This is a genomic window from Flavobacteriales bacterium (assembly GCA_016779935.1).
Lineage (GTDB): Bacteria > Bacteroidota > Bacteroidia > Flavobacteriales > UBA7312.
On the sequence record JADHMQ010000001.1, the window covers coordinates 288,358 to 346,028 of the forward strand.

59 protein-coding genes and 1 riboswitch (2 of these 60 only partly in view) are annotated in these 57,671 nt (G+C 33.2%); of the genes, 24 read left to right on the plus strand and 35 right to left on the minus strand.

Annotation, left to right across the window (positions count from 1 at the left end):
• Window positions 1-567, minus strand: partial view of an Ig-like domain-containing protein gene (locus ISP73_01370; GenBank protein MBL6657232.1) — the start only. Its footprint begins 1,323 nt before the window's first position; only the first 567 of its 1,890 coding nucleotides appear in the window; the start codon lies at window positions 565-567; its stop codon lies beyond the left edge, outside the window.
• Window positions 568-585: 18 nt separating this feature from the next.
• Entirely contained in the window at window positions 586-2,712 is a 2,127-nt protein-coding gene (locus tag ISP73_01375; GenBank protein MBL6657233.1) for a gliding motility-associated C-terminal domain-containing protein, read from the minus strand.
• A gap of 47 nt (window positions 2,713-2,759) precedes the next feature.
• Window positions 2,760-2,955, plus strand: a riboswitch (cobalamin riboswitch).
• Between the two features lie 52 nt (window positions 2,956-3,007).
• On the opposite strand from ISP73_01375, the gene ISP73_01380 reads away from it, so the two are divergent.
• The 5 genes from ISP73_01380 to ISP73_01400 all read left to right on the plus strand — a co-directional run bounded on the left by ISP73_01380 (window position 3,008) and on the right by ISP73_01400 (window position 8,771).
• Entirely contained in the window at window positions 3,008-4,162 is a 1,155-nt protein-coding gene (locus tag ISP73_01380) for a hypothetical protein (GenBank protein MBL6657234.1), read from the plus strand.
• A gap of 83 nt (window positions 4,163-4,245) precedes the next feature.
• Complete coding sequence (locus ISP73_01385) at window positions 4,246-6,057, plus strand: sodium:proton antiporter (protein ID MBL6657235.1); 1,812 nt, start codon at window positions 4,246-4,248, stop codon at window positions 6,055-6,057.
• Window positions 6,058-6,083: 26 nt separating this feature from the next.
• Complete coding sequence (gcvT, locus tag ISP73_01390; protein MBL6657236.1) at window positions 6,084-7,166, plus strand: glycine cleavage system aminomethyltransferase GcvT; 1,083 nt, start codon at window positions 6,084-6,086, stop codon at window positions 7,164-7,166.
• Window positions 7,167-7,886: a 2-phosphosulfolactate phosphatase gene (locus ISP73_01395; GenBank protein MBL6657237.1), complete on the plus strand. Its 720-nt coding sequence runs from the start codon at window positions 7,167-7,169 to the stop codon at window positions 7,884-7,886.
• Window positions 7,887-8,084: 198 nt separating this feature from the next.
• Window positions 8,085-8,771 carry a S1/P1 Nuclease gene (locus ISP73_01400; protein MBL6657238.1) on the plus strand — a complete coding sequence of 229 codons (687 nt, stop codon included), beginning with the start codon at window positions 8,085-8,087 and terminating at the stop codon, window positions 8,769-8,771.
• 53 nt (window positions 8,772-8,824) lie between these two features.
• On the opposite strand, the gene ISP73_01405 is transcribed toward ISP73_01400, so the two are convergent.
• From ISP73_01405 to ISP73_01435, 7 genes are all read right to left on the minus strand, one after another.
• The gene (locus ISP73_01405; protein ID MBL6657239.1) at window positions 8,825-9,709 is read right to left on the minus strand and encodes a hypothetical protein; all 885 of its coding nucleotides are present in this window, start codon (window positions 9,707-9,709) and stop codon (window positions 8,825-8,827) included.
• Between the two features lie 41 nt (window positions 9,710-9,750).
• Window positions 9,751-10,872 (minus strand): DNA polymerase III subunit beta, encoded by a 1,122-nt coding sequence (gene dnaN / locus ISP73_01410; GenBank protein ID MBL6657240.1) that lies wholly within the window; start codon window positions 10,870-10,872, stop codon window positions 9,751-9,753.
• 70 nt (window positions 10,873-10,942) lie between these two features.
• Complete coding sequence (locus ISP73_01415; protein ID MBL6657241.1) at window positions 10,943-11,941, minus strand: DUF4340 domain-containing protein; 999 nt, start codon at window positions 11,939-11,941, stop codon at window positions 10,943-10,945.
• The gene (gene gldG / locus ISP73_01420) at window positions 11,938-13,662 is read right to left on the minus strand and encodes a gliding motility-associated ABC transporter substrate-binding protein GldG (protein MBL6657242.1); all 1,725 of its coding nucleotides are present in this window, start codon (window positions 13,660-13,662) and stop codon (window positions 11,938-11,940) included. The genes ISP73_01415 and gldG overlap by 4 nt, the downstream gene beginning before the upstream one ends.
• Complete coding sequence (locus ISP73_01425; protein ID MBL6657243.1) at window positions 13,659-14,387, minus strand: ABC transporter permease subunit; 729 nt, start codon at window positions 14,385-14,387, stop codon at window positions 13,659-13,661. The genes gldG and ISP73_01425 overlap by 4 nt, the downstream gene beginning before the upstream one ends.
• Before the next feature lie 10 nt (window positions 14,388-14,397).
• A complete protein-coding gene (locus ISP73_01430) occupies window positions 14,398-14,685 on the minus strand; it encodes an antibiotic biosynthesis monooxygenase (GenBank protein ID MBL6657244.1) in 288 nt (95 codons plus the stop codon).
• Complete coding sequence (locus ISP73_01435) at window positions 14,678-15,466, minus strand: SAM-dependent chlorinase/fluorinase (protein ID MBL6657245.1); 789 nt, start codon at window positions 15,464-15,466, stop codon at window positions 14,678-14,680. The genes ISP73_01430 and ISP73_01435 overlap by 8 nt, the downstream gene beginning before the upstream one ends.
• Before the next feature lie 106 nt (window positions 15,467-15,572).
• Between ISP73_01435 and ISP73_01440 the strand changes: the two genes are divergently transcribed.
• Together ISP73_01440 and ISP73_01445 are read left to right on the plus strand one after the other, a co-directional pair.
• A complete protein-coding gene (locus ISP73_01440; GenBank protein ID MBL6657246.1) occupies window positions 15,573-16,514 on the plus strand; it encodes a PhoH family protein in 942 nt (313 codons plus the stop codon).
• Window positions 16,511-17,458: a phosphoribosylaminoimidazolesuccinocarboxamide synthase gene (locus ISP73_01445; GenBank protein MBL6657247.1), complete on the plus strand. Its 948-nt coding sequence runs from the start codon at window positions 16,511-16,513 to the stop codon at window positions 17,456-17,458. Before ISP73_01440 ends, ISP73_01445 begins: the two co-directional genes overlap by 4 nt.
• A gap of 28 nt (window positions 17,459-17,486) precedes the next feature.
• On the opposite strand, the gene ISP73_01450 is transcribed toward ISP73_01445, so the two are convergent.
• Entirely contained in the window at window positions 17,487-18,206 is a 720-nt protein-coding gene (locus ISP73_01450) for a pirin family protein (GenBank protein ID MBL6657248.1), read from the minus strand.
• A gap of 64 nt (window positions 18,207-18,270) precedes the next feature.
• On the opposite strand from ISP73_01450, the gene ISP73_01455 reads away from it, so the two are divergent.
• The gene (locus ISP73_01455; GenBank protein MBL6657249.1) at window positions 18,271-18,447 is read left to right on the plus strand and encodes a hypothetical protein; all 177 of its coding nucleotides are present in this window, start codon (window positions 18,271-18,273) and stop codon (window positions 18,445-18,447) included.
• Between the two features lie 4 nt (window positions 18,448-18,451).
• Here the strand turns inward: ISP73_01455 and ISP73_01460 are convergent, their stop codons facing one another.
• From ISP73_01460 to ISP73_01485, 6 genes are read right to left on the minus strand one after another with little or no spacing between them, the layout of a single operon-like run.
• Window positions 18,452-19,090, minus strand: a complete 639-nt coding sequence (locus ISP73_01460) for a YggS family pyridoxal phosphate-dependent enzyme (protein MBL6657250.1) — start codon at window positions 19,088-19,090, stop codon at window positions 18,452-18,454.
• Window positions 19,090-20,319 (minus strand): DUF1015 domain-containing protein, encoded by a 1,230-nt coding sequence (locus tag ISP73_01465; protein MBL6657251.1) that lies wholly within the window; start codon window positions 20,317-20,319, stop codon window positions 19,090-19,092. Before ISP73_01465 ends, ISP73_01460 begins: the two co-directional genes overlap by 1 nt.
• Window positions 20,320-20,363: 44 nt before the next feature.
• A complete protein-coding gene (locus ISP73_01470) occupies window positions 20,364-21,320 on the minus strand; it encodes a D-2-hydroxyacid dehydrogenase (GenBank protein ID MBL6657252.1) in 957 nt (318 codons plus the stop codon).
• A complete protein-coding gene (gene serC / locus ISP73_01475) occupies window positions 21,320-22,387 on the minus strand; it encodes a 3-phosphoserine/phosphohydroxythreonine transaminase (GenBank protein MBL6657253.1) in 1,068 nt (355 codons plus the stop codon). Before serC ends, ISP73_01470 begins: the two co-directional genes overlap by 1 nt.
• 38 nt (window positions 22,388-22,425) lie before the next feature.
• Complete coding sequence (locus ISP73_01480) at window positions 22,426-23,316, minus strand: hypothetical protein (protein MBL6657254.1); 891 nt, start codon at window positions 23,314-23,316, stop codon at window positions 22,426-22,428.
• Window positions 23,317-23,664 carry a 4Fe-4S dicluster domain-containing protein gene (locus tag ISP73_01485; GenBank protein ID MBL6657255.1) on the minus strand — a complete coding sequence of 116 codons (348 nt, stop codon included), beginning with the start codon at window positions 23,662-23,664 and terminating at the stop codon, window positions 23,317-23,319.
• Window positions 23,665-23,721: 57 nt separating this feature from the next.
• Here ISP73_01485 and ISP73_01490 point away from each other — a divergent pair, with 57 nt between their 5' ends.
• The gene (locus tag ISP73_01490) at window positions 23,722-24,738 is read left to right on the plus strand and encodes an acyl-CoA reductase (GenBank protein ID MBL6657256.1); all 1,017 of its coding nucleotides are present in this window, start codon (window positions 23,722-23,724) and stop codon (window positions 24,736-24,738) included.
• On the opposite strand, the gene ISP73_01495 is transcribed toward ISP73_01490, so the two are convergent.
• The gene (locus ISP73_01495; GenBank protein ID MBL6657257.1) at window positions 24,735-26,207 is read right to left on the minus strand and encodes a hypothetical protein; all 1,473 of its coding nucleotides are present in this window, start codon (window positions 26,205-26,207) and stop codon (window positions 24,735-24,737) included. The genes ISP73_01490 and ISP73_01495 overlap by 4 nt on opposite strands.
• 113 nt (window positions 26,208-26,320) lie before the next feature.
• On the opposite strand from ISP73_01495, the gene ISP73_01500 reads away from it, so the two are divergent.
• Window positions 26,321-26,575: a type B 50S ribosomal protein L31 gene (locus tag ISP73_01500; protein ID MBL6657258.1), complete on the plus strand. Its 255-nt coding sequence runs from the start codon at window positions 26,321-26,323 to the stop codon at window positions 26,573-26,575.
• Between the two features lie 85 nt (window positions 26,576-26,660).
• Here ISP73_01500 and pckA read toward each other — a convergent pair whose 3' ends face one another.
• Window positions 26,661-28,259: a phosphoenolpyruvate carboxykinase (ATP) gene (gene pckA, locus ISP73_01505; protein ID MBL6657259.1), complete on the minus strand. Its 1,599-nt coding sequence runs from the start codon at window positions 28,257-28,259 to the stop codon at window positions 26,661-26,663.
• Between the two features lie 182 nt (window positions 28,260-28,441).
• Window positions 28,442-28,831 (minus strand): DUF423 domain-containing protein, encoded by a 390-nt coding sequence (locus ISP73_01510; GenBank protein MBL6657260.1) that lies wholly within the window; start codon window positions 28,829-28,831, stop codon window positions 28,442-28,444.
• Between the two features lie 54 nt (window positions 28,832-28,885).
• Between ISP73_01510 and ISP73_01515 the strand changes: the two genes are divergently transcribed.
• On the plus strand, window positions 28,886-30,214 hold the full coding sequence (locus ISP73_01515) for a saccharopine dehydrogenase NADP-binding domain-containing protein (GenBank protein MBL6657261.1): 1,329 nt from the start codon (window positions 28,886-28,888) through the stop codon (window positions 30,212-30,214).
• Here ISP73_01515 and ISP73_01520 read toward each other — a convergent pair.
• Genes ISP73_01520 through ISP73_01530 form a run of 3 tightly spaced genes read right to left on the minus strand, consistent with a single transcriptional unit; the run spans window position 30,204 to window position 32,934 of the window.
• Window positions 30,204-30,857 (minus strand): methyltransferase domain-containing protein, encoded by a 654-nt coding sequence (locus ISP73_01520; protein ID MBL6657262.1) that lies wholly within the window; start codon window positions 30,855-30,857, stop codon window positions 30,204-30,206. The two genes, ISP73_01515 and ISP73_01520, sit on opposite strands and share 11 nt — an antisense overlap.
• Window positions 30,858-30,906: 49 nt before the next feature.
• Entirely contained in the window at window positions 30,907-31,485 is a 579-nt protein-coding gene (locus ISP73_01525) for a hypothetical protein (protein ID MBL6657263.1), read from the minus strand.
• 6 nt (window positions 31,486-31,491) lie between these two features.
• The gene (locus ISP73_01530) at window positions 31,492-32,934 is read right to left on the minus strand and encodes a glyceraldehyde-3-phosphate dehydrogenase (protein ID MBL6657264.1); all 1,443 of its coding nucleotides are present in this window, start codon (window positions 32,932-32,934) and stop codon (window positions 31,492-31,494) included.
• Between the two features lie 114 nt (window positions 32,935-33,048).
• Between ISP73_01530 and ISP73_01535 the strand changes: the two genes are divergently transcribed.
• The 7 genes from ISP73_01535 (at window position 33,049) to ISP73_01565 (ending at window position 40,477) form a co-directional block, all read left to right on the plus strand.
• Window positions 33,049-33,822 carry a diaminopimelate epimerase gene (locus ISP73_01535; protein MBL6657265.1) on the plus strand — a complete coding sequence of 258 codons (774 nt, stop codon included), beginning with the start codon at window positions 33,049-33,051 and terminating at the stop codon, window positions 33,820-33,822.
• The gene (locus ISP73_01540; protein MBL6657266.1) at window positions 33,816-34,331 is read left to right on the plus strand and encodes a GNAT family N-acetyltransferase; all 516 of its coding nucleotides are present in this window, start codon (window positions 33,816-33,818) and stop codon (window positions 34,329-34,331) included. Before ISP73_01535 ends, ISP73_01540 begins: the two co-directional genes overlap by 7 nt.
• Window positions 34,322-36,172, plus strand: coding sequence for a tetratricopeptide repeat protein (locus ISP73_01545; protein ID MBL6657267.1), 1,851 nt, complete (start codon window positions 34,322-34,324; stop codon window positions 36,170-36,172). The genes ISP73_01540 and ISP73_01545 overlap by 10 nt, the downstream gene beginning before the upstream one ends.
• On the plus strand, window positions 36,172-37,227 hold the full coding sequence (gene mltG, locus ISP73_01550) for an endolytic transglycosylase MltG (protein MBL6657268.1): 1,056 nt from the start codon (window positions 36,172-36,174) through the stop codon (window positions 37,225-37,227). The genes ISP73_01545 and mltG overlap by 1 nt, the downstream gene beginning before the upstream one ends.
• 3 nt (window positions 37,228-37,230) lie before the next feature.
• Window positions 37,231-38,616, plus strand: coding sequence for a phosphoglucomutase/phosphomannomutase family protein (locus tag ISP73_01555; GenBank protein MBL6657269.1), 1,386 nt, complete (start codon window positions 37,231-37,233; stop codon window positions 38,614-38,616).
• Window positions 38,617-38,685: 69 nt separating this feature from the next.
• On the plus strand, window positions 38,686-39,957 hold the full coding sequence (locus ISP73_01560) for a DEAD/DEAH box helicase (protein MBL6657270.1): 1,272 nt from the start codon (window positions 38,686-38,688) through the stop codon (window positions 39,955-39,957).
• A gap of 88 nt (window positions 39,958-40,045) precedes the next feature.
• A complete protein-coding gene (locus tag ISP73_01565) occupies window positions 40,046-40,477 on the plus strand; it encodes a DUF2141 domain-containing protein (GenBank protein MBL6657271.1) in 432 nt (143 codons plus the stop codon).
• 308 nt (window positions 40,478-40,785) lie between these two features.
• On the opposite strand, the gene ISP73_01570 is transcribed toward ISP73_01565, so the two are convergent.
• Window positions 40,786-41,415, minus strand: coding sequence for a peroxiredoxin (locus tag ISP73_01570; GenBank protein MBL6657272.1), 630 nt, complete (start codon window positions 41,413-41,415; stop codon window positions 40,786-40,788).
• A gap of 60 nt (window positions 41,416-41,475) precedes the next feature.
• On the minus strand, window positions 41,476-42,051 hold the full coding sequence (locus ISP73_01575; protein MBL6657273.1) for a DNA-3-methyladenine glycosylase I: 576 nt from the start codon (window positions 42,049-42,051) through the stop codon (window positions 41,476-41,478).
• Between the two features lie 84 nt (window positions 42,052-42,135).
• Between ISP73_01575 and ettA the strand changes: the two genes are divergently transcribed.
• Window positions 42,136-43,824 carry an energy-dependent translational throttle protein EttA gene (ettA, locus tag ISP73_01580; protein MBL6657274.1) on the plus strand — a complete coding sequence of 563 codons (1,689 nt, stop codon included), beginning with the start codon at window positions 42,136-42,138 and terminating at the stop codon, window positions 43,822-43,824.
• Here the strand turns inward: ettA and ISP73_01585 are convergent.
• From ISP73_01585 to ISP73_01615, 7 genes are all read right to left on the minus strand, one after another.
• The gene (locus ISP73_01585) at window positions 43,821-45,185 is read right to left on the minus strand and encodes an LptF/LptG family permease (protein ID MBL6657275.1); all 1,365 of its coding nucleotides are present in this window, start codon (window positions 45,183-45,185) and stop codon (window positions 43,821-43,823) included. The two genes, ettA and ISP73_01585, sit on opposite strands and share 4 nt — an antisense overlap.
• Window positions 45,186-45,201: 16 nt before the next feature.
• A complete protein-coding gene (locus tag ISP73_01590) occupies window positions 45,202-45,576 on the minus strand; it encodes an SRPBCC domain-containing protein (protein ID MBL6657276.1) in 375 nt (124 codons plus the stop codon).
• Between the two features lie 57 nt (window positions 45,577-45,633).
• Window positions 45,634-46,344, minus strand: a complete 711-nt coding sequence (locus ISP73_01595; GenBank protein ID MBL6657277.1) for an SAM-dependent methyltransferase — start codon at window positions 46,342-46,344, stop codon at window positions 45,634-45,636.
• Window positions 46,331-46,765 carry a low molecular weight phosphotyrosine protein phosphatase gene (locus tag ISP73_01600; protein ID MBL6657278.1) on the minus strand — a complete coding sequence of 145 codons (435 nt, stop codon included), beginning with the start codon at window positions 46,763-46,765 and terminating at the stop codon, window positions 46,331-46,333. Before ISP73_01600 ends, ISP73_01595 begins: the two co-directional genes overlap by 14 nt.
• A gap of 21 nt (window positions 46,766-46,786) precedes the next feature.
• Window positions 46,787-48,220 (minus strand): chromosomal replication initiator protein DnaA, encoded by a 1,434-nt coding sequence (gene dnaA, locus ISP73_01605; protein MBL6657279.1) that lies wholly within the window; start codon window positions 48,218-48,220, stop codon window positions 46,787-46,789.
• A gap of 177 nt (window positions 48,221-48,397) precedes the next feature.
• A complete protein-coding gene (locus ISP73_01610; protein MBL6657280.1) occupies window positions 48,398-49,324 on the minus strand; it encodes a metallophosphatase in 927 nt (308 codons plus the stop codon).
• The gene (locus ISP73_01615) at window positions 49,314-49,991 is read right to left on the minus strand and encodes a 5'-nucleotidase C-terminal domain-containing protein (GenBank protein ID MBL6657281.1); all 678 of its coding nucleotides are present in this window, start codon (window positions 49,989-49,991) and stop codon (window positions 49,314-49,316) included. The genes ISP73_01610 and ISP73_01615 overlap by 11 nt, the downstream gene beginning before the upstream one ends.
• A 124-nt stretch (window positions 49,992-50,115) precedes the next feature.
• Between ISP73_01615 and ISP73_01620 the strand changes: the two genes are divergently transcribed.
• The 3 genes from ISP73_01620 to ISP73_01630 are packed head-to-tail and all read left to right on the plus strand — an operon-like array spanning window position 50,116 to window position 52,120.
• Window positions 50,116-51,054 (plus strand): SPFH domain-containing protein, encoded by a 939-nt coding sequence (locus ISP73_01620; GenBank protein MBL6657282.1) that lies wholly within the window; start codon window positions 50,116-50,118, stop codon window positions 51,052-51,054.
• A 2-nt stretch (window positions 51,055-51,056) separates the two neighbouring features.
• A complete protein-coding gene (locus ISP73_01625; protein ID MBL6657283.1) occupies window positions 51,057-51,464 on the plus strand; it encodes an acyl-CoA thioesterase in 408 nt (135 codons plus the stop codon).
• Window positions 51,461-52,120, plus strand: a complete 660-nt coding sequence (locus ISP73_01630) for an MIP family channel protein (protein ID MBL6657284.1) — start codon at window positions 51,461-51,463, stop codon at window positions 52,118-52,120. Before ISP73_01625 ends, ISP73_01630 begins: the two co-directional genes overlap by 4 nt.
• Here the strand turns inward: ISP73_01630 and ISP73_01635 are convergent.
• The 4 genes from ISP73_01635 to ribD are packed head-to-tail and all read right to left on the minus strand — an operon-like array spanning window position 52,086 to window position 55,473.
• Complete coding sequence (locus tag ISP73_01635; GenBank protein MBL6657285.1) at window positions 52,086-53,006, minus strand: M20/M25/M40 family metallo-hydrolase; 921 nt, start codon at window positions 53,004-53,006, stop codon at window positions 52,086-52,088. The two genes, ISP73_01630 and ISP73_01635, sit on opposite strands and share 35 nt — an antisense overlap.
• A complete protein-coding gene (locus tag ISP73_01640; GenBank protein MBL6657286.1) occupies window positions 53,006-53,620 on the minus strand; it encodes a YigZ family protein in 615 nt (204 codons plus the stop codon). The genes ISP73_01635 and ISP73_01640 overlap by 1 nt, the downstream gene beginning before the upstream one ends.
• Window positions 53,621-54,460 (minus strand): DMT family transporter, encoded by an 840-nt coding sequence (locus tag ISP73_01645; GenBank protein MBL6657287.1) that lies wholly within the window; start codon window positions 54,458-54,460, stop codon window positions 53,621-53,623.
• Window positions 54,457-55,473 carry a bifunctional diaminohydroxyphosphoribosylaminopyrimidine deaminase/5-amino-6-(5-phosphoribosylamino)uracil reductase RibD gene (gene ribD / locus ISP73_01650; GenBank protein ID MBL6657288.1) on the minus strand — a complete coding sequence of 339 codons (1,017 nt, stop codon included), beginning with the start codon at window positions 55,471-55,473 and terminating at the stop codon, window positions 54,457-54,459. The genes ISP73_01645 and ribD overlap by 4 nt, the downstream gene beginning before the upstream one ends.
• 25 nt (window positions 55,474-55,498) lie before the next feature.
• Between ribD and prmC the strand changes: the two genes are divergently transcribed.
• Window positions 55,499-56,338 (plus strand): peptide chain release factor N(5)-glutamine methyltransferase, encoded by an 840-nt coding sequence (gene prmC / locus ISP73_01655; protein MBL6657289.1) that lies wholly within the window; start codon window positions 55,499-55,501, stop codon window positions 56,336-56,338.
• Window positions 56,339-56,350: 12 nt separating this feature from the next.
• Window positions 56,351-57,671 carry the 5' portion of an NAD-dependent DNA ligase LigA gene (gene ligA, locus ISP73_01660; GenBank protein MBL6657290.1) on the plus strand. Its footprint extends 671 nt past the window's final position, so the window shows 1,321 of its 1,992 coding nt (coding positions 1-1,321); the start codon lies at window positions 56,351-56,353; the stop codon falls past the right edge of the window.

Genomic DNA, 57,671 nt, shown 5'->3' on the forward strand with positions numbered 1-57,671 from the left:
ATTTTGACTTTGTCCAGTTTCTCCAGCTAAAATCGTTCCATTAGGCACATCATTGTAAGCATATTCTTTTATAAAAAATTGATACTGATTATTCAAAGCAACTTTAATCCATCCGTAATGAGTGTTTGAGTTTAATATAAATTTAACCGCGATAAATTTATCGTCACCATTAACTGTTAGAAAACTTCCATAATCATTGTCTCCAATTAGTGGTTCTGGAATTGAATTTCCCCATTCACCCCAAGATAATGAGGCTATGTCTTCATTTTCGTTAATTACCTTAATATATTTACCTCCATAAGGATTTGATTGACCTGTTAAAAACACCTCATTATTTCCTTCGTGAACTAGATGTAAAAACCATCCTTGAGTTAAGTTTGCATCCCATCGGATATCATATTCTTTAACCCCATCTCCATTGAAGTCAATATTGATAAGATTATTGGCGCTAAATGCATTAAAATCTATAGTTGTTTGAAAATCGGGATTTAAATCTGTATGAATAATAGCCGAATAAGATTGGATAAATACTGTAATTGAGGCTATAAGTAATACTATTTTTTTCATTGCTAGTTAGTTTTTTAGTTATTGGGTTATTTTAATTCTTCTTGAAATAGTTCGTTTCCCTCTATCGTGTTTATATTGTAATTGAATGATATATGAGTAAACTCCAGTAGGGCAAACCCTTCCTTTATGTGTTCCGTCCCATTTTGCTCTGTAATCATTACTTTCGAATAATAAATCTCCCCATCTACTGTAAATTTTTAGATTATAGTATTTTGAAGGAATACAATTTGATTGGAATCCAAAGTAGTCATTCAGTCCATCTTTGTTTGGGGTAAATACATTAGGGATGTAGTCGTTACATTCACAATCTTCGCTACTTATCTTAACGCTATCAATAGCTTCTCCACATTCGTTATAGGCTTTAGCCCAATAGATACCTCCAGTTCTAACCATAGTAAAGGTATCTGTATGAAAATCATGCCAAACTATGCCTTCATTTCTGTCTGCATATGCTTTAAGTACCAAAGGAAAGTTTTCACATATTAGAGAATCTTTCATGGGCTCAAGAATTCTTGGAAGTAAGGTGCGTTTTACTATTAATGTGTCAGAATCAATGGTGCAGCCTAACTTTTTAACGGTTAAAAAGTACTCTCCATCATAGTGAATGTCTTTATAGCTTTTTTTATCTCCATCATTCCATGAATAATCTTCATAAGTAGTGTCAATATTCAGTGTGAAATAATCGCCTTCGCAAATGGTAGTATCATTTCCTAAAGTCAAGGGATGTAAAAATATCACATTTATAGTGTCACTGTTCACACATTGATCAATTGATGCTTTGACATGGTATTGACCTGATTTATTTACTTTTAGACTTGACTCTGTTGAGCCGTCTTGCCATTTAAATCCAGTAGCGTTAGTGCTAGGGCTTAATCGCAAATCTGTCCCTGGACAGCCTACTGTATCGTTACCTAGATTAACATAAGGCGTTTGAATTTCTTGAACTGATATAGTGTCAGCATCTGAACAACCACCTTTAGTAACAGAAACGGAATATGTGCCTGTAGAATCAATTTGTAAGTAATTAGATGTGCTACTATCTTGCCACAAATAGCTGTCCATTCCTAAATTCGCAAATAGTTTAATTGATTGCCCTTCACAAAAACTAGTATCATTTCCCAAATCAACAATCATATTTTGAATTGTTACATTAACAGTATCACGAATAATGGTAAGGTCATCATATTTAATATTTACAAAATACTGGCCATCGTTTGTGACGTTGATTACTGGTGTAGTTTCACCAGTATTCCATTCATAGGTCGCACCATTAATAAGTTGACCAATATTTACATTCCCTCCTTCACAAAGTGTAGTATCAGGAAGTTTATTATAATTTAAAGTAGTAAAGCTGATATTATCAAATGTAGAATTACTTCCAGCTTCATGGTCTAGCATTATTCCGTTAAGAGTGTAAGGATTGTTAGCACCGTTTGAGGAAATATCAAATCCTGCATTTATATTTTGCATTGATGGAACTGCGGTCCAGCTTTCAGAGTTGCTCAAGTTTTTTGTAAAAACACTTACGCTTCCTTGGTTATTATTGGCATAAAAATCAATAATCAATGCGTATTTAATCCATCCATTTTGAGCATAATTTTGTTCTTGGGCAATTTGTTGAGAGTTTGCTCCGAATAGAGTTATATTATTTGGTGTGCCACAACCAAACCAACTTATACCAAAACTAGCTTCATTAGGGTCTGCTTGACCACAATTTTGTCCAAAATTCCCATCATTATTTTGGTCATAAGCGAGTCTAAACATCTTTCCCCAACAACCACCTGTCATTTCAAAACTTACTACCAGGTATTGCCTGTTTTGAAAAGAAGGGAAAGACCATGAGGCATCATTAAGTCTACTCATGATTGCATGTTGACTACCCCAACCGTCACCAGAACGTATTGCCTTACTTGAATTATAATCTCCCTCATTGGGCATAGATGCAATTTGTGGTATTATAGGTGAACCAATGACAGGACAGTTGTAGCCAGTGTTAGTCGTGGCTAGAGAGGTGCTAAACGTCCATCCATCTTGTGCCGTTAAATCACCAAGATTTAAATTCTCAAAGTCATAAACGGCAATTTCTTGGGAATAACTTATTGAACAGAAAAAAGAAAATAATGAATAAAATAGTAGTTTTTTCATAGGATTCAAATGGCATTTTTAAGTCTTTCAAAGATACATATTTTTTCTAAAATTGTTATTAATTTGGCTTAACTTTGTCCCGTGCAAGGGTTATAATTAGGGAATGGGGTGTAAACCCTCAACTGTACCCGCAGCTGTAAACTCAATAGTAAGTCTAAGTACTTCATACCACTGTTCGTTGAGAATGGGAAGGTTGCTTAGATAGAGAAAGTCAGAAGACCTGCCCATTGCAAGAACTGAAGAATCCTCGGGAATAAGGTTTTTCTTAGTATTATCTTTTTTAACTCATTTTATAATGAAAAAATTATTGTTTATGTTGCTAATAGGCACCCAAGGTCTATTTGCGCAAGATTATGTAAATCAGGTATTAGTACTAAACGAAGGTAAATTTGGACAAAATGAATTTCCAGTAACTTTGGGTAGTTATAATCCAGTTACGCAAAATTATGAGGTCGTTGATACTATTGAAGGAGCTCGTTTTGCTTCTGATATGGTAATTGATGGTAACAACATCTTTATTGTTGCCGATACATTATTATTGAAGTATGACTTAAACACTTTTGAAGTATTATCTACTCAAACAGTAGTTGGTGGAAGAAACATTGCTATTGTTGACGATAAACTCTTTATTACTAGAGGTGAATATGGTGTTGACTTCTCTTCTTACCTGCAGGTTTATTCAAAGTCTGACCTAGAATTTATTTCAGAATTAGATACTGTAAGTGGACCAAAATGGTCTACACAAAACATGGTTGCTCATGATGGAAAACTTTTTATTGCTATTAATAACGGTTTTAATTGGGGAGAAGAAAAGTCATTAATTGGTGTTGTTGAAATTTCGACAATGAGCTATCTTGAAGAAATTGATTTAGGATCTGAGGGAACTAACCCTGATAATATGGTTTTGAACGGAGATTACATTTACACAGTTAACAATAAAAATTGGTCTGGCGCATCTTTTTCAAAAGTTGATTTATCAACGATGACAGCTACCACAATTAATGTTTCTGATGTAAGTACGGCTTGTGGTACATCTTGCTTAAGAGGAGATAGAATTAATTTTCAATTATCTCAGGATTCAATCTTGTATGAATGGAATCCAATTACTTTTGATGATTCAGGAGTTAATTTAGGGATAAATGAAAACTTTTACGAACTAGCTCATGATGATATTAACAATTATTTATACGCTAGTTCAACAGATTTTACCACCTTTGGTAAAGTCGGTATTTATGATGCTGACAATACATTAGTTTCTGAATTTGACTGTGGTGTATCACCAGGCACAATTGTTTTTGATATCAGAAACACTACATCTATTCCTGAATTTTCAGCCGAAGAAAATACTGACAATTCTGTTTACGATATGTCTGGGAGAAAGCTAGGTAGTATTGAAAAACAGCCTAAAGGAGTTTACTTACAATCAGGTAAAAAGGTATTTAAAAGATAATTTATAATTTTTTAAACTAAATTTAAATGGGGAGCTGTTGCTCCCTTTTTATTTTTTGTATTTTTAGCAAAATTGATTTTATTATGATTGAACTGTCTGCAATAATAGTTTTTGGAATTTTGGCCCAATGGATAGCATGGAAAATGAAAATCCCCGCTATCTTTCCTTTAATTTTGTTAGGTCTTTTTATGGGGCCTCTTTCTACTTTGTTTTTAGATACACAGTGGATTAACCCTGAAAATATTTTTGCAGGTAATACTATGTATTATTTTGTATCACTTTCGGTAGGTATAATACTATTTGAAGGTGGTCTTACCCTAAAGTTTAAAGAAGTAAGACAGTTGGCAGGCGTGGTTCGAAACTTATTGATTTTTGGTCCAATTATAATGGGTATTGGTGGTGCTGTAGCTGCTCATTATTTCCTTGATATGGACTATAGAGTAGGTCTACTTTTTGGTTCATTAATTATTGTGACTGGTCCAACTGTAATTGCACCTATTTTAAGAAGTGTAAGGCCTAAGAAGAGTTTAAGTACTATTCTAAAGTGGGAGGGGATTGTAATAGATCCTATTGGGGCATTGGTAGCTGTTTTGGTTTATGAATTATTCTTTGTATCTACTATGAGTGTTGGCGGAGATCATTCTATGGGATTAACACAAGTGGCATTAAAGACCTTCTTTTTAACACTTTGCGTGGGTTCGTTTTTTGGACTGTTTTCTGGTTGGACTCTTCATACTTTACTCAAACGAAATTTAATACCACACTTTTTAATAAATGTACTTTCACTAGGATTTGTAATTTTTGCTTTTGCTGGTGCTGATACATTACAACCCGAGTCGGGGCTTTTATCCGTAACAGTAATGGGTATTCTTCTTGCAAATATTAAAACTCCAAACATTGATAAAATTTTAGACTTTAAAGAAAGTCTTACCGTTATATTAATTTCGGTTTTATTTATTATTCTTTCCTCAAACATTTCAATGGAGCAGCTCAAATTACTTGAGATGAGTTCTTTATTTATATTCCTAACAGTAGTATTTATACTGCGACCAATTGTTGTTTGGATTAGCTCTTGGAAATCGGAGCTTAATTGGAAAGAAAAAGCTTTTATAGCATGGGTTGGTCCAAAAGGTATTGTAGCTGCGGCAGTAGCCTCATTATTTTCGCTTTACCTAATGTCAGATAAAATTTCTCTACCCCCTTCACTAAGAGAAGATGTGGAGTTGTTAGTTCCATTAACGTTCATGATTATTCTTGGAACAGTAACCTTAAATGGCCTTACAGCTAAGCTTGTAGCTTCTGTTTTGGGATTAATAAAAGAATCTAAAAATAGTGTTGTGATTGTTGGTGCTAATGAAGGCTCTATCAGCATAGCCAATTATTTAGAGAAACACAATATTCCTATTACTCTTTATGATTTATCAAAAGAAAATATTAGAAATGCAAAAGCAGCAGGCTTGAATGTTATTGAAAAAAATATTTTGTCAGATGATGAAATTGACTTTGACGATGCAGGTCATCTCTTAGCGTTAACATCTAGTAATGATGTAAATATTTTTGCATGTAGAAAATTGAAGGAAGTCATTACCGACTTAAACGTTTACAGGCTTATTACTGTCAATGAAATTAAATTTGATCCTTTATCTCGACCTACAAATGTTTTATTCTCTAGTGATTCAGACTATATAAATTTTATAGAAATAGTTAGAAAGTATCCTATTTTAAAGGATTTAAAGATTAATTCAGCTGAACATTTATCATCAGTCTTAGAAAATAAAACGTCACCATTACCTGTTTTAATAAGAAGAAAAGATACCATTCAGTTCATTACAGTTGATTTTGATTATCAATATCAAGTGGGTGATGTTTTAGCATATATTGGGGAGTTAAATTAATTATATTTGGCACCAAATTTTAAAAGATGAAAAACACTGCTCTTACACAAACTCACCTAGATTTGGGTGCAAAAATGGTTCCCTTTGCCGGCTACAATATGCCAATACAGTATGAAGGTTTAAAAGTCGAACATCTTAACGTTAGAAGTGGAGTTGGTGTTTTTGATGTTTCTCACATGGGTGAGTTTTTTGTTGAAGGACCTCATGCTATGGATTTAATCCAGAAGGTAACCTCAAATGATGTAGCGGTATTAATAGATGGTCAGGTTCAATACTCGTGTATGCCAAACTTAGATGGTGGTATTGTAGATGATTTGCTTGTATATAGAATACATTCAGAAAAATATATGTTAGTTGTTAATGCTTCTAATATTGAAAAGGATTTTAATTGGATTAATCAATTTAATGATAAAAAGGTATCACTAACAAATAAATCAGACGATTACTCCCTTCTAGCGGTCCAAGGACCAAAAGCTGTTGAAGCACTTCAGCCATTGACTGATATTGATTTATCGGATATGAAATACTACACTTTTAAAATAGGTGAGTTTTGCGGAATTAAGGATGTTATTATTTCAGCAACAGGCTACACTGGAGCTGGAGGTTTTGAAGTTTATTTTTTTAATGAACATGCTAATACAATTTGGAATTCAATTTTTGAATCAGGAAAAGATCTAAATATAATGCCTATTGGTCTAGCTGCAAGAGACACATTAAGATTAGAAATGGGATTCTGTTTATATGGAAATGATATTGATGATACTACCTCACCTCTAGAAGCAGGTTTGGGATGGATAACAAAATTTACAAACGACTTTAATAATTCAGCTGACCTTCTTGAGCAAAAGGAGAACGGTCTTAGCAAAAGGAGAGTAGGTTTTGTAATGCAAGAAAGGGGTATCCCTAGAAAAGATTATTCAATTGTTGACGATAATGGCAATGCTATTGGCGTAGTAAGTTCTGGTACTATGTCACCATCACTTGATAAGGCTATAGGTATGGGGTATGTAAAAAAAGAATTTTCAAAAGTTGGTACTGAAGTTTTTATTCAAATTAGAAATAAGCAATTGAAAGCAAAAGTTGTTAAATTACCATTTTACAAAGCATAGATGCAAAACATTATAAAAGTTTGTCTTTCACCATCTTTATTTCCGATTTATTCGGATAGAAAAAGTATTGTAGTAGTAGTAGATATTTTAAGAGCTACTTCAGCTATTTGTACTGCTTTGGATTTAGGTGTAAAATCTATTATTCCTGTTTCTACTATTGAAGATGCTTTAGATTTTAAAGACTGTGATAACCATATTTTAGCCGCTGAACGGAATGGAAAAGTGGTAAGAGGTTTTGATATAGGTAATTCACCTACGGATTATCTTAATAAAGACTTTCAGAATAAAAAAATGGTTTTGACAACTACTAATGGTACACGAGCAATAAATATTGCTAAAAGAGATCATCAAGTTGTTATAGGCTCATTTTTAAATATTGATATTCTTACTGACTATCTAATAGATCAAGATGAAGATGTTATAATTCTATGTGCTGGCTGGAAAGATGATTTCTGCTTAGAAGACACCATATTTGCAGGTGCATTGAGTCAAAAATTAGCAGAAAATGATAAATTTTTCTACGAAAATGATTCTACAATAAATTCTGTATTGCTTTATAATCAATCTAAGAGCGATTTATTTGGATTTTTATCCGATTCACAGCACAGAAAACGATTGGCTCATTTGGGAATTGAGGATGACGTGAAATTTTGTCTGGATTACAACAAGACATCAATTGTTCCAATTTTAGTAAATGATGAGTTAGTCATACTGCAATGAAAAAGAAAATAGTCCTTTTACTACTCATCTTTTTTTTAGGACACCATACTATTTTCACTTGGGGATTTTTCGCACACTATAAGATTAATAAAATGGCTGTTTTTACTCTTCCTGAGAGTATGAATACCTTTTTTTCTTAATCATATTCAACTTCTTGAAGATAATGCAGTAAATACGGATAAAAGGCGTCACAGAGTTGTGAATGAAGCCCCAAGACATTTTATAGATATTGATTATTACAGTGAAGAAAATCCTTTTGAAGTAATGCCAAGAAAATGGGAAGATGCTGTTGAAAAATATTCAAAGGATACATTACTAGAATATGGAATTTTGCCTTGGAATATTAATAACCAATATTATTCATTAGTGAATGCCTTTAAAGAACATGATGTAAATGCGGTCATTAAGTATTCATCTGATATTGGTCATTATATCGCAGATGCTCACGTACCATTGCATACTACACTTAACTACAATGGTCAACTCACTAGACAAGATGGCATTCATTCATTTTGGGAGTCCAGATTACCAGAACTTTTTGCAGATAACTACAATTACATATTACCCAAGGTAACTTATGTTGATGATATATTATCGTTTGCTTGGTCAATAATTGAGAATAGCCATAATGCCAAGGACTCCGTGCTTTTATTTGAGGCGAAATTAAATATGCGTTTTTCCAGCGATGAAAAATATTCTTTTGAAGAGAAGGGAAGTGGCAGTTCAAAAGTATACTCCTTAGCATATTCTGCTGCATATCATAAAATGCTTGATGGTATGGTAGAGCGTCAAATGCGTTCATCTATTGTTTCTATTGGTTCCGTATGGTATTCAGCATGGATTGATGCTGGTCAGCCAAATATGGATACTTGGAAAATGGAATAAAAAAAACCTCATTTCTGAGGTTTTAGTAATTATTGATATTGTATTCTTTTTTCTTAGAAATAGTAGGATAGACCTACGGAGAAGTTAATTCCTGAACCCGTCAACGTACGTTCAGTCATTTTTTCTCCCATATCCGTAACACTTAGTATTGGATGAGGAGTTTCTTCTTTTGAAGTCATAGTTGTGTTGTACATAAAGTAATTGAACTGTGGTTCAACACTAAATTTATCAGATACAAAAGCACAAAATCCAAGACCTACATTAATAGTTCCTGATAAAATATCAGTTATAGAGGATACTGAGCTGATAGCATCTTTCATTTCTTCTTTACCTGACGAATATCTGTATGAACCATCAACGAAAATTGAATTACCTTTTCTAAGTTTGAAATTATACCTTAAAAATGGAGATATACTCAATAGCGATTTTGAATAAGTTATATCGTTATTGGCAGAGGCAGCTAATAAACTATAAAGTTCAAAATAGTGATTGGCATACGAATTTCCATTAGTAGCAACACCAGGAAGACCTGTAAACCAAACATTAGTTAAACTATCTGTAAGGCTAGCACTCGTTAATTTTGAATCTTCATTTGTTTTAAATAGACTAGTTTCATTGTCATATCCAAAACCTAAACCAACCATAAATCTATCGGCAACAAAGTATCCAGTTTTGAAATTGACATTAAACTCACTTTGTTTGTCCTGATCTAATTTGTAGGTGTAAGGAAATAAAAAGCCAAGATTTAAACTATCAGTCTCATTTACTAGAGTATCACTAAAACCAGTAAAGGTAACATCGATAGTATTTTCAGAATTGCTACTTGAGCTAAAGTTAATGTTGCTACTTGAAGCACCAAAAAACCAATTACCTTTTTCATGTTGTGAATACACTTGTGTGCTAAATGCTACAAACATGATTAAAAGAACTTTTTTCATAATTTTTGAAGTGTTTATTTGTTCGCTAATATAGTTAAGAATTATTGATTAAGCATTACAGGCATTACGAGCATCAATACATCTTCGTTTTCTGAAACGCCATCTTGAGGTATTATAATGCCTGCTCTATTTGGAGAACTCATCTCTAAATTAATTTGCTCAGATTCTAAATTATTAAGCATTTCTAACAAAAAACGAGAATTGAAACCTATTTCTACATCATCGCCAATGTATTGACAACTCAATCTTTCAAATGCTTCATTTGAAAAGTCTAAATCTTCAGACGAAATCTGTAATTCAGAACCAGCAATCTTTAATCTGATTTGGTGAGTAGACTTACTGGCAAATATTCCAACTCTTCGTATAGAATTGTAAAACTCTAATCGGTCAATAGTTAAAACATTTGGATTTTCTTTTGGTATAACGGCCTCATAATTAGGGTATTTTCCATCAATTAGTCGACAGATTAATTCAAGATTATCAAACTTAAAATAAGCGTTAGTCTCATTGTATTCAATAGTAACTTCTGAATCGTTGACTAGTGTATTCTTTAAAAGTGTAAGCGGTTTTTTAGGTAAGATAAAGGATACAGTATTTTCAGCATTTGCATCATTACGTTTGTATTTTACTAATTTGTGAGCATCTGTTGCTACAAAAGTGCAACCATCTGATGACATTTCACAAAATACTCCTGACATGATTGGTCTCAACTCATCGTTTCCTGTTGCAAATAATGTTTTGTTTATTGCTGAAGCAAGTACTAGTGAAGACATCATAGTGCTTGATGATGATTCCATAGAGGGTGTTTTTGGAAATTCATCGCCATTTTGTCCAGCCAGTTTAAACTTTCCGTTTTCAGAACCTATTTCAATTCCATAAGTTGATTCATCAATAAGGAAGGTGAGTGGTTGGTCTGAAAAGGTTTTCAAAGTTTCCAACAGTAGTTTGGCAGGAATGGCAATATTACCATCTTCATTTGCCTCTGCATTTTCCACTTTGGTTTTCATGGTTGTTTCCAAGTCTGAAGCGGAAATGCTAAGGGTGTTACTGGAAATATCGAATAAAAAGTTATCCAGAATTGGAAGAGTATTACTAGAGTTTAAAACTCCACTTATACTTTGTAATTGTTTTAGTAGTTGTGCACTAGAAACTATAAATTTCATGTCTATTTTCTAAATAATGTTATCAAACAAATATATAAGATTTACCTTCTTATAAAAGTTAAATTTCTAACTACTTTTCAACATTAAATTGAGCTGATTTCAGTAATATTTTATCAAATACATAGAACTGAATGAGCATTAAGTCATCCTTAAATTTTGCGTACATTCTATCCACATCGTATTCTTGTTTTACTCCGTCAAGTTGCAAGTATTCTTCTTTTTCGGGTTTTTTATGAAATGACTGAAGAGTAGTGATGTTGTTGTTTATATCCTCAATTGTAATAATATGAAATGATTGACTGTTAAAAATGGAGTCTTTCTTTGAGAAGTTATTCATAAAGCCCTCGCAATTAACATTTTTAAATAAGTCAAAATATTGTTTTCCATTTTTTAGAGGAATACGCTTGGTAATATTATTTCTACTGAAGAAGTATTCTCCTTCATTAATGTAAATACTGAATGACTCTTTTTCATTGTCATTATTTTTCACACTAACAGATTTTATTTCTTCTGCTTTAAAATTAAAAATATTACGATTTCTCCACAAATCTACCTTAACGACTGCACCATCAATGTTATATCTAGGGGCAAGGAATCCATTAAAACCCGGAATGTATACAGCATAGGCTCTACTGGAATTTTCCATAATCATATAGCTTCCAATCATATCTTTCGTTTCACCACCTACATAATAGGTTTTAAATGCTTTTTCTTTATCATCGGTGAAAATCTCAACTTTCACAGCATTTGTAGATAGGTTTTTAATGATTTTATCATGCATACTGTTGCTTACAGGATGCTTTACCTCAATAGTTTTAATAGTTTTAAGTAAATATTCAATTGCGTCAGCACGAACTGTGTATTTATTGTCTACTAGCCATTGACCATTTGATTTATTAAGAGTAACTGTATTATCAAATCTATCTGCAAAGAACACTTTAGTAATTGAAGATGTGTCTTCTATGGCGAAGTTTTTGAGTTCTTTTTGAATAGCTGTCTTGTGATTACTTTTGTAAAATGCTACAATAGCTAGTGTAATTAACAGAATTACTATTATTATCTTCTTCATCTGTATTGTCGTTTTCGTCTTAAAAGTAATAAAGAAATAATTATGCTCATTATAAATATTGGCAATAGAGTATTGATTAATTGCCACTTAAGTTTATTCTCTTTAATTTCCTTTTTATTCAGTAATCTTAGATTGATCTCTTTGGCTCTGATATTTATAATATTATTGTTTCCTAGAATATAATTTAATGCATTAACAATCATTCGCTTATTACCCAAATATTGTGTGTTACTGTAATGATTATAGCCTAATGGATACGATAGACCAGATGAATTCACGTGGTTTTTTATTAAATCACCATCGCCAAACACAATCATTTTATTTGCTTTACTCTGGTTTAAGGGCTTCAACTTATCATCATTAGGTGCTAGTCTGTTCGTAAATACTGATTCAAATTTACCTTCTAATAAATAGCCGACTGGAATTTTCCCATGATTATATTGTTCAATTGATGGATTTTGCTCTAGTATATTAAGGCTTACTCTGTGTGGGGCTTTTGGTAATTTGCTGTATGGAGAAGAGAATAAAAGAGGTGTTTTTTTAATATTCTTGGCACTAACCGTATCAACAGAGCTTACAAAAGAACTTTTTATGCCATCAATATTTTTGACTATTGGGTGCTTACTTTTTGGGATAAAAATAGGGTGGTAGAGCCAAGGAAGTAATTGTTGTTGTGGTACATCACCCTGATAGCCAACAATAATTGGAATGTTATCGGCTTGAAAATCCATTACCAAATCATAGTTAACCCTAAGGCCATACTTGAATAGCATATCGGTTAAATTTAAATCATTGGGTATTGCCATTGAGTAAGGTGCATTGCCCTTCAGACTATCCATATCCATAATTACTCCATCGATAAACCAAATGGTTTTACCGCCATTCATTATGTATTGGTCAATAAGGAACTTATCAACTTTAGTGAATTTTTGTGTTGGCTTAGCAATGATAATAGCTTCAAACTTATTTAATCTATTTAGCTGATTTATTAAAGAAGGTGAGCCATTAGCCTCTAATTCATAGTCTTTTATATTAAATCTTTGAACATTAAAATATTCAGATAATGAGCCTTTAACTTGACCTAGTGAATGACTTATATCAGCTGTTTCAAGCTCATTTAATTCATTATTTCCCTCTAGAAATGCAATAGAGGGTTTATTATTATTCATGAGTTTAAAAAGCGCATTAGTGAGCTCAAATTCAATATCTTCAATTGAATTATTTAAAACATTTTCTGGGTTTGTTCCAATTTGATTTTGAAGAAGATTTAGGGATTGACTTCTTCCTTTATAATAGACAATAGCACCAGGAAAAATAATCTGTTCACTATTTCCATTATTTTCTTGTACTTGTAGATTTGTAGGTTCTAATCCATTTTCAGAAAGTTCTGTGTATAATTTATTACGTTCATCAATAGAGCTAAAATCGTTCGTGTTGATGAATTCATACTCAATAAGTGAAGAGTAATTTCTAAACTCATCTAAAATATCTTTAGTCGAATTCTTAAGACGAATAAAGCCCGAAGGCAAGTCGCCATCTAGATATACTTTTACGTAAGCAATATCATCTAAAGAGGATACAACATCTTTGGTTGTGTCATTTAATGAATGTCTTTTTTCTTCAGTTAAGTCTATCCTAAAGAAGAAAAAACTAGCCACAATATTCAAAAGGATTATTATAAATATATTTAATAGCAGTTGTTTATTCAAGTACGCTCTCATCTTTCCTTTCGTATTGAATGAATAGTTAGTTGAAAAAACAATGCGATGAGTGACAAGAAGTATATGATATCTCTACTATCAATAACTCCCTTGCTAAGACTATTATAATGGTAATTAATACCAATATAATTGATAGCTAATTCTATTTTTCCATTTGGTATTTCACTTGCAATTAAATCAAAACCAAAGTAGAAAAAGCTACAAATGATAATGGCTATTAAAAAAGAAGTAATTTGATTATTAGTGGTTGATGATGCAAATACGCCTATGGAAACAAATAAACTTGAAAGTAGCAATAATCCAATATAAGAACCAATAATTCCAGCGGAATCAACATTTCCTGGAGTGTCTGAGAGCTGGTAAATACTGTAAAAATAAACTAGAGTAGGAGTGATTGACATTAAAGTAATTATAATCCCTGAAAAATACTTGGATAATACAAGTGTAGAATTTGATATTGGCAACGTTTTTAGTCTTTCTATGGTGCCTTCTTTATATTCATCAGAAAACAGTCTCATCGTAAGTGCGGGAATGAAAACTATAAATAGAAATGGCGAAAGACTAAAAAGCCCATCCATCTGAGAAAATCCTGAATTGATAATGTTAAAGTCAGTAGAAATTACCCATAGAAATGCACTATTCGCTAATAAAAAACTAAGAATTATGATAGTCCCTGAGGCGTGACTAAAGAATGTATTAAGTTCTTTTTTTAATAATGCAATCATTAGGCAAATATTATAAAATCTCGATAAGACTCCAAGCCAATGGCTTATTATTAAATAGTAATTTCACTTTACTCCAAACAGAATTAAAAAAATCAGAATTTCTATATGAATTCAGATGATTTTCGCTTTTCCACAAGCTATGTGTAAAAAATGTGCATTCATCGTCCACATCTTGAAGTAATTGAACAGATTCACAACCGTCAAAGGATAGGATTTGACTTTTATTCTTTTCAAAGTAATGTTTGAAGTCTTCTACTTTAGTAGGCATTATTTCAAGTTTTACTATTCGTTTAATCATAGAATTCAATTCTTACTGTATCGTTTATTTCAAGCCCCATTAATGATGAAGCAGACCCCATGTTAAGAGAAATTACAAGGTTACCAGTAGAAATGAACATTGCCATAGCATCTCCTAATGGTACTTCATTGAATCTCTTTTTAATACTACTTAGCGAATAATGTTCTTTATTCCCTAGGTGAATAGAATATTTCCTTCCTTTTGCCACATCATTAAATAATCGTTGATTTATATTGGTTATGGCATTCCCGTAATGGTCTATATGAATGATTGATCCTCTAATGCTGTTTCTTTCGTGTAAAGCAACTAGTTTTGAACTTTTATTAATGAAATCATCCGCTGGCGAGCCAATCAGTTCAAGAGTTCCTCCGCGTGCAATATGGCAAGCAGCTTTTACAAAAACATCTTTTATGGGAAAATTTTCATTATCAGACTCAGAAGGCGTTGTAATGTGAACAATTTTATCAGCTTTAATATCTAAAAGTAAGGAGAATAAGCCATTATCAGTACCTATAAAATAATGTTCGTCAGCATAAACTGCAATATGAGGTGTATTTTCACTAGCCTCAGCATTTACACCAATGATATGAATACTACCTTGAGGAAAGTCTTTATAAACATTTTTTAATACAAATGCAGCGTGTAAAACGTTGAAAGTCGGAATGTTATGACTGATGTCAATAATATTTACCGACTCTAATTGCCTCAATATGTTTGCTTTAACAGCACTAACATAGTGATCTGTATTGCCCAAGTCTGTGGTAAGTGTAATTATTGGCATAATGTTGATAAATTAATCTAAATATTTATCACAAAAGTTGTTATTTTGTCCATTCAAAAGTAAGTATAAATTTAATGGATTCGAACATAATATTCAAGTACAGTAAATGAGTGAAAAAATAATTGATTTAAAGGGTATAAACCCTATTGATATTTACGGCACTAACAACAAGACTTTGTTGTTTATACTTGATTTTTTCCCTAAAGTAAAAGTAGTTGCAAGAGGAAATACTTTAAAACTTATTGGTGATGATGAATCTGTGACCTATTTTGAGTCAAAGTTTAATCTTATGTTGGCTCACTATTCAAAATATCAGCGTTTGACTCATAGTAATATTGAACGTATTATTTTAGAAGACAGTGTTGTTTTGGAAGGGAATAACGATGTGCTCCTTCATGGTACTCATGGACGGATAATAAAGGCCAAAACTACCAATCAGAGAAAGATGGTAGAAGAATCTTTAAAAAACGATATGTTATTTGCTGTAGGGCCAGCAGGAACAGGTAAGACTTACACCGCTGTTGCTATTGCAGTAAAAGCATTGAAAAATAAAGAGGTTAGACGCATTATTCTTTCTAGACCAGCAGTAGAAGCTGGAGAAAATCTAGGCTTTTTACCAGGTGATTTAAAAGAAAAGTTAGATCCATACTTACAGCCTCTTTATGATGCTTTGAGGGATATGATTCCTGCAGAAAAACTTAATGAATTTCTAGATAATAGAATTATTGAAATTGCACCTCTTGCTTTTATGAGAGGACGTACATTAGATAATGCATTTGTGATATTAGATGAAGCACAAAATTCAACTAAGCAGCAGATGAAAATGTTTCTTACTAGAATGGGTAGAGTAGCTAAGTTTATAATTACTGGAGATGAAACACAAATTGATTTACCACAAAAACAGCCTTCAGGTCTTTTAGAGGCTTTGCATGTACTAAAAGGAGTGAAGGGAATTAGTGTAATAAAACTTGATGACAAAGACGTCATTCGCCATGAGTTAGTTAAAAAAATTATTAAAGCGTACAAAGCAAAACAAGAAGAAAAATGAGTAATGTAATTATTAAAACAGATTTTAATTTTCCAAACCAAACTCACTTATACAAAGGTAAAGTGAGAGACGTTTATTCAATTGGAGAAAACCAATTGGTAATGATAGCTTCAGACAGAATTTCTGCATTTGACCACGTATTGCCACAGGGTATTCCCTACAAAGGACAGGTACTAAGTCAAATTGCTTCTAAATTTTTGGATGCTACTTCAGATATTGTTCAAAACTGGAAAGAAGAAACTCCAGACCCATCAGTAACTGTTGGAAAAAGGTGTGAGCCTTTTAAGGTTGAGATGGTAATTAGAGGGTACCTAACCGGTCATGCTTGGAGAGAGTACAGAGATGGTAAGCGAATGCTTTGTGGAGTTCCAATGCCTGACGGAATGGTTGAAAATCAAAAATTTGAGGAAGCAATAATTACCCCAACTACAAAAGCGGAAGTAGGTCACGATGAGGATATTTCTAGAGAAGAAATTTTAAATCAAGGTTTAGTTTCTGAAGCAGATTATGTTCTTTTAGAGAAATATACCAAAGAATTATTTGAAAGGGGAACTGAAATTGCAAAGGAAAAAGGGTTGATTTTAGTAGATACTAAATATGAATTTGGAAAAGACTCAAATGGAGAAATCACTTTAATTGATGAAATTCATACACCAGACTCTTCTAGGTATTTTTATATTGATGGTTACAAGGAAAACTTAGAAGCTGGAAACCCACAAAAGCAGTTGTCAAAAGAATTTGTTAGACAATGGCTAATTGAAAATGGTTTTCAAGGAAAAGAAGGGCAAAGTATTCCAGAAATGAGCCCAGAATTTTGTAATTCTGTTTCTGAAAGGTATATCGAATTATTTGAACATATTACTGGAGACAAATTCGTTAAAGAAGATGTTTCAGATGTCCTCAAACGAGTTGAGAGTAATATCAACAACTATTTGAATCAATAAACAAAAGCCCCGTTAAGGGGCTTTTTTATTAGTAAACAGGATAAGATGTGGTAGTAGGGGACTTAATGCAAAGCAATCTACCTTTACTTATTACATTAAATTTTATTGAAGCTTCATTTTCAATAATTAAGAAATCATGCCTTTTGGCTTGTGTTGATTCATTTTTTAATTCCCCCTCAATAATATATATAGAATAGTAGAACTCATCTTCAAAGTCTAACTTAAGACTATCGCTATCGAATTCTATAAAATCTATTTCTATACCCTCTGCTTCTAGTTGTATTGGTGATTCATCACCAACAATAGTGGTTTTATTTCCATTTTTTGGCAATTCACTGTGTTGAACATCAATGTATTTTGCGTTCTGTTGCAGAGTTTTTCTTAAGTCAGGAATAAACCAAATTTGAAAAATTGAGGCATCTTTCTTTAAAGCTTCAGCATGTGAAATTCCTCCCCCAGATTGAATAAGCTGAACATCTCCTTTTTTAAGTGGAATCCACTTTTGCAATAAGGTGTCGTAATGAATGATTTCTCCTTCAAGAACAATGGACATTATTTCAAACCCTTTGTGAGGATGTAATCCTATAACACTGTCTTTTTGTGCCGTAGCGTGTGCCCAATAAAAGATATTGGAATATGGTTTTAATTTCCCTCCATCTTGGGGAAATCCAATGGGCTTATTCTCTATAATTTCTCCATTATTGAATTCTCCGTAGGCTTGTTGAGATTTAGTGAACAGATTTATCATATTTTTGTAGTCAAGTTGAGTACAAATATCTTAATAAACATTTAAAAAGTCCATTATGAAAAAGATGAGAACAGTAAATAAGCGTGAAATAGAGGAATTGGAAAAGCCTGTTGAGTTAAAACTCATTACTAAATGCCCAACAAAATGGATTCTTATTGATGAAGAAACAGGTCAAGTTTATAGAGGTTCGAATTCTACTGAAGTAGGAAAAATGTGGGAATTAATTCGTCCACAGAAATAAAGTCTTATCTATTGCCAAAAATAGAGGAGCCAATCCTGACCATATTACTCCCTTCTTCAATGGCAATAGAGTAATCACCACTCATACCCATTGAAAGAATAGAAAAAGTCGTCTGACTTTCTTTAATCTCATCATAGATGTTTTTCAAGTACTTAAACTCTTCTCGTATTTGGTTTTTATCTTCAGTGAATGTAGCCATTCCCATAAGGCCTTTAATAGATACATTAGGAAATTCACAGTTAAGAATTTCAATAACACCATTTTTGTCTAACCCAAATTTATTTTCTTCTTGTGCGATGTGAACTTGAAGCAGACAGGGTATAATTCTATTGTTTTGCTTGGCTCGTTTATTGATTTCTTTTATGAGTTTAATCGAATCAACTGCATGTATAAGTCTAACAAATGGTGCAATATACTTTACCTTGTTAGTCTGAAGGTGCCCAATCATGTGCCATTCAATGTCTTTTGGTAATGATTCCTCTTTTTCAACAAGCTCTTGAACTTTATTTTCACCAAAAATTCGTTGACCAGCATTATAAGCTTCTAGAATCAATTCATTAGGTTTAGTTTTGGAAACGGCTACCAAATGAACATTGTTTGCTAAGGTTTTATGTAGATGGAGTATGTGCTCTTTTACAGACATTAATCAGTAAGGTTATAGATTATCATACCACTTCGAAGTTTAGGTTGTATATAGGTGCTTTTTGGAGGCATTGACCTGCCATTGTCGGCAACTTCTTTTAATTGATTAAAATTAACAGCTTTGAGTATAAACGCCAATTCATATTCTTTGCTATCAACTTTATTCTCAATGTCTTTTAAATCAATACTACCGTCAGCGAAGGCAAGACGTTTATCATTTCTTGGGTCTTTAATTCCTAATATAGGGTCTAGTATATTATTGGATAGGATAGATGGGTCTAATTTTTCCACACAATCCTCTCTATCAACATATTCACTTTTTGCCACCATTGAATACCATTGATTTTCTAGATACATAGCAATTTCATCTTTTTCTTTTGGCTGAATGGCTTTATCAACTTTTTGAACAGTATATTTTTCTTCAACATATGTAAGAAATTCATCTTTATTTAGACCGTTTAAATCTTTAACTAATCTGTTGAAATTAATGATTTTAAGTTGGTCTTCTGCAATGAGATAACTCATGCAAAAGTCTTTATTTGAGGAGTTTATGTGATTTTTTTCTTTGTAAATAAGGCTAGAAGATGCAAATCTATGATGACCATCTGCAATATATAAATTCTCTACTTCAGCAAAGGCTTTTTGTATGGTCGAAATGTCATTATCATTATTCACTAGCCATAATTTATGTAAGGATCTATTGGTAGTTGTGAATTCGTATTCGGCTCGTTTATTTGAATATTCCTTAATAAGCTGATCTATTGTTTTGTGATTGGGGTAGGTCAATAGTACAGCCTCAGCATTAAAGCCAGTTATATCTAGGTATTTTTTAAATAGGTGTTCTCTTTTTTCAATGGTTTGTTCATGAATTTTGATTTTCCCATTAATATAATCTTCAACGCTTGACGCACCAATAATTCCTATAAAAGATTGTCCATTTTCTTTAATCTTCTGATAGATGTAAAAATGCTTTTTATTATCGTTAATGAATATGCCTTTATTCTTAAAGTCTTCAAATTTTGCTTTAACAATATTAAACCTATCGGTATAATCTTTTGCTTTGTTCTTATCGTAAAAATCAGGATTAATGATGTGCAAAAAGGTGTATGGATTATTGTTTAACTTTTCATTAAGAGTTTCATCTGAGTAGGATAGGTATGAGCGTGTTGCTACAAGAGAAACCTTATCTCTAGTAGGACGAATCGCACAAAAAGGTACTACTGATGCCATTTGACTTTAGATTAGTTTAAGACTTTAAGATGAAAGTATAAAAATTAGTTGAAATACGATATAATCTTATCGGCTAATTCAACACCTATTCTATTTTGAGCTTCATTTGTTGCTGCTCCTATATGTGGAGTCAATGAAACATTTTGCTGCATTAAGAGTTTTACCTTTGGTGTAGGTTCATTGTCAAACACGTCTAGTCCAGCTCCAGAAACTTTACCAGAGTTTAGTGCATCTAATAGAGCTTCTTCATCAATTACACCCCCTCTAGCAGCATTGACTATACCAACGCCATCTTTCATCATTTCTAACTCTTCCTTTCCAATTACAGCTTTGTCTGATAGTTTTGGAATATGTAGCGTAAGGAAATCACACTCACTTATTACCTTTTCAAAGCTTGTAGTTTTTATGTTAAAAGTAGTTTTTTGTCCATCGAAGAAAGCAAGTTCAACATCAGCTTCTTTAATGAATTTATCATTAGCTATTACTTCCATTCCTAATCCAATCGCTCTTTTTGCTACTTCTTGTCCTATTCTTCCAAAACCAATGATACCAAGTTTTTTACCTTTCAGTTCTGACCCTTTGGCGTAAGCTTTTTTAAGGTCTTTGAATTTTGTGTCTCCTTCAAGTGGCATTTGTCTGTTTGAGTCGTATACAAATCGAACAAGATTAAACAAATGCGCGAAAACTAATTCTGCTACAGACTCAGATGAAGCCGCTGGCGTATTTATAACCTCTAAGCCTTTGTTTTTAGCGTATTCAACATCTATATTATCCATTCCAACACCACCACGTCCTATGAGCTTTAAATTAGGGCAAGCGTCAATTAATTCTTTTCTGGCTGTTGTAGCTGAACGAACTAGTAAAACATTAATATCTTTTTCGTTTATTACATTCGCTAATTGCTCTTGTGCTACTTTTTGAGTTATTACTTCAAAGCCTGCTGCTTCTAGTGTGTCTATTCCAGATTGAGAAATTCCGTCATTTGCAAGTACTTTTGTCATTATCCTTTTCGTTCTAATTCTTTCATTATATTAACTAACACTTGCACACTTTCTAATGGCATAGCGTTGTACATAGACGCTCTATATCCACCAACTGATCGGTGACCTTTTAATCCATTAATTCCACCTTCCTGGCACATTTTATTAAATTCTGATTCAAGCGCATCGTTTGTTAATAAAAATGTAGCGTTCATAGTAGAACGATCTTCAATGGCAGCACTGCCTTCAAAAATTGAACTAGAATCTATGAAGTTATAAAGTAAATCTGCTTTTTGATTATTTCTTTTTTCAATCCACTCAATTCCACCATTCTCTTTTAACCATCTTAGTGTCAGCATACTTACATAGATAGGAAAAACTGGAGGGGTATTAAACATACTCTCCTTCCTAATGTGAGTTCTGTAGTCAAGCATGGTAGGAATATCTCTACCAGTATGTCCTAATATATCATCTTTTACAATAACTAAAGTGGTCCCTGCTGGACCAAGATTTTTTTGTGCTCCTGCATAAATCAAATCGAAATCAGAAACATTAATTTTCCTGCTGAATATATCAGATGACATATCGCATACGATATTTACATCTGTTGATGGAAAATTCTTCATCTGAGTTCCAAAGATTGTATTGTTTGATGTGCAGTGAAAGTAATTGGCATCAGATGGTATAGTATACCCTTTGGGTATATAACTGTAGTTTTTATCTTTTGAACTGCCTACTACTTGAATATCGCCAAATAGTTTTGCTTCTTTAATTGCTTTTGATGACCATGCTCCTGTGTCAAGGTAAGCTGCTTTACCATCTGTTTTCATTAGGTTGTAAGCAACCATTAAGAACTCCATACTCGCACCTCCTTGAAGAAATAGTACAGAGTACCCTGAAGGAACATTAAGTGTTTCTTTTACTAAACTGATAGCTTCATCCATAACAGCAACAAAATCGGCACTTCTGTGTGAAATTTCAATCAATGAAAGGTCAAGGTTGTTGAAATTTAAAATAGAAGAGGATGCTTCTTTGAAAACTTGTTGTGGTAAAATGCAAGGACCAGCGCTAAAATTGTGCTTTTTCATATGTAAAAATTATGAATACAAAAATGAGGTATTATTATTTATTTTGGAAACAATCCAGAATCTATTTTTTTGATTTTTGGAACATTAACTTTTTGAGGATTTTCAATATCCTCTTTAAACTTAAATGAGCCGTTAACTAATTCAAATGCATTGATACTTCCATCTGGTACATAAAAGTCGTAAAGCCCTTCTAAATCGTCATTAATTGGTATCAAATTAGGGAAAGTGATTTGTTTGCTTTTATCGAAATACTTCATAGATACAGCTGCATCTTCCTTATATTCTAAAATGAATCGGTGTAATCGTTGTTTTTTATACCTAAAAATAGGCGCTCCAAATACTAAAGATTTGGAGGATATGGATAAAACATCAATTATTTTTTTGTTACTTCTTTCATCATTTCCATCCCAACCAAGTAGCAGGTAATAGGTTTTATTTCCTCTCTTAAAGGATGATAAGTGGTAGTATAAAGCCCCAATCCATTGGTTGTTTATGAGCTTAAGTGAATTAGCGCTTTTAACCTCGCCTAACATAGGTTCCAAATACTTTACTTGATACTTTTTCTTGTTATCAAAGTACTGAACAATAGCGTGATATTGATTGATATTATTATCTAGTGGGATATGCCAATTGATAATTCTTATTTTTTTATCATCGCTGGTTAGAATTGGGAAAAGAGTTGTCAGAGAATCAAAAGAATACTTCATGGACTTAGGGTCATCAAGAATTAAATCCCAAGTCTCTAAAAACGACTTGTGAGCATCTAACTTCTCATTGTCATTTTCACCATAAACTAATTGATTGGCAAAAGCCTTTAATTCACTTTCGTAAGAGGAAAAATCTGTCTTTTGTGCAAATACATTGACACTAATAAAAGCCGATAAAACGATAATAAAAAATTGAAATATGGCTTTGTGCTTATGTGACATTTATGAGTGTAAGAAATCTTTCTTTGATAATAACTCTGTTTCGGACTCTACATTGTCTTCATCAGCTACACAGCAATCAACAGGGCATACAGCAGCACACTGTGGCTCATCGTGAAAACCCATACACTCAGTACATTTGTCAGTAACGATATAGTACACATCGTAATCAATAGGATCTTGTGAGTCATCAGCGTCATATTCGCCACCACTTTTTGGAGTAACTATTCCATTTAGGGAAGTACCATCAGAAAAATGCCATTCCATACCACCTTCATAAATTGCATTATTAGGGCATTCAGGTTCACAAGCTCCACAGTTTATGCATTCGTCTGTAATTTTAATTGCCATTTTATAAAATCAAAAAGGTTAATAGTTTTATTTTGCAGGTACAAATATAACAAGAAAATGACGATTGAAAATAGAATTTCTGCTTTTGAAAAATTAGGAGATTTTTTAAATGGTTTTGTAAGTAGTAATAATGATAACAGTCATGAGTTAGAAAAAGCTATTCAACAGATTGTTTATAAAAATGGATGGTTTACTCCAGAAAACATTAGAAGTTCTATATCTGCTATATCCTTAAATTTAAACCATAAAAATTTATCCGAATGGCTTGCTAATTATTCTATTGATGCTTTCCCAAAAAATAGAATTTCAATTATAATGGCAGGAAATATTCCACTAGTTGGTTTTCATGATTTATTATGTGTTTTAATAAGTGGTAACATAGCTATGGTAAAGATGTCCTCTAAGGATAATCAATTACTTTCTATAATCATTGATGAGTTAATTAAGATAGAGCCAAACTTTTCTGAATTAATTCATATTACGCCTTCCTTCGTAAAAGATTTTGACGCTGTAATAGCCACTGGAAATAACGATTCTTTTAAACATTTTGATTATTATTTTAAAGATTATCCAAAAATATTGAGAAGAAGCAGAACATCAGTTGCTGTGATAGATGGCAATGAAACTCTGGAAGAGAGAAAATCTCTTGCTGCCGATGTCTTTATGTATTTTGGGTTAGGTTGCCGAAACGTGACCAAGTTATTTCTTCCAAGTGGTTATAATTTAGATTTACTTTTCGAAGTGTTTTATGAATATAAAGACGTTATACTCAATAATAAATACGCCAATAATTATGATTATTACAAAGCCATTTATTTAATGGGTAATCAAAAGATTACTGAAAATGGTTTTTTAATCCTTAAAGAGGATAAGGGATTACATTCTCCGGTAGGCGTATTAAATTATGAGTATTATGATGATTTAGAGTCTGTAAACATGGAATTGGATAGTCTAAACAATGATATTCAATGTGTAGTCAAAAAAGGTGGGATTCCATTTGGTAATGCTCAGTTTCCAAAACTGAACGATTATGCTGATGGTGTTGATACACTAGCTTTTCTAGAAAAAATCTAATTTACTCTTTCGTAAGCACCAATATCTGGGGCGTTGTCCCGGATGTTACCTAAAATATCAAGAGTGACAGAAGTTATTTTTCCAGCATTTAAGGCGGGAGACTCAGCACTAATCATAAAGTCTTGATCTACAGTGCTGTTAAAAATGTTTATATTAATATCAGTTTCAATACTATTCGTTTGGTTAAAAGCATTTAAAGAAGAATCTGGATGAATTTTCAATAAACAATGGTCAAACAAATAATTGAAGGCACCTGATGAATTATTCTGTAATTCTATTTCATGAACATTACTGCCATCAATAATGCAGTTAGTAAAAGTAGCCTCATTTAAATCTCTTATTTGAATAGTTCCGTTAATGTCTTCATAATAATTGTTTATTAGAACGGAAGGGGTGTTTCTACTACCAAATGAGTAATAGTTAGCAAACGTTGAATGTGTGAAATTATATTGACCTCCTATATTGAGAACAAGGCTGTATCTGCCACAATTTTTAATAACATTATTGTGACCATTTACATAACTTCCTTGAGCAAATAAACCAATATCACTCATATTTTCTATAATGGTATTATTTATTTCTAATGTTGGGTTAGCAGAATTACCAAGAGTATCAACCTTTATCCCAACAGTTCCATTTCTTATTATAGCATGATTTATTAGGTTGTTTTTACTGCCTTGGCACATCCATATTTGATCCCATTGACCTGGCGCATCGGCATACCATTGCTCTAATCGGTCTGCTTGAAAAACCACTTTATTATTTAAACTACCATTCACGATTAAAGTTCCACCATTATTACTTGCGCCTAGAATAGGGTTTCCTGAAATAATACCTGAATTTTTGTGAAAATAAATACGACTTCCTTCTTCGATTGTTAGTTTAGCATTGGGTTCAATTATCACATAGCCATAAATTACATGTGGTAAATCATTTGACCAAGTGGTATTTTCATCGATGGAATAATATCTAAAATTTAAAGTATCGGCATCACCAATAAATAAATTATTGGTAGGAGTATAAAAATTAGCATTTTGACCATAAGTTACAAGGTCAATGTCTTGTGTATTTCCATTAGTTACAAATTCAAGTTTATTGGTAACTAAATAGGGGAGTTGTGAAGAGTTTGGATTTATAGTAACTTCAATAAATACAAACATGCTGTCATTAGCAGCAAGTTTTATGTTCTGACTTTGTTCTATTGGCATTCCATCAATATTGACTCTATATACATTTAGAGGGTCATCATTAGAAAGGAAAATTCTCTCAATTGTTACAGGATTCGAATTGTAATTGTATACCACGAATTTTTTTGTAGCACTTCCAATAGTTGAAAAAACGGTGTCGAACAAGATAGAATCGTTAGAAAAAGATAGATTTCCTGGTCCACTTTCTTGAAAAAAGTCTTTTTGACAAGAGGCTATTGAAAGTAAAATTCCAAAAAATAGAATGAGTTTTCTGATATACATATACTGCAAATATAAAACAAACGTTGAGCCAACACTAATTAGTATAATATTTAAAATGCTAGTTTGCTAGTTTATTATAAGTGTTTATATTTGCAATCCAAATTATTGAAATAATGAAAAAAGGAATTCACCCAGAAAATTATAGATTAGTTGTAATGCAAGACATTTCAACAGGTCATACTGTATTGACAAAATCTACTGCAAATACAAAAGATACAATCAAATGGGAAGATGGAAATGAGTATCCATTAATTAAAATGGAAATCTCTTCAGACTCTCATCCGTATTATACTGGTAAAATGAAACTAGTTGATACTGCAGGTCGTATCGATAAGTTCAAAAATAAATACTCTAAATTCTCAAAGTAGGAAAGAGTACTTTTATAAATACATACTTAAAAAAAACCATTCATTTGAATGGTTTTTTTATTGGTAATCCTTATTGATTATTTTATTATTTCTCGATTTTAACTCTTGGAGCTCCTTCTAGTATTTCGTCATTAGCAAAGTCAGTAAATTTTTCAAAATTATTGTTGAAAGCGATAGCGAGTTCGTTTGCTTTAGTGTTGTAATCTTCTTTATTTTCCCAAGTGTTCTTAGGGTTTAATATTTCTGATGGTACATCTTTACAAGAAGTTGGCATAAGTAACCCAAATACTTCATGTTGCACGTAATCAACATCTTTTAAATCGCCTTTTAGAGCAGTTGTAATCATTGAACGTGTATACTTAAGACTCAATCTTGATCCAATTCCATAAGGGCCTCCGGACCATCCGGTATTAACTAACCAAACGTTTACCTTATTTGATCTCATCTTTTCACCTAATAATTCAGCGTATCGAGTAGGATGTAATGGTAAGAATGGCTCACCAAAACATGCCGAAAAAGTAGTGCTAGGCTCAGTTATCCCTTCTTCAGTACCAGCTACTTTTGCTGTATATCCAGAAATAAAGTGATACATGGCTTGACCAACGGTCAATTTTGATATTGGAGGAAGTACTCCAAAGGCATCACAAGTGAGAAAAAAAATGTTTTTAGGTGCGCCAGCAATTGACGGTACGGCTATATTTGAAATGTGATGGATAGGGTAGCTTACTCTTGTATTTTCGGTAATTGAACTGTCTTTGAAATCTATTTCGTTTGTACCATCTTTAAAAATCACATTTTCTAATATAGCACCTTTCTTTATTGCAGCATAGATGTCTGGCTCTTTTTCAGCCGTAAGGTCAATACATTTAGCATAGCATCCACCTTCAAAATTGAATACGCTATTTTCACTCCAGCCGTGTTCGTCATCTCCAATCAGATTTCTGTTTGGATCTGCAGATAGAGTTGTTTTACCGGTACCTGATAATCCAAAAAACACTGCAGTATCACCTGATTTACCCACATTTGCTGAGCAGTGCATGGATAAAATACCTTTTTCATGAGGAAGGATGTAGTTAAGTACAGAAAAAATACCTTTTTTGATTTCGCCAGTATAGCCAGTTCCACCAATCAAAATGTTTTTATCTGTGAAATTAATGATAGCAAAGTTATGTTGTCTAGTGCCATCCACTTCAGCATCTGCTAAAAACGATGGAATGTTAATGATTGTCCAATCAGGAGAGAATGTTTTAAGTTCTTCTTCAGTTGGTCTTATGAACATATTGTAAGCGAATAAATTAGACCATGGATATTCGTTAATTACTCGAATATTTAGTCTAAAGTTTTCGTCTGCACAAGCATAGACATCTCTGACGTAGATGTCTTTATTTTTAATGTAATTAACAACCTTATTATAGAGCGATTTATATTTTTCTGGACTGAAAGGAATGTTTACATCTCCCCACCATACGGAGTTTGCTGTTAAGTCGTCCTTAACAATAAATCTATCTTTAGGAGAACGACCAGTAAACTCACCAGTATTTACAGTAATAGCACCATAACTTGTCAATTTTGCTTGCTCTTGTTCAATAGAAAGAGAGGTTAATTTTTCAGGGGAAAGGTTCCAATGAATGTTTACATCAGAAATGCCCAATTTATATAACTGTGATTGAATTTCGTTATTCATGAATCAAAACGTATATAGGGTTAGGCTGACAAATATTAGAATTAATCACTAACCCACAAAAAATAAAGTGTTGATTTTTCATTTAATATATTTTATAAAACACTAGAGAAAATTAACATTTAAATATAGATTTTTAATGTGTAAATTATACACATTAAAAGCTGTATTGACGATTATTTAACTTATGAATTTTGTTTAATCGACATCATTTTTGTAAAAACAAATATCCAAGATAAAATAAACAGAAGTCCGCCAATAGGAGTAATCGGACCTAGAAATTTCAAATCCATACCTATTAAATTTTGAATACTTAAAAAATAGATAGAAAATGAAAAACAAATTATACCAGAAATAAATAGTGCAATTATTGTTTTTGAAAGCTTAAGTTTAGAATAATTTAGACCTAAAATTAGTAGTGCTAATGAATGAAATAGATGATACTTAGTGCCTACCTTAAAACTTTGCAACTGTTCAAAACTAATGAGTTTTTTTAGAGCATGTGCACTAAAGGCATCTAGAATTATACCTAAAATAATTAGGCAATTGGCTATGAGTAAAACTTTCTTATTCATCTGATTAGTAAAACACTAAAATACATATATTAGCCCTATTCAATACATCATTTTATGAAAAGAATACTAATAGTAGGAGCAGGCTTGTCGGCAACATCATTAATCGAATATCTTCTCATTAATTCAGAGGAAAATGACTGGAATATTGTTGTGGCTGATTATGACTTAAATTTAGCCGAACAAAAAATTAACAATCACCCTAGAGGTACTGCCTTGTATTTTGATGTGTTTGATGTAGAGCAGCGTAATGATGCAATTCGAGAAGCAGATATAGTAGTGTCAATGCTTCCAGCTAGAATGCATGTTTTATTAGCTGAAGATTGTGTTATTCAAGGTGTAAATATGATTACAGCATCTTATGTTTCTGATGAAATTCTAGCTCTTGATGAGAAAGCTAAGGAAAAGGGTGTTTTGTTACTCAATGAAATTGGTCTTGACCCAGGAATAGATCATTTATCTGCCAAAAAAATTATTGACGACATACATTCAAAAGGAGGAGAGATTAGTCTTTTTAAGTCCTTTTGTGGTGGTTTAGTTGCTCCAGAGTATGATGACAACCCTTGGAATTATAAATTCACTTGGAATCCTCGTAATGTGGTTCTAGCTGGACAAGGAACTGCTCAGTTCATAAGAAACAATCTTTACAAATACATTCCTTACAACTCTCTTTTTAAAAGAATTGATAACATTGAGGTTTTAAATGAAGGCAAATTTGAGGCATACGCTAATCGTGATTCATTATCTTACAGAGAATCATATAACCTTAATGACATACCTACAATGCTAAGAGGAACGCTCAGAAGACCTGGCTTTTCGAAAGCATGGGATGTATTTGTACAATTGGGTATGACTGATGATTCATTTGAGCTATCCAATGTATCAACTATGACGTGTAGAGAGTTCATAAATTCATTTCTAGAATACGATATTGTAAAATCTGTTGAAAGTAAAGTAAAAGACAATCTATCACTTGACAATGAAGTGATGGACAAATTGATTTGGCTTGGGCTTTTTGAAAACACAAAGATTGGTTTAGATAGAGGAACACCAGCACAAGTTTTACAACATATTTTAGAAAGTAAATGGTCTTTAAAAGCCAATGATAAGGATATGATTGTAATGCAACATTTGTTTGAGTATACCTTAAATGGAAAAGAGCATAAACTTAAGTCTTCATTAGTTTTGAGGGGTAAAGATCAAAGTAATACGGCTATGAGCATGACTGTTGGACTTCCAGTAGCTATAGCAACCGAACTTATTTTGACCAATAAAATAAATATGTCAGGAGTAAAGATTCCCATTGACAAAGAAATTTACTTACCTGTTCTAGAAAGGCTTAAAGATTTTGGTATAGATTTTGTTGAAGAAGAAATTACAGTTTAAGGTAAAAGTCCTTGCATAAAAGGGTGTATTCATCCGTATATTTATGTCTTGCTTTTTCAATTGTTAGATGATTTTCTTTAAGTCTTTTTTTCTGTTTAGAGATTTTAAGTAATAGTCGTTTATATTTACTTTGCTCATTTCCTCTTACCCAACAAATTTCATTCAGAAATAAACCGAAAGCGTTTAAACTATTTTTAATATCACTAATGTTTTCAGATGGATAGACTATCATCAGTTCTCCTTTTGAACTAAGAAGCACGTCCATTTTTTTAAAAATATCATTTGTAGATAAGCTATTTGTATGTCTAGCTTTAGTTCGCCTTTCATCATTAGATGTAGTGGTGTTTTTAAAGTAGGGTGGATTGCATACTATTAAATCAAAAGAGTGATTAAAATTAGCATTTTGAAGCGACCTTTCACAGCAGCTAAGTCGTTTATACCATTGACAATTAGCCATATTTAATGTAGCCTCTTGTACAGCTTCAGAATCAATATCAATACCAATGATGTTGGCATCTTCAAACCGTTGTGCCATCATAATAGCAATTAAGCCTGTACCAGTACCAATATCCAAAATATGTTTTGGAGGTGATGAAGGTGTGGCCCAAGCACCTAGAAGAACACCATCAGCACCTACTTTCATTGAAGATTTTGATTGTTCTATGTAAAAAGATTTAAATCGAAAAACCAAATCAATCTGTTTTGGTAAATGCTCGAATCAAAAAATACAGAACCGCTAATTCTATAGCAACAAGTATAAAATGAATGTTGTACACCTGTTCTTGCTTGTCGATAATTAGCTCATAATATTCTAAGCCTTTGTAGTAGAGGTAGGAGATAGCCATCCCAAGGAGGTAGCCTATTTGTTTAGCCATATCTATTTTGGTCAGAACTTCATTGTCATTAAAGACTAGCGTCTCTGCTCTTACTAGATATGAACCAAATACAAATGTAATTTGATAGCCTATATATATGAATAATGCCGTCTGATAGCTGTATGAAAAGATGAGAAAGCTAACAAGCATAGCCAATACAATCAATTCAACGAGTATGGATATTCTAAAAAAGTAATAAGCATTTAAAATTTTATAGTAAAATTTAGCAACGATTATCATTATTAAGGCTAGAAAAATTCCACCTAAAGAATACACAGAGGGGTCAAGAGGCTCGTAAATTGTAAAAACACTCCCAATAGAAACACCTAAAAACAAAGAGTTAAACCATTTGTAAATGATAAATGCTCTTTGATTAAGGTTTAGATTGGTCAACATAGTTTTTTAATAATAACAGTTTCTTCTAACCTTAGCAATATGCTTAGCTAAACGAAGAACTTGACGTGTGTAACCGTATTCATTGTCGTACCAAACATACAAAACAAAAGATTTGCCATCGCTAGAAACTTGAGTTGCTGGACTATCATAAATGGAAGGACAACTGTCACCAATAATATCAGAGGATACAAGTTCATTGTTAACGGAGTAACGAATTTGTTCAACCAAATCAGAATCAAAGGCTGCCTTTCTCATAAGCTCATTAATACCTTCTAAAGACGTTGCTTTTTTAGTCGTTAAGTTGAGAATAGCTAAAGAGCCATTTGGTGTAGGTACTCTAATAGCACTAGAAGTTAATTTTCCTTCTAACGATGGGATAGCTTTTGTAACGGCTTTACCAGCACCAGTTTCTGTAATAACCATATTAAGAGCTGCTGCACGACCTCTACGGTATTTCTTGTGCATATTATCCACAAGGTTTTGGTCATTGGTGTAGGCGTGAATAGTTTCTATATGACCTTTAACTACACCAAATTCGTTTTCTATTACCTCTAGAACTGGTGTGATAGCGTTTGTAGTACAAGATGCTGCAGAAAATATATCTTGATTATCAACATCAACTTTATGATTTACTCCAAATACAATATTCGGAACACCTTTTCCAGGAGCAGTAAGTAAAACTTTAGAAACGCCCTTTGATTTTAGGTGTAAACTCAAAGCTTCATTATCTCTAAATACTCCAGTATTATCAATTACTAAAGCATTATTTATTCCGTATTGAGTATAATCTATAGAATCTGGACTATCAGCAGCAATCATTTTAACAGTTCTACCATTTATAATGATGGATTTATTCTCTAAATCTTCTATGACATTGGCGTTAAAAACACCATGAACGGAATCGGTTCTTAACAGAGAAGCCCTTTTGATTATATCATCATCAGAATTCTTACGCGTTACAATAGCTCTTAATCGAAGTTGATCACCAGCACCATCCTGTAAGGAAAGTTCACGAGCTACTAGCCTACCAATTCTTCCAAAACCATATAAAATTATATCTTTAGGAGAAAGATCATTATCAGTAGTAATAAATGAGCCTAATTTTTTTGAAACGAATTCATTGATATTGTTTTCAGTACCTTTTGCTTTTATCCATTCAAAAGCCAGTTTACCCAAATCTATTTTAGCGTTTTTTATACCGAGTTCAAGTATAGCTTTAGCGATTGGTAAGGTTTGTTTTGTACTTATATCTTGTTGAACAAATTTTCTGGCGTAATCATGCAAATTAAAAATTTCACTGATGCTAATATTCGTCATTCTGTTTCTAAACATTACTAGTTCAGTAGAGTGTTCTAGAACTAATTTACTGACGATGTTGGAGAGTTCAGCTGAGGCGTGTTCTTTACTTATCCATTCAGATAATTCTTTATTATAGTTTTCAATAGTCATATTAGTAAGTAGTTTTGGACGTATAAATTATTCGGCAAATTTACATTTTTGGTCTTCACAATTGATAAAATATTTATAAAATTGACAAGACACTATTTTAATTAAATTTGGAAAATGAAAATACGCTTTTCAAAGTATCAAGGTGCAGGTAATGACTTTATCATTGTTGACAATAGAAATGTCCATTTCGATTTGTTAAATTATAAGCTAATTCGCAATTTGTGTGATAGACGAATGGGTATAGGTGCCGATGGTCTAATGCTTCTGAATTCATCGGATGATTATGCCTTTGAAATGATATATTTTAATGCCGATGGTAAACTTGGTTCAATGTGCGGAAATGGAGCAAGGTGTATAGTTGCCTTTGCAAAGCAGCTAGAAATTTTTGAAAATGATTGTACGTTTTTAGCCTGCGACGGTCCTCATTATGCGGAATGGACGGAAGAATATGTCCGACTTAAAATGAATGATGTCACTGGCGTAGAATCAATAAATGAGTCTTATTTTATAGATACAGGCTCTCCACACTATGTTTCTTTTGTAGATAATCTAGAGGCTTTAGATGTAATGAAAGAAGGACAGTCCATACGATATAATGAACGTTTTAAACAAGAAGGGACAAACGTTAATTTTGTCCAATTGACAGAGGCTAATATATCTATTCGAACATATGAAAGGGGTGTGGAGTCAGAAACATTAGCATGTGGAACTGGAGCAGTAGCATCTGCTATTGCTACATTTGAAAAGGGATACACTCAAAATAAATCACTAGAAGTTAAGGTTTTAGGAGGTTGGTTAAAAGTAGATTTTCAAAAAAATGAACACTATTCAGAGGTGTTTTTAACAGGTCCTTATAAAGAGGTATTTAAAGGAGAGCTAGAATGCTAAGAGGAGAAAACATTATTTTAAGAGCTTTAGAGCCATCAGACCTAGATGTTCTGTATAATTGGGAAAATGACACTACTATTTGGAAAGTTAGTCAAACCATTGCTCCCTTCTCCAAAAATATACTAGCTAAGTATTTAGAAAATGCACATCAAGATATTTTCACTGCTAAGCAGTTGAGATTAATGATTGAAAAGGATAATACTCCAATAGGAACGATTGAATTGTTTGATTTTGACCCTGTTAACTTGATGTGTGGTATAGGTATATGGATAGTTGATAAAGAAAACAGAAGAAAAGGCTACGCTAAAGAAGCATTATTGTTGATTATAAATTATGCCTTTACCAACCTTCATCTTAATCAGATATATTGTAACATATCGTCAAGAAACCAAGCGAGTATAAATCTATTTGGCTCACTTGACTTTCAGCTTGTAGGCGTAAAAGCAAAATGGAATAAAACTATAGATGGATGGGAGGATGAACTATTATTTCAACTGTTGTGCGAATAGTATACATTGCCATATTATTTACTATTGTGAGTTGTTCTGCAAAAGTAGAACCATACACTGAATATTTGAATCATAATGATACGGTTAAATATGTTGGGATAGAAAGCTGCATGGCTTGTCATTACGATATTTATGAGACTTATATTCAGACAGGAATGGGGCAATCCATGTCGCTAGCAACTTTAGAAAATAGTGAAGCAGTTTTCAATCATTCCTTTTTATTAAAAGACAGTTTTAACAATCTTACTTATCATCCGTTTTGGGAGGATAGTCTTCTTAAAATTAAAGAAATACATGCCCACAACCAAAGAACTGAAATAGCGGATTATATTGTGGGTTCTGGACATCATACTAATTCCCATTTATGGGATGAAAATGGTTATGTACATCAAATGCCATTTACCTATTATACTCAAGATGGAAAGCTCGATTTTCCACCTGGCTTTGAAAACGGTTTCAATAGTCGTTTTTCCAGAACCATAGGGCTAGAGTGTATGAGTTGTCACAATGCTATGCCTGATTTTGTAATGGGTTCTGAAAATAGATTTAATAAAGTGCCTCATGGAATTGACTGTGAGCGTTGCCATGGTCCTGGAGAGTTACATGTTAAACGAATGATGAATGGAGAAACTATTGATACCTCTAAACACATTGATTATTCAATTGTTAACCCAAGAAAACTATCATTAGAAGCTCAATTTCAAATTTGTATGCGTTGCCACTTGCAAGGAAACACAGTATTAGAAGAAGGAAAGAGTTTTAAAGACTTTAAACCTGGAATGGAATTATCTGATTATATGACGGTATTTGTTCCTCGCTATGAAGGCGATAATACCTTTATTATGGCTTCGCACGTGGATAGGTTTAAACAAAGTGCTTGTTTTACTAATTCACAAATGAATTGTACCACTTGTCACAACCCTCATCATTCTGTTCAGAAAGAACGTCCTAACTTCTTTAATGACAAGTGTTTATCCTGTCATGATGATTGTAAAGATGAGTTTAGAGAAAGTAATAATTGTGTGGAATGCCATATGCCATCTTCATCAACCATTGATATTCCTCATGTTAGTATACATGATCATAAAATAGGCATACACCCACAAAATGATAGTGTATTAACCAAAGGAGAATTTATCGGTTTAGAGGCTATAAATAACTCTAAACCAGCCTTGTTGACTAGAGCAAAAGCTTATTTATATCAATATGAAAAATTTGATGCTCAAGGCTATCTTTTAGACTCGGCTTCATACCTATTACAAAAAGTTGATATTGAATCCTCATATCACGATTTAATCCATTTGTATTATCTAAAAAAAGACTTTTCTTCTCTAATTAATGTAAGTAAATCTATAGAAGATTTATTATCAAAAATTAATAAAACATCCTATTCTAATTCACATGCTTGGACGTCATTTCGAATTGCTTATTCATACGATAAACTCAATTCTAATCTAGCTTTAGACTATTATAAAAAGGCAGTTGAATTAGCCCCTTATGTGCTTAATTTCAGATTAAAGCTAGGAGATTTCTATTCCAAAACTCAAGATTTGGATAATGCCGAACAGCAGTATCGACTTCTTTTAGAAGAGTTCTCTAAAAATGAAAATGCATGGTGTAATTTAGGTTATGTTTTAGCTCAGAAAAGTAATTTTGAAGAAGCTAATCAGTGTTACGATAAAGCACTGTCTTTAAATCCTGTACATATTCAAAGTTTACTAAATAAAGCAAGTTTACTGATTATACAAGGGGAAATTGACAAAGGAAAGCTATATTTGAATCGTATTTTAGAGATTGATAGCAACAATCAAAAAGTAATAGGCATAATGTCCTCGTTATAATGGCTAAGAAAAAAAGTTTTTTATACAAGTTTATTTGGAGTTTGATAGGTGTTTTTTTTGTAAGTGGCGGAATTACAGCTTCCGTTTTTTATGGAAGAATATACCAACCTAATGTTTCCCTTAATACGGATAAAGAAGTATTTGTTGATATTCCAACAGGAGCAACTTTTGAAGACGTTCTTCAAATCCTTTCTGATGAAGGTATAATCATCAATTCATCTTCTTTTGTATGGATCGCCGAGCGTAAACGATACAATGATTTTTCTATAAAGTCAGGACGTTATTTGCTTAAAGACAAAATGAGTAATAACGAATTAGTAAACCTATTACGTTCAGGAAGACAAACCCCCATAAATGTAGTTTTCAATAACCTAAGAACAAAAGAAGAGTTTGCAGGTAAAATAGCATCCCAATTGGAAATGGATTCAATTGAATTATTGGAAGCTATTCTAGATACGGCATTCCTCAACCCATTGAACTTAAACGCATTTACAGTCAGCTCATTATTTATTCCCAATACCTATGAGTTTTATTGGAATACACCTGTAGAGAGTTTCTTGTCAAGAATGGTGGCAGAACACCATCACTTCTGGAACGATAGTAGAAAGGCAAAAGCAAGGGATATAAATCTTTCTCAAGAAGAGGTAACTGTATTAGCATCCATAGTAGAAAAAGAATCTTATCGTAAGTCGGAGCAGCCTTGTATTGCAGGATTATACCTTAATCGTTTACGCAAAGGCATGAAATTACAATCTGATCCCACAGTAATTTATGCTCTTGGCGATTTCTCTATCAAGAGAGTACTCAAAAAAGATTTGAAAGTTGATTCGCCATACAACACATATAAGTACAAAGGCTTGCCCGTAGGGCCAATTTCTTTACCCTCAATTCAAGCCATAGATGCTGTTCTTAACTACGACAAACACCAATATCTTTACATGTGTGCTAAAGAAGACTTTACAGGATACCATAATTTTGCAGAAAATGCTATTCAACATTATGCCAATGCTGCTAAATACAGAAAGGCATTAAACATTAGAAATATAAAACGATAATTAATGAAGATTAAATTTGGAACTGATGGATGGAGAGCCATCATAGCAAAAGAATATACAGTTGACAATGTTGCTCGAGTAACGGTAGGTGTTGCTGAATGGTTAAACGCTAATTTTGAAAACCCTTCAGTCGTAGTAGGCCACGATTGTCGATTTGCTGGTCAATTATTTACAGAAACTACCGCTAAAGTTCTTACCCATCATGGAGTAAAGGTGACTATAGCTGACCGATTTGTGAGTACACCAATGCTATCGTTAGCGGTTGTAGAACATAAAGCCGATTTAGGGGTAGTTATTACAGCCAGCCACAACCCACCAGAATATAATGGTTATAAGCTAAAAGGAAACTTTGGAGGACCATTGTTATCTGATGATATACAAGCTGTTGAAGATTTAATTCCTGATACTCATGGTTTAGATTTAAATAGCTTGAGTCTTGATGGGGTTGATGTAGCTGATTTCACTCAACTATACCTAGATAAGGCAAAGCAAGCCTTTGATTTAGATGCCATTAATAACTCTGGTTTACAATTGGGTTATGATGCTATGTATGGAGCTGGACGAGAAGCTGTTCCATCTTTACTACCAAAAACAACACTTTTTCATTGCTCTAATAATCCTGGTTTTAATGGTACAGCACCTGAGCCTATTCACAGAAATTTGACAGAATTTTCTGATTATATCAAAATTACTGGAGAAATAGATTGCGGATTAGCCACTGATGGCGATGCAGATAGAATAGGCTTGTACAATGCTAAAGGAGAATTTATTGACTCTCACCATATCATACTTCTTTTAATTCACTATTTGGTGAAGTATAAAGGGATGAGTGGTAAAATCGTTACCGCTTTTTCATGTTCAGTGAAGGTAGAGCAGATGTGTGCTCACTATGGTCTTGAGCATGAAATTGTGAAAGTAGGCTTTAAGCACGTGGCAGGTGTAATGCTAAAAGAAGATGTATTACTTGGAGGAGAAGAATCAGGCGGTGTTGCTATCAAAGGACATATTCCAGAAAGAGACGGTATCTGGATGGGCTTAGTGATTTGGGAATACATGGCTAAAACCGGCAAAAGTCTAGATGATTTAATTCAGGAAGTATACGATATAGTAGGGGAGTTTGCCTTTGAACGTATAGACTTGCACTTGCAAGAGGCTAAAAAATTAGAGATAGTAGAGAACTGTAAGCAAGGCGTATATACAGCTTTTGGCGATATGCCTATTGTAAAAACAGAAACGATTGATGGTTTCAAGTATTACTTTGATGAAGACAGTTGGATTATGATTCGCCCTTCAGGAACAGAACCAGTATTGCGTACCTATGCTGAAGCTAAAAATCAAGCCAAGTGTTTCGAGATTCTTGAAAAGGTACACAAATCTCTACTCGATTAAATTAGAGTTAACAATCTATTTGCTTTTAAGGAATTAACCTAAAGGGCTTAACCCATTCATTCTTTACCTATGAAATTTGAAGATTTAAAATTAATTCCTTCAATACTAAAAGCTTTGGAGTATCAAAACTACACTAAACCTACTAGTATTCAAGCAAAAGCCATTCCTCTTGTCCTTCAAGGCAAGGATATATTGGGTAGTGCCCAAACCGGAACTGGTAAAACAGCTGCTTTTTCAATTCCTATTGTTCAACATCTTGAAAATAAAAAACAACACCATAAAGGACATAGAAAAATTTCTGCTTTGATAGTTACTCCAACCAGAGAGTTAGCTATACAGATTGGTGAAAGCTTTTCAGCATACTCTAAGTTTACAAACCTTAAAAATACAGTCATTTTTGGAGGAGTAGGTCAAGGAATACAAGTCAAAGCACTAAATAAAGGGGTCGATGTGCTAGTGGCTACTCCAGGTCGTTTACTCGACCTCATCAATCAAGGGTATATCTCATTAAATGATATAAAATACTTTGTGTTGGATGAAGCTGACAGAATGCTTGATATGGGTTTTATTCACGACATAAGAAAGCTGTTGGCTTTATTACCTAGAAAAAGGCAATCTTTATTTTTCTCGGCCACTATGCCAAAAAATATTCTGGAACTGTCCAATCAGATTTTGAACAAGCCAGAGAAGGTAGTTGTCAATCCAGTATCTTCAACGGCAGAAACCATTCAGCAGTTTGTTTATATGACCAATAAATACTGCAAGAAAAACCTTCTATTACATATTCTTGACAATCCTGAAATTGAACAAGTATTGTTGTTTTCAAGAACCAAACACGGCGCGGATAAAATTGTGAAAAATCTTATCAAGGAGAATATTCAAGCTGCAGCTATTCATGGTAATAAGGGTCAAAGTCAACGCCAAAAAGCATTGAAGAATTTCAAAGACGGTCAAATCCGAGTTTTAGTCGCAACGGATATCGCAGCTAGAGGAATAGATATAGACAAACTGCGGTTTGTAATTAATTATGATATCCCTAACGAGTCTGAAACCTATGTACACCGTATCGGACGATGTGGCCGAGCAGGAGAAGAAGGCATTTCCATATCCATTTGTGAGCCAGAAGAAATTGTGTTTTTAAAAGACATAGAAAAGCTCACCAAACAAAGTCTTACTGTAGTAGACGATAATCCCTTTCCACAGACTGACAAACCCATGACTTCAGTCCAAAGAAAAGAAGCTCAAAAAGAAAAACAAAGAAGAAAACAAGAGTTTTTTGACAATAGAAAGAAGAAAAATGAAGGTGGTAAATTAAAACCCAATAAAAGCAGAAGAAGGTAGCTTAATACTTTGAATTTTAGAGAAGATTAAGCTAATGTTATTCGTTTAATATTACTTCTTTTTATATTTTTGCTGTAAATGTATTGCCATGAAATCTAAAGGACTGCTTTATATCCTTGTATTGCTATTGTTAGCTCTTTTCCCCAATAAAAAAACAGTTGATTTAGAAGTAATCGTTCGTAATATTATTGAAAAGTCTGGCAACATTGAATTAGCTGTTTTTTATAACCCTAGATTATTTATAAAAAAGAATAAAGCTCTTAGAAATTACTCTAGAAAAGTAAAGGGCGACACCCTTATCTTTAGGATAAATGCTTTAAGTAAAGGAGAATATGCTATTTCACTTTACCACGATATAAATTCAGACAAGGAATGTAATCTAACTATTTTGGGTATTCCTAAAGAACCCTATGGTTTTTCTAATAATGTAAAACCACGGTTTAATAAACCTAAATTTAAAGACTGTAAGTTTAAACTTAAAGAAAATACATCAATTGATATTAAACTTATACGATATTAGACTGATAGAATTAAAAACAACTTCTCTAATATTGTGCTAGAGAAGGTGTTTGTTGCATGCTTATTTCCAATAGAATAGGCTTTCGTAATCGGGTAGGCTAGTCTGATAGTCGGCATCGCCAGTATTGGAGAGTAATAAAAGAAAGAGTATGTTTTTCATGGCAAGCCTATTTAAGAATTAAAATTTTGGCTCGAATCTTAGTAATAAATCAGTATAAGAAGTATGACCTACATCACACTTTATTAAAAGAATTTCATAAAAAAAGCCCGAGCATTTGCTCGGGCTTTTATACTAAAAAGACAATCGTTTTAGTGCTTTGAAAGGTAATCGGCAACACCTGAGAAACTTTCTTTCATAGCGTCTTTTCCTTTAGACCAGTTAGCCGGACAAACCTCACCTTCTTCTTCAAAATGTTGTAAAGCATCTACCATTCTTAGAGCTTCATCTACATTTCTTCCTAATGGAAAGTTATTTACGATTTGGTGTTGTACTACACCTTCTTTGTCGATAAGGAATAATCCTCTGTAAGCAGTCATTGGGCCTTCAGCTTCTAACTCATCGTTTTCATTGATGAAATAGTCACCTGCCAATACACCGAAGTTTACAGCAACTGTTTTAGCAACATCAGCAACGATAGGGTAGGTAATACCTTTAATACCACCGTTGTTTTTATCTACTTGTAACCATCCCCAGTGACTTTCTGGAGTGTCTGTAGAACATGCAACGACTTCTACGCCTTTAGCTTGGAATTCGTTAAGTTTAGCCTGAAAAGCGTGAAGCTCTGATGGGCAAACAAAGGTAAAATCTTTAGGGTAGAAGAAAAATAACACGTGCTTCTTACCGATGAATTGTTCTAGTGAGAAACCGTCAACGATTTTACCACCATTTACGACAGCTTTAGTGCTGAATTTAGGGGCTTTTTTTCCTACTAATACCATAGTTTATGAGTTTTATATTGTTTTCTGTTATTTTAAAGGGACAAATTTAAGCATAAAGTACTAATTATTGAAACTTATTTCCTGTATTTCTTGGTGTCTGTAGCAATCAATGGTGTGGTCATTAACGATACCTGAGGCTTGCATAAAAGCATAACAAATGGTGCTGCCTACAAACTTAAAACCTCTGGCTTTTAAGTCTTTACTTACAATATCGGATAATGGCGTACTGCTAGGAATTTCTGATAAATGTTTATACTGATTATGTATTGTTTTACCCTCAGTAAATTGCCAGATGTATGTGTTAAATGAACCGAATTCTTCTTGAACTCTAATAAAGGCTTGAGCATTGGTAATAGTAGCTTTTATTTTTAGTTTATTTCTGATAATGCTCTTGTCTTCTTTGAGTCTAGCCACATCATCATCTGTCATATGAGCAACCATTTGTACATCAAAATCATAAAAAGCTTTTCTAAAGCCCTCTCGTTTTTGAAGAATAATTTTCCAACTTAGTCCTGCCTGAAAACTATCTAAAAGTATGTATTCAAACCATTTTTTGTCGTCAGAAACAGGTACACCCCATTCCGTATCGTGGTAGTTCATCTCTATGTCGGAAGGCCATTGGCAACGTTTTTTCATATTTAGCAGATATTTAGTTTAAAACTATTCGTCTTTTTCAGTAGCATATTTTTCAAAATAACGATATTTGTGGGAAATATTCTAATTATGTCCGATCAGCAAATAATTTTCTCAATGAATAGGGTAAGTAAGACTTTCCCTTCTAACAATAAACAAGTTTTAAAAGATATACACCTATCGTTTTTCTACGGTGCAAAAATTGGAATTATCGGTCTTAATGGTTCTGGTAAATCTACACTTTTGAAAATTATCGCAGGTATAGATAAATCCTTTCAAGGGGATGTTCATTTCTCTAAAGACCATAGCATTGGCTATTTGGCTCAAGAGCCTGAAATGGATGAAACGAAAACTGTCATTGAAATTGTAAAGGAAGGAATGCAAGAGGCTGTTGATCTTATTGCTGAATACAACGACATAAACAATCAGTTCGGATTGCCAGAAGTGTATGAGAATCCTGATAAGATGGAGAAGCTTATGGCAAAGCAAGGGGAATTGCAAGACCAAATTGATGCTGTAGGAGCTTGGGACTTAGAAACAAAGTTGAATATAGCTATGGACGCCCTAAGGTGTCCTGAAAGTGATAAGTCCATCTCTGTATTATCTGGAGGAGAAAAAAGACGAGTAGCCCTTTGCCGTTTGCTCTTAAAAGAGCCGGACATTTTACTACTCGATGAGCCTACCAACCACTTGGATGCCGAATCGGTGCATTGGTTAGAGCAGCATCTACAACAATATAAAGGTACGGTAATAGCCATTACTCACGATAGGTATTTCTTAGATAATGTAGCCGGTTGGATATTGGAATTGGATAGAGGAGAAGGCATTCCATGGAAAGGGAATTATTCCTCTTGGTTGGACCAAAAATCGAAGCGATTGGCACAAGAAGAAAAACAAGCCAGTAAACGTCGCAAAACCTTAGAAAGAGAGTTGGAATGGGTGAGAATGAGTCCCAAAGGAAGACAATCTAAATCTAAAGCTCGTTTAAGCAATTACGATAAGTTGCTAAGTGAAGAAAATAAGCAACAAGAAGAAAAAATAGAATTATACATTCCTGCAGGCCCTCGTTTAGGTACAAATGTTATAGAAGCAAGCTCGGTTTCTAAAGCCTTTGGCGATAAACTTCTGTATGAAGACCTAAACTTCAAGTTACCTCCTGCAGGTATCGTTGGAATAGTTGGTCCTAACGGTGCTGGTAAAACCACCTTATTCCGAATGATAATGGGTAAAGAAGAAGCCGATTCAGGTTCTTTTTCAATTGGTGAAACAGTAAAAGTATCTTATGTTGACCAACAACACGCTGATATTGACCCTGAAAAAACCATATGGGAACAAGTGACTGGTGGTAACGAATTATTAGAAGTAGCTGGCAAAAAAATAAACTCACGTTCGTATGTAGCTAAATTTAATTTTCAAGGCTCTGACCAAAATAAAAAAGTTGGTGTATTGTCAGGTGGTGAGCGAAACCGTTTGCACCTTGCCATGACCTTAAGAGAAGAGGGTAATGTATTACTTCTCGATGAACCTACTAACGACCTTGATGTCAATACTTTACGAGCATTAGAGGAAGGGCTTGAAAACTTCGGAGGTTGTGCTGTAATTATCTCACACGACCGTTGGTTCTTGGATAGAGTATGTACTCATATTCTAGCCTTTGAAGGCAATTCTCAGGTCTATTTCTTTGAGGGTGGTTATTCGGACTATGAAGAAAATCGTAAAAAACGATTAGGTGATGTGGGTCCTACACGAATTCGATACAAGAAGTTGGTACGTTAACTTCTCTTCAAAAATCTAAATTTAGGAAAAGAGAATAAATGCGAATCCGAATTGGCTTTGTAGATTAAGTATATGCCAATGGGAAGTAGGATGATGTTAGCCGACCACATTCCTTGCAAAACAGCTATTTCAGCTTCCTTAACCATCTTTTCAGATGTTACCGATATAATATGGTAGGTGATAAAAAATCCTACAGAAATAATTACTGGCATTCCGAAGCCACCTTTTCGGATAATAGCACCAAGAGGGGCGCCAATTAAAAAGAAAATAATACATGCTATCGCTAGAGTAATTTTTCGATGCCATTCCACCTTATGTTTAATAGCAATTTCGGTAGAATATTTATAATCTCTTATATGACTTGTCAGTAATGACTGAAGGTATTTCACAGAGCTTATGGCGTTTGAATTTACCTTGGTGGTATAAGTCGGAGAATTAGGAAGATTGGATTTATAACCTAACGCTAAAGATTCAAATTCAACATTGTTTTTTTCAGTGATTTGATGACTGAAAGCCGCTGATTTTAAGTTCATATTATGATTAATAGAATCAATAGCATTCAGAAGTTGTTTGTTATTCATCATAGCATAGTGATTGCGGTATAAGTCTTCACTACTTCTTTTCATACCAAAATCAGATAAATCAAAACGTAAAATATCTTCTTTGAAAGAGGCTCTTTGAAAGGGTTTATTCTCCTTTTTTAAGTCCAGTTCATTATAGCTATATCCATTTTCCAATGCAATGACAAAGTACTGTTCATTTTCGGCAAGGTACATTTTGCCCTTTTCAGCTACAATAACCTTATCATTACCTTTTTCAGACTTATGGTCATAAATCATTATACCTTCCAAATCGGTACCATTTTCTAGCTTCTTATCAATTTTAATACTATATCCACTTAGTTCGTTATAGAACATACCTTCTTTGATATTCAGCGCAGGTTTTTGTTTTCTTATGTCGTATAATAATGAGCCTGCCTTCAGATTAGCATAAGGCATATAATAATTTGAAAATAAAAAGGAAAAAGAAGCTATAAAAATTACTAGAGCAAATAGGGGAGTCATGCATTTTCTTAATGATACTCCAGCAGACCTTATAGCCATCAGCTCATTTTTCTCGGCAATATTACCAAAAGTCATAATTGATGAAAGCAATACGGATATTGGCAATGCCATAGGAACGAATCGAGCAGCAGCGTAGAAAAGAAGTTTGGTAATGACCATCATTTCCAATCCTTTACCAACCAAATCATCAATGTATTTCCAAAGAAATTGCATCAATAATAAAAAAATAGCCAGTAAAAAGGTGAATATAAAAGGACCTATGAAGGATTTAACAATGAAAAGGTGTAGCTTTTTCATTCAGTCAAATAGGGATTTATGATCCTATTAAGTGTTTTAAATTGTCAATTTGAGTATCCCATAAGTTGGTAGCATCTTCTTTATCGTCTTCATCATCGGCAAAATCAGAAACAATAAGCGACACATCACTTGTAAGTTCATCAATTTGAATTCTAAATTCAAAATACTCATCTTCCTCAGAGTCTAACCATCTGAATCGAATGTGTTCTCCCTTTTTCTTACTAATTAATACTGCATCTTGTGAGCTTCCTTCCCATGTAAATGTATAGATACCATCTCTACTAACATTAACGTCATCGGCAAACCATTCTGACAAACCACTTAAGGTGCTAAGTCTTTCATATAGGATTTTTATGGATGAATGTATGGGGTATTCTAATTCGTATAACATAAGGTTTGTGTTTAAACGTTGGTAATATATATATAATTAAATGAAAAAATCAATGTTTTAGTATTTGTGGATTAAAAAAACACTAGGTTTTTTATTTAAATCGTAATTTTTTGACTTTATATTTTTTACTTTTCCTCTAATAATCTGTTCATTTTCTGTACTTAAGTTGGTAGCAATACAAATAGTTGTATTTGATTGACAATGCTTACATAAGTCTTCAAGCATATGGTTATTCCTAAAAGGCGTTTCAATAAATATCTGAGTCTGATTCTGTCTAAACGATAAATTCTCTAAAAATTGTATGCGTTTAATGCGTTCAGATTTATCCTTAGGAAGATATCCAATAAAAGCAAAATTTTGCCCGTTCATGCCAGATGCCATTAAGGCTAATAGGATAGATGAGGGGCCAACCAATGGAACCACTTGAATATTATTAGAATGTGCTAATTTTACGATATCTGAACCTGGGTCTGCTATACCTGGACAACCAGCCTCGGAAAGAAGTCCAATATTTTCGCCTTTAAGTGCTGCATTTAGCATTGTATGCAAGTCTGATTGGTCAGTATGCTTGTTGAGTAAATGAAAGTGTAAATCGTCAATTTTGGTCGTAATACCAGCTTTTACCAGATAACGACGTGCTGACCTAAGATTTTCAACGATAAACGTGTTACAGCTATTTATTTCATTGATATTGTCTGGAGGCAAGACAGAAGACACTTCACTATTGCCAAGTGTGCAAGGAATTAATATTAGTTTACCTTTTTTCAATTGAATTTAAAATTTGTTGGCAAGCATTAAAAAGTAATTGATATACCTTTTCAAAACCTTCTTTACCTCCAAAATAGGGGTCAGGAACATCTTTATTTTCTTCTAATGCAAATTTAACTTTGCATTTATCATTATCATCTTTAGCCAATCGAATAACGTTCCTGTAATTAGCAGCATCCATTACAATTATCCTATCAAAATAGTCAAAATCTTTTTTGGTGAATTGTCTTGCAGCTAATCCTGAAATATCAATATCATACTGTTTGGCAGTTTCTATCATTCTATAATCAGGCTGACTGCCAATATGAAAGTTACTTGTGCCGGCTGAATCTATTTCTAGTTCTGGGGATAATTTCCTAAGGATGCCTTCAGCTAAAGGGGAACGGCATATATTTCCTAAGCAAACAAACAGTATTTTCATAGTACTGAAGTTTGATTAGGATTAGTTAAGTGTTAACTTTTTTTCAATGTCGTTAACAAATGCTCTGAATTGTTTGTCCGTATCAATTAGATTATTGACGGTTTTGCAAGCATGTAGAACAGTGGCATGATCTTTATTTCCACAATGTATTCCAATATTCGCAAGAGAGTTTTTGGTTAGCTGTTTAGAGAAATACATGGCCAATTGTCTGGCTTGTACAATTTCTCGTTTTCTTGTTTTGGATTTCATTAATTCAATTGGGATGTCGAAATAATCACACACTACTTTTTGTATGTAATCGATAGATATTTCTCTTGCCGTATTTTTGACAAATTTATCTAACATTTCTTTAGCTAAATCAATAGTAATATTTTTCTTGTTTAGAGAAGATTGAGCTAAAAGTGAAATTAATGCGCCTTCTAATTCTCTAACGTTAGTAGTGATAGAGTAGGCGATATATTCTACAACTTCGTATGGCATTTCAATACCATCGTTGTATAATTTTTTCTTGAGAATAGCAATACGTGTTTCTAAATCTGGCGATTGCAAATCGGCAGATAAACCCCATTTGAATCGAGAAAGTAATCGCTGTTCTACGCCTTGCATATCTACAGGTGCTTTGTCAGAAGTTAGAATTATCTGTTTGCCGTTTTGGTGCAAGTGATTGAAAATGTGGAAGAAAGCATCTTGAGTTTTTTCTTTTCCAGCAAAAAACTGAACATCATCAATAATTAATACATCTATTGATTGGTAGAAATGAATAAAGTCATTCTTCTTGTTATCCATTATGGAGTCAACAAATTGTGTTTGAAATTTGTCGGCTGAGACATATAAAACGGTCTTTTCTGGAAATAGATTCTTTACTTCAATTCCAATTGCATTGGCAAGGTGTGTTTTTCCTAATCCACCGTTCCCATAAATTAATAATGGGTTAAAGGATGTTCCACCAGGTTTTTGAGCTACTGCATAGCCAGCTGAACGTGCTAGTCTGTTGCAATCTCCTTCAACAAAAGTGTTAAAAGAGAAGTTTGCATTAAGCTGTGGATCAACTTGTATTTTCTTTAGGCCTGGAATAACAAATGGATTTCGTATTGAAGTCTCATTAATGTTAATAGGCATATGAATAGGTGTATTCTTAAGGTTACCTCTTCCTGAGCTAGGAACTTTAGTCATATAAGGTTTGGTGTTATAGTTATTGTCCATAACTATACTGTATTCTAATTTACCGTCTTCACCTAATTCTTTTCTTACGGTTTTCTTTAGCAAGTCAATGTAATGTTGTTCAAGCCACTCATAGAAGAACTGAGAAGGTACTTGAATAGTAAGGATGCTAGACTTTAAACGAATAGCTTTTATGGGTTCAAACCAAGTTTTATATGACTGTGGGCTAACATTATCTTTTATTATACTTAAACAATTTCTCCATACAATCTCGAAAACTTTTTCTTCTACCATTATCACAATTAATTAATAATTCAACTTTCAATTTAAGTGAGTTATCATTGGCTTATGTAGAAGGGGCAAATGTGTTAACAAAAAAGTTAAAAAAAAAATAATTTAGGTATTGACTTTTATTTTTTTTTTACAGTATTGAAAAATAATATTCTAGTTAAGAATGGTCAAAAATACTGCTTATGAAAACACATCAATGGAAGCAGCTTTAAAAGTATGAATTGAATTGGTAATTGACAAGTTTTTTTTGTTAAAATAAAAATCAATTTTTCCCAGTTTTATTGCACCAAAGCCAACCTGACTAATAAGCACGTCATTTTGGTTCTTATTTTTGATAATTACTGGTTTATTTAGAAAGGAATGAGTGTGTCCACCAATGATTAAATCAATATTAGATGTTTGCTCTGCTAACTTGATATCGCTTATTTTTTCAGACTTATACTTGAATCCTAAGTGTGAAAGACAAACGACTATATCGCAGTGTTCTTTAGTTTTTAAGTATTTCGCTTTAGCATTGGCAATACTTACTGGGTCAATGTACTTTACGCCTTCACAAAGGCTAGCATCAACAAGTCCGTCAAGTTCAATACCAATGCCAAATATTCCAATTTTTATTCCTTCTTTTTTAAATATTTGATGGGGTAATACTTTCCCTTCTAATTCAGTATCCGTAAAATCATAGTTAGACGATATGAAAGAAAAATTGGCATGCTTCATTTGTTTAACCAATCCGTCAATACCATTATCGAAATCGTGATTACCTAAAGTGATGGCATCGTAACCCATTTCACTCATTAATTTAAACTCTAATTCGCCGCCAAATAAATTGAAGTAGGGGGTTCCTTGAAAAACATCACCAGCATCAAGTAGTAGAATATTGCTTTCTTCATTCCGTATTTTTTTAATCATTGACGATAGTTGCTGCATACCACCTAAGCCTTTATTTCTTCCAGAAGTAAAGGGCTCAATGTTGCTGTGCATGTCGTTTGTATGAAGTATACTTATTTTCACTAATTCTCTGTCAGATGCGAAAGCTCTTAAAGGCGACAGTCCAACTAGTGTACTTCCAAAGAGTATGTTTTTTACAAATTTTCTTCTAGTTGTCATTGAATAATATTAAATGTCTTGAATCAAAAGATGATGAAATTGTATCGTTTTTTAGGCAGTATTCTATTAGTGCATCTCGCATTTTCACGCCTACTTTATGTTGCTCTTTGTTATTAAAAAAACTCATCTTATCTCCACCATTTGCTAAATAATCGGTTGTGAGGACCTGAAAAACAGAGTCTTCAATTGAGAAGTTATCAGAAAATGCAATGGGCTGACCTTCGGTATAAGTAAAATAACTCTTTAAAGACATAAATTCTTCTTTATTAAGTTCTAAAACAACAAGTTCATTTTCAAAAGGCATAAGCTTATAAATATCTCGTTTTGTAATATTTCCCTGAGCTAATGAACTCCTTAGACCACCAGTATTGAAAAAAGAAATGTCTATATCAAAATCGTCAGTCATTTCTTGAGCTATATCTAAGCAAGCGTCAGACGTCCAATTTCCAAGCAAACTTTCTGGTTTTCCTTTTCCTAAATCTGTTGCTGCATAACACAATACCACATTCATAAGAGAGTCAAGCTGTTGCTTGTAAGGCAATATGGTGTAGTGCATAGAGCTATCTATAACGGATTGTACATCAAATACGTTTCGATCCATTGAATTGTATTCAAAAGAAGGCTGATTGAGTAATGCTAAAGCAAGAAGTAGGTAAATGAACTGCATGACACAAATCTAATTATTTAAACAATATGGTATGTTAAAAAAATATTGATTATTTAATATTGAAAATTACTAACGGGCTAACTAATTATTTAGATTTGTTGTGAACCAAAATTTTCTAAATATTATGAACTCATTTATTATTTTCTCTGTACTTGCGGTTGTATTACTTCCGCTAATTTTCTTTATTGTAAAACAACAAACTTCAGCTGTTATTGAACGTTTTGGTAAATTCACTTCTATTCGTCATTCGGGTTTACAATTAAAAATACCTGTTATTGATAGAATTGCGGGTAAGCTAAGTTTAAAGATTCAGCAATTGGATGTAGTTGTTGAAACTAAGACTAAAGACGATGTATTTGTTAAACTGAAAGTTTCGGTTCAATTTCAGGTTATAAAAGATAAAGTCTATGAAGCTTTTTACAAGCTCGATTATCCTCATGATCAAATTACCTCTTATGTATTTGATGTTATTCGTGCTGAAGTACCAAAGATGAAGTTAGATGATGTTTTTGAAAAGAAAAACGATATTGCTATTGCCGTTAAGTCTGAACTAAATGATGCTATGATTGAATACGGTTACGACATCATCAAGACGCTAGTTACTGATATTGATCCTGATGCTCAAGTAAAAAATGCGATGAATCGTATCAATGCTGCCGAAAGAGAAAAGGTAGCGGCTCAATATGAAGGTGATGCAGCTCGTATTTTGATTGTTGAAAAGGCTAAGGCAGAGGCAGAAAGTAAGCGTTTGCAGGGGCAGGGTATTGCTGATCAAAGACGAGAAATTGCCAGAGGTTTGGAAGAATCTGTAGAAGTTCTTAATAAAGTGGGAATCAATTCTCAAGAGGCTTCGGCACTAATTGTAGTAACCCAACACTATGATACTTTACAGGCAGTGGGAGCAGATACTAATAGTAATTTGATTTTACTTCCTAATTCTCCTCAAGCAGGTTCGGATATGCTTAATAATATGGTGGCTTCATTTACGGCAAGTAATCAGATTGGTGAAGCGATGAAGAAGCAAGAGGAGAAGAAAAACAATAATCCTAAGTCTGAAGAGTAATAATGTTTTCACACCAAACCAACATACGAGTTCGATATGCCGAAACGGATAAGATGGGCTATGTCTATTATGGTAACTACGCTACTTATTTTGAAGTAGCCAGGGTAGAAGCTCTCAGAAGTTTGGGGGTTAGTTATAAGGAAATGGAGGACAGTGGCGTTATGCTTCCTGTCCTTTCCTATTCTACTAAGTTTTTTAAACCTGCTTTTTACGATGAAGAGTTAACAATAAAATTGTTCATCAAGGAAATGCCAAAAGCTCGTATTCATTTTTATTTTGAAACCTTTAACTCATCTGATATCAAAATCAACGAGGCACAAGTCGTATTAGTTTTTGTTGATATGCAAAAGAACAAACCTTGTTCAGCACCTACCGACTTAATTAATCAGTTAAAATCTTTTGGTTTATGAAAAAGTATTGGGCAGAATGTTTAGGAACCTATATTATGGTTTTTGCTGGTACAGGAGCCATGATTGTCAACGACGTTTATGGATCTGTATCTCATTTAGGTATCGGATTGACTTTTGGATTGGTGGTCATGGCGGTTATTTATTGTATAGGAAGTATTTCAGGGGCTCATATTAATCCCGCCGTGAGTATTGCTTTTTGGGTAAGCAAACGCTTTAGTGGTAAGGAAGTTTTGCCGTATTTAGTATCTCAATTTACTGGCGCAATTTTAGCCAGTTTAACGCTCTCTTTTATGTTTCCTCAACACGAATTGCTTGGAGCAACATTACCTGCAGGCAATTGGGAGCAAAGCTTCATAATGGAATTCATATTGACATTTATATTGATGTTCGTTATTCTGCTTATGTCAGAAGGAAGCAAAGAAGTGGGAGTGATGACAGGTTTTGTAATTGGAATGGTGGTGGCTTTTGAAGCTATTTTTGCTGGACCTGTTTCAGGAGCCTCCATGAATCCAGCACGTTCATTAGCACCAGCATTGGTTTCTGGACATCTAGCTCACTTGTGGATCTATATTACAGCTACAACCTTAGGAGCATGCGCTTCTGTTTTTGCTATTCGTTTAATTACAGATTCTTCATTAGATAATCATACATCTTAAGCATAGATTCAATATCTGATTTATGTACCTTTTCATCAGGACTATGAACATTATCTTCAGGAGCACCAATAAAGCACCAATCAAAAGGGTAGGGAGAACGTTGTAAAGCATTACCATCGCTGCCACCTGCATTTTCTACTTCTAGTTGAAAAGGAATTTGACTTTGTTTAGCTAAATTGATGATTTTATTGACATAGCTTTTTCTTGGAATACCGCTATCACGCATTGATATAGCTACGCCTTTTCCATGTTTTACCCCTTCGGTGACCCATGTAATATCTGAAATAAGGGCTTGCTTTACGCCATACTTTTCATAAATGAATTTAGCAAGATAACCTACTGAACCACCACCATGTTCTTCCCAGGATGAAAAACAAATTATACCATTTTCTAGTGTTTCAGCCACTTTTAGAGCATTCCATACACCCAAACGATTATCCATATAGCAACATTCAACAAAATCGTCAGACTCTCTAAAATCAGGTTTAAAGGTTAAACTTGTACCTCTTTCTACAAATCGTCCTCCAATATGTAAAGATTTATTGCCTTTTTCATCTTCTTTATGGATAATGTTTTCTTCAATCTTTCCTTCAGAATCCTCTCCGATAAGTGTTATACCTTCAGTAGTGACAGGACCGCCAATCTTTACAATTTCATTTTCGTACTTTGCTGTAAATCCAATACTATCCATATGAGCAAAAATTGCTGTAGTGGGCTTCCCAAAAACAAGTACAATACAATCTTGAAAGCCATCGCCATTGTAGACTTTAGGCTGAATCTTCCAAGAAGACTTGTTAGAGTTAATGTAATTCAGTAAAAATTCTGAAAGTGCAGATTCTTCTCCTGAAGGAGCATGAATATGACATAAGGTTTTGAGTAATTCCATTAAATCGTTTTTATGAATTTTAGAGTCAATAAATGATTGAGGGCAAATATACTTTGTATTTTTTCAGACTGACTCTTTTTAACACAAAAGGTAAGAGCGCATTCTAATTCAAAATCTTGTTTAATTATTTCCAAGCCATTGTCTTTTACCAAGCGCATAACATTGTTCATCTCTGGGTATTTAAAATGAACGGTAAAGACATCTTTTACAAAACGTTTTTCAATAGTGATATTCTCTAGTGCTTCTGAAGTTGCTGCTCTATATGCAGTAATGAGACCGCTAACGCCTAATTTTACACCGCCAAAGTATCGCACAACTACTACCAAAGTGTTGGTTATTTCTCTAGAAAGTAACTGTCCTAAAATGGGTTTCCCTGCTGTATTGGATGGCTCGCCATCATCGCTATCACGTTGTGTCGATTTATCAGGGTTTATGATGTAAGCATAACAATGATGACGCGCAGCATATTCTAGTTTTTTCACATCGGCAAGGCGCTGTTTAACCTCTTCCTCAGTTTTTACGGAATATGCATAAGCGATAAATTTACTGCCTTTGTCTTTAAATAGGCCTTTTGAACTGCCAACAACTTCAAGATATGAATCGTCAATACTCATTTAGGCGTATATCAAGATGTAGATGGATGAAATTGCCAATGTAACACCTAGCCAATTAAGCCTTGAGAGATGTTCTTTGTAATAACCCCATCCAATTAATGCAGATAAAATAACAACCCCAATATTAAGAATAGGAAAAACCAAACTCGACTCCATAGAATCTAAGCTTCTTAACACAAAAAATATACTAAAGTAATTGGGTATTCCTAGAAGTATACCTGCAATTATGTTTTTTACTGTTAGTTTTTGCTTTTTAATTAATAATAAAAGTCCACCAACACCAAAAGCAACTAAAAACACAGTAGAAGTGAAGTAATCTTTAGATTGAGGAGAATCCAAATATAAATACTGAATATGTGATAAAACTGTATCTAGTAAACCTGCACCAATAAATAATACCAGAGCTAAATATATTGGTCCTTTTTGATGCTCGTCTTTTTTAACGGTAAGGTAAACGGATACAAGTGCTATAGAAATACCAATAACCTTTAGTAAAGTCCATTTATCACCTTGAAACAATAAAGCTGCTAGAACAGGTATTATTAATGACATTTTACTAGCTAATGAACCAACTGTTACGCCTAGTCGTTGTGTAGTCAATGCCATTACATTAAACATAACGATAAAAAATATTCCTAGAAGAAATGTCGGTAAAAACCAATCCGTAGAAATTATATTTTCGTAATTATACCCAGAATGACCTAAAAGAACGGATAAGATACCAGCACTCAAGTAATTAAAGGTAATAGCTTGTAAGGTGTTTATGTTTCTTCTATCAAACTCTTTAAAAAATAAGAATAAACAGATAGTGAAAACAATTGATAAGGTTAAGTCTATCATAAATTGTAGTAATAATCTAATTTATCTTCTCCAATCCAACTCGAATTCATTATATCTTTCTCTATTACAGGACTTTGTATACCGTTTTCTAATTCTATTTTAGAGGTGAAAACCTTGGCCTCATCCCAATAATTTGATGCTATAAATGAATTAAGAGTTTTTGCTCCACCTTCTACAATTAACGATTGAATACCTCTTGAATGCAAAACATTCATTAAAGAAGGAAAAAATGAATTGAAATCAATTTTTATGTGCGTATCGTTTTCAGTATGAGCATTCACTGTAAGGGTAGTAGAGTCAGAATTAAAAATAGCATGTTTTGAATCTAAAGAAAGGTCTTTGTCAATAACAATTCTAATAGGGTTTTTCCCTTTAATTTCTCTAGTAGTTAGCAATGGATTATCTTTAATTACAGTATTTTTTCCTACCAAAATGGCAGCTTCTTCACTTCGCCATTGATGAACTAATTTTTTTGATTCTTTTCCTGTCATCCAAAAGGGTTCAGACTGATTAATTGGAGCTATGAAACCATCAATTGATTTCGCCCATTTTAAAATGATATAAGGACGTTTTTTCTCATGAAATGTAAAAAATCGTTGATTTATGGCTCTGCATTCATTTTCCAAAACAGATGTTTTTACATTAATTCCACCATGCTTTAAAGTTTCAATCCCTTTACCATTTACCTCTGAGAAAGTATCCAAACTACCAATTACAACTCTAGGAATATTTGATTTAACGATTAAGTTAGCACAGGGCGGTGTTTTACCAAAATGAGCACATGGTTCTAGAGTAACATAAAGGGTAGAATCACTCAAAAGAGATTTATCTTCAACATTATTTATAGCATTTACTTCAGCGTGATGTTCTCCATGTTTCTGATGGTAACCTCGACCAATAATTTTATTTTGATGTACAATGATACAACCTACTAGAGGATTTGGCATGGCGTGTGGAAAACCTTTTAAAGCCAAATCAATACTCATCTTCATATATTTTTCGTCCATCAACACGCACAAAAATAACTAAATTGGTCGGATGAAAATGTCCAAAGATATATTGCCTTTATTTAAATCCGAATTACAGTCTATTTACTCTGATAATGAAATTGATGGCTTGGCATATTGGTGCATAGATTCACTCTTAGAATACAGTAGATCAGAATGGCTATTAAAGGCTAATTATCCTCTTCCTGATAACGTTATAAATTCCTTTGAAGATATTATTTCAAGATTAAAAAAACATGAGCCTATTCAATACATTTTTGGAGAATGTAACTTTTATGGACTTACGTTTAAGGTTAGTCCAAAGTGTTTGATTCCTAGACCTGAGACGGAAGAGCTTATCAGATGGATTCAAAAAAGTACGTTCAAAAGAGGTTTAGACATTGGTACAGGAAGTGGTTGCATAGCTATTTCATTGGCTAAATTTTCAAATATAAAGATGAGTGCTTTAGATATTTCATCAGATGCACTAGAAATAGCAATGTATAATGCTAAGGTAAATAATGTATCTGTAAACTTTTCATTACACGATATTTTTGAAGATAAAACGTTTGACAATAAATTTGATTTAATAGTAAGTAATCCGCCATATGTTTTGGAAAGTGAAAAAGCTCAAATACAAAAAAATGTTTTAAAGTATGAGCCTGATTTAGCTCTTTTTGTAAATGACGATAACGCTCTACACTACTATAAACGAATTATTGAATTTTCTAAAGAAAATTTAGAAGATGGAGGAGTGTTATTTTTTGAAATAAATGAACAAAAAGGCTTTGAAGTAAAGGATTTATTAGAGAAGAATTCATTTCATGATATCTTAATAAAAAAAGATATGCAAGGCAAAAATAGGATGGTAAAAGCCGTTTGGAAGTTGTAAATTCGAAATGTGATGAGAGCAGAAGAACGCATTATATTTTTGAGGTCCGAATTAAAACAACACAATTATAATTACTATGTGTTAGATAAACCTATTATCAGCGATTTTGATTTTGATATTATGCTAGAAGAGCTTATCGAGCTTGAGAATAATCATCCAGAATTGTTTGATGCTAATTCACCTTCACAACGAGTAGGAGGAGAGTTAGTAAAATCTTTTAAAACAGTCCCTCACAAATACAGAATGTTGTCTTTAGGCAACACTTATTCATCAGAAGAACTCTACGATTTTGACAAACGAATTTCAAAACTGGTAGAGACTGATATAGAATACGTTTGTGAATTAAAATACGATGGAGTATCAATTAGTTTAACATATGAAAATGGCGAGTTAGTACAGGCTCTTACTAGAGGAAATGGAACGGAGGGTGATGATGTTACCACTAATGTAAAAACTATAAAAAGTATTCCTTTGAAACTAAATGGTGACTTTCCAAATTCATTTGAAATAAGAGGAGAGATATTTCTACCACACAAAGGTTTTAAAGAAATGAATAAAGCTCGAATTTCTGAAGATTTAGAGCCATTTGCTAATCCAAGAAATGCCGCGTCTGGTAGTTTAAAAATGCAAGACAGTAAAGAGGTTGCAAAACGTCCATTAGATTGTTTTCTGTATTATTTGTTAGGAAAAGAATTGCCCCACAAAATCCATTACAATAATTTACAAGAAGCTAAAAAATGGGGCTTCAAAATTCCATCTGAAACCACTGTGTGTACATCCATTGAAAAGGTGATTGAATTTGTACAGTATTGGGATAAAAAAAGACACGATTTACCTTATGATATTGATGGAATAGTAATAAAGGTAAATGACCTAAAATTACAAGATCAAATGGGTTTTACCGCCAAAAGCCCCAGATGGGCAATTGCATACAAATTCAAAGCCGAGCAAGTTTCAACTACATTAAATGAAATAAGCTATCAAGTTGGAAGGACAGGAGCAATTACTCCAGTCGCAAATTTAGAGCCTGTATTATTAGCCGGTACGATTGTAAAACGAGCATCCTTACATAATGCTGATCAAATTGAAAAGCTTGATATAAGAGTAGGTGATAAAGTATTTGTAGAAAAAGGCGGGGAAATAATTCCAAAAATAATTGGTGTAGCAATAAAGGAAAGGAATTTATTCTCTAGACCAACGGTTTACATAACCCACTGCCCAGAGTGTAATAGTGAGCTAGTCAGAACAGATGGTGATGCCAAACATTATTGTCCAAACGAAATAAATTGTCCACCACAAATCAAAAGTAGATTTGAACATTTTATCAGTAAAA

Bases quoted from the DNA above. Each gene is read 5' to 3' on its own strand.
- ISP73_01430 (MBL6657244.1), bottom strand. From the start codon at position 14,685: ATGATTAAACGAATAGTAAAACTTGAAATAATGCCTACTAAAGTAGAA.
- ISP73_01520 (MBL6657262.1), bottom strand. From the start codon at position 30,857: ATGAAAGTAGGTGCTGATGGTGTTCTTCTAGGTGCTTGGGCCACACCT.
- ISP73_01425 (MBL6657243.1), bottom strand. From the start codon at position 14,387: ATGATTGCATTATTAAAAAAAGAACTTAATACATTCTTTAGTCACGCC.
- ISP73_01615 (MBL6657281.1), bottom strand. From the start codon at position 49,991: ATGCAGTTCATTTACCTACTTCTTGCTTTAGCATTACTCAATCAGCCT.
- ISP73_01570 (MBL6657272.1), bottom strand. From the start codon at position 41,415: ATGGTATTAGTAGGAAAAAAAGCCCCTAAATTCAGCACTAAAGCTGTC.
- ISP73_01375 (MBL6657233.1), bottom strand. From the start codon at position 2,712: ATGAAAAAACTACTATTTTATTCATTATTTTCTTTTTTCTGTTCAATA.
- ISP73_01635 (MBL6657285.1), bottom strand. From the start codon at position 53,006: ATGGAATTACTCAAAACCTTATGTCATATTCATGCTCCTTCAGGAGAA.
- ISP73_01625 (MBL6657283.1), top strand. From the start codon at position 51,057: ATGTTTTCACACCAAACCAACATACGAGTTCGATATGCCGAAACGGAT.
- ISP73_01530 (MBL6657264.1), bottom strand. From the start codon at position 32,934: ATGACTATTGAAAACTATAATAAAGAATTATCTGAATGGATAAGTAAA.
- ISP73_01560 (MBL6657270.1), top strand. From the start codon at position 38,686: ATGAAATTTGAAGATTTAAAATTAATTCCTTCAATACTAAAAGCTTTG.
- ISP73_01450 (MBL6657248.1), bottom strand. From the start codon at position 18,206: ATGATAAATCTGTTCACTAAATCTCAACAAGCCTACGGAGAATTCAAT.
- ISP73_01440 (MBL6657246.1), top strand. From the start codon at position 15,573: ATGAGTGAAAAAATAATTGATTTAAAGGGTATAAACCCTATTGATATT.
- mltG (MBL6657268.1), top strand. From the start codon at position 36,172: ATGGCTAAGAAAAAAAGTTTTTTATACAAGTTTATTTGGAGTTTGATA.
- ISP73_01380 (MBL6657234.1), top strand. From the start codon at position 3,008: ATGAAAAAATTATTGTTTATGTTGCTAATAGGCACCCAAGGTCTATTT.
- ISP73_01540 (MBL6657266.1), top strand. From the start codon at position 33,816: ATGCTAAGAGGAGAAAACATTATTTTAAGAGCTTTAGAGCCATCAGAC.
- ISP73_01385 (MBL6657235.1), top strand. From the start codon at position 4,246: ATGATTGAACTGTCTGCAATAATAGTTTTTGGAATTTTGGCCCAATGG.
- ISP73_01470 (MBL6657252.1), bottom strand. From the start codon at position 21,320: ATGACAAAAGTACTTGCAAATGACGGAATTTCTCAATCTGGAATAGAC.
- ISP73_01555 (MBL6657269.1), top strand. From the start codon at position 37,231: ATGAAGATTAAATTTGGAACTGATGGATGGAGAGCCATCATAGCAAAA.
- ISP73_01585 (MBL6657275.1), bottom strand. From the start codon at position 45,185: ATGAAAAAGCTACACCTTTTCATTGTTAAATCCTTCATAGGTCCTTTT.
- ISP73_01500 (MBL6657258.1), top strand. From the start codon at position 26,321: ATGAAAAAAGGAATTCACCCAGAAAATTATAGATTAGTTGTAATGCAA.
- gcvT (MBL6657236.1), top strand. From the start codon at position 6,084: ATGAAAAACACTGCTCTTACACAAACTCACCTAGATTTGGGTGCAAAA.
- ISP73_01455 (MBL6657249.1), top strand. From the start codon at position 18,271: ATGAGAACAGTAAATAAGCGTGAAATAGAGGAATTGGAAAAGCCTGTT.
- gldG (MBL6657242.1), bottom strand. From the start codon at position 13,662: ATGAGAGCGTACTTGAATAAACAACTGCTATTAAATATATTTATAATA.
- ISP73_01535 (MBL6657265.1), top strand. From the start codon at position 33,049: ATGAAAATACGCTTTTCAAAGTATCAAGGTGCAGGTAATGACTTTATC.
- ISP73_01515 (MBL6657261.1), top strand. From the start codon at position 28,886: ATGAAAAGAATACTAATAGTAGGAGCAGGCTTGTCGGCAACATCATTA.
- ISP73_01600 (MBL6657278.1), bottom strand. From the start codon at position 46,765: ATGAAAATACTGTTTGTTTGCTTAGGAAATATATGCCGTTCCCCTTTA.
- ISP73_01465 (MBL6657251.1), bottom strand. From the start codon at position 20,319: ATGGCATCAGTAGTACCTTTTTGTGCGATTCGTCCTACTAGAGATAAG.
- ISP73_01640 (MBL6657286.1), bottom strand. From the start codon at position 53,620: ATGAGTATTGACGATTCATATCTTGAAGTTGTTGGCAGTTCAAAAGGC.
- ISP73_01565 (MBL6657271.1), top strand. From the start codon at position 40,046: ATGAAATCTAAAGGACTGCTTTATATCCTTGTATTGCTATTGTTAGCT.
- ISP73_01510 (MBL6657260.1), bottom strand. From the start codon at position 28,831: ATGAATAAGAAAGTTTTACTCATAGCCAATTGCCTAATTATTTTAGGT.
- ISP73_01525 (MBL6657263.1), bottom strand. From the start codon at position 31,485: ATGTTGACCAATCTAAACCTTAATCAAAGAGCATTTATCATTTACAAA.
- ISP73_01480 (MBL6657254.1), bottom strand. From the start codon at position 23,316: ATGTCACATAAGCACAAAGCCATATTTCAATTTTTTATTATCGTTTTA.
- ISP73_01495 (MBL6657257.1), bottom strand. From the start codon at position 26,207: ATGTATATCAGAAAACTCATTCTATTTTTTGGAATTTTACTTTCAATA.
- ISP73_01610 (MBL6657280.1), bottom strand. From the start codon at position 49,324: ATGACAACTAGAAGAAAATTTGTAAAAAACATACTCTTTGGAAGTACA.
- ISP73_01645 (MBL6657287.1), bottom strand. From the start codon at position 54,460: ATGATAGACTTAACCTTATCAATTGTTTTCACTATCTGTTTATTCTTA.
- ISP73_01490 (MBL6657256.1), top strand. From the start codon at position 23,722: ATGACGATTGAAAATAGAATTTCTGCTTTTGAAAAATTAGGAGATTTT.
- prmC (MBL6657289.1), top strand. From the start codon at position 55,499: ATGAAAATGTCCAAAGATATATTGCCTTTATTTAAATCCGAATTACAG.
- serC (MBL6657253.1), bottom strand. From the start codon at position 22,387: ATGAAAAAGCACAATTTTAGCGCTGGTCCTTGCATTTTACCACAACAA.
- ISP73_01620 (MBL6657282.1), top strand. From the start codon at position 50,116: ATGAACTCATTTATTATTTTCTCTGTACTTGCGGTTGTATTACTTCCG.
- dnaN (MBL6657240.1), bottom strand. From the start codon at position 10,872: ATGAAATTTATAGTTTCTAGTGCACAACTACTAAAACAATTACAAAGT.
- ISP73_01575 (MBL6657273.1), bottom strand. From the start codon at position 42,051: ATGAAAAAACGTTGCCAATGGCCTTCCGACATAGAGATGAACTACCAC.
- ISP73_01460 (MBL6657250.1), bottom strand. From the start codon at position 19,090: ATGTCTGTAAAAGAGCACATACTCCATCTACATAAAACCTTAGCAAAC.
- ISP73_01485 (MBL6657255.1), bottom strand. From the start codon at position 23,664: ATGGCAATTAAAATTACAGACGAATGCATAAACTGTGGAGCTTGTGAA.
- ISP73_01590 (MBL6657276.1), bottom strand. From the start codon at position 45,576: ATGTTATACGAATTAGAATACCCCATACATTCATCCATAAAAATCCTA.
- ISP73_01395 (MBL6657237.1), top strand. From the start codon at position 7,167: ATGCAAAACATTATAAAAGTTTGTCTTTCACCATCTTTATTTCCGATT.
- ISP73_01405 (MBL6657239.1), bottom strand. From the start codon at position 9,709: ATGAAAAAAGTTCTTTTAATCATGTTTGTAGCATTTAGCACACAAGTG.
- ISP73_01445 (MBL6657247.1), top strand. From the start codon at position 16,511: ATGAGTAATGTAATTATTAAAACAGATTTTAATTTTCCAAACCAAACT.
- dnaA (MBL6657279.1), bottom strand. From the start codon at position 48,220: ATGGTAGAAGAAAAAGTTTTCGAGATTGTATGGAGAAATTGTTTAAGT.
- ISP73_01435 (MBL6657245.1), bottom strand. From the start codon at position 15,466: ATGCCAATAATTACACTTACCACAGACTTGGGCAATACAGATCACTAT.
- pckA (MBL6657259.1), bottom strand. From the start codon at position 28,259: ATGAATAACGAAATTCAATCACAGTTATATAAATTGGGCATTTCTGAT.
- ISP73_01630 (MBL6657284.1), top strand. From the start codon at position 51,461: ATGAAAAAGTATTGGGCAGAATGTTTAGGAACCTATATTATGGTTTTT.
- ISP73_01415 (MBL6657241.1), bottom strand. From the start codon at position 11,941: ATGAAGAAGATAATAATAGTAATTCTGTTAATTACACTAGCTATTGTA.